A 57,671-nucleotide genomic window follows, 5' to 3' on the forward strand; every position below is an offset into this window, starting at 1 on the left:
GGTGCGCACCGTGGCCGACGTAGATGCGTTGCTGCGCGCGGGGGCCGACAAGGTCTCGGTCAACACCGCCGCGATCGCCCGCCCCGATCTGCTGGGTGATATGGCAAGGCAATTCGGCTCCCAGTGCATCGTCTTGTCGGTCGACGCGCGCACCGTGCCCGTCGGCTCACCCCCGACCCCGTCGGGCTGGGAGGTCACCACCCACGGTGGCCGCCGCGGCACCGGCCTCGACGCCGTGGAGTGGGCGGCCCGCGGCGTCGACCTGGGAGTGGGGGAGATCCTGCTGAACTCGATGGACGCCGACGGCACCAAAGCCGGCTTCGATCTCGCGATGCTGCGCGCGGTTCGGGCCGCGGTCACCGTGCCGGTCATCGCCAGCGGCGGCGCCGGCGCGGTGGAACACTTCGCCCCCGCGGTCGCCGCCGGAGCCGATGCGGTATTGGCCGCCAGCGTCTTTCATTTCCGGGAATTGACGATCGGGCAGGTGAAGGCCGCAATGGCCGCAGCAGGGATCACCGTGCGATGAGCCTCGACCCCGGGATCGCCGCGCGCCTTAAGCGCAACGCCGACGGCTTGTTCACCGCGGTCGTGCAGGAGCGCGGCAGCGGCGATGTGCTGATGGTCGCCTGGATGGACGACGACGCATTGGCGCGCACCCTGGAAACCCGTGAGGCCACCTACTATTCGCGGTCCCGCGGCGAACAGTGGGTCAAGGGCGCGACCTCGGGGCACACCCAGCGCGTCCATTCCGTGCGCCTGGACTGTGACGGGGACGCCGTGCTGTTGACGGTCGACCAGGTCGGCGCGGCCTGCCACACCGGCGACCACAGCTGCTTTGACGCAGCGGTGTTGCTGGCCCCCGAGGTGTAGCCACGCTACCGGGCAGCCACGTCGAGGCCGTTGGCGGCGGCCAGCGCCGCACGCGTCCATTCGCGCCGGAACACGGCCGGCTCGATGCGGTCGCGGCGGATGACCTCGACGTCGATGGCTCGTCCGATAGTGAGGGCCGCCGGCGCCCGGAAGGAGAAGGCCGGGCCGTCGGTGGCAACCGCGAGCATGGCGTCGGCGTCGGCGAAACCGTTGGCGCGCATGGTGTTTTCGGCCCACCTGACCGGTTTGAGGCCACCGAAGTCCTTGACGTAGACCACCCAGAGCCGGATACCGCGCTGGTTGTAGAGCTTGGTCAGGGCCCGGTCGACGACGGCGTGCTCGGCCGGGGTCAACACGTTCGAATCGTCGGTGAGGTAGTTGGACAACCGCAGCGCCGGTGTCGACGTTGCCGTAGCCCCACCGCTTGGTGACGCCGTCGACGGGGACTGGGCACCGCTGCCCGGGTCGGCGGAGGGGCTGCGAAGCAATCGGACACCGAGAACCACCGCGACCACGACCAGCGCGACTGTGATCAGTGCCGCCACAACGGTGGCCGGCTTGACCCGGCTACTGCTCGGGTTAGGCGATGCCGCCGGGGACGTGATGACCTGCGTCGGTAACTCCGTCGCCGTCGCGGGACTCGTCACGGGTGCGGGGCAGGTGCCGGGCCGGCCGGCAAGTGCGGCGGCGAAATCCGCGCACGTCGGGTAACGCTCGGCGGGGTCCTTGGCCAGCGCTTTGGCAATGACGCCATCGAGGTGGGCCAGTTCGGGACGCCGGGTACTGATCGACGGCGGCGGCGATGACAGGTGCTGGCTGATGACCACCGCCGCATTAGAGTGCTGGAACGGAGCGGAGCCGGCCAGCAGGTGAAACGCGGTGCACCCCAACGCGTACTGGTCGGCCCGTCCGTCGAGATCGGCACCCTGTAGTTGCTCGGGGGCACAATATGCGGTGGTTCCCATCAGCATGTTCGTCGCGGTCAGCCCGCTGATTTCGCCCAGCTGCCGGGCAATTCCGAAGTCGGCCAGCAAAATCCGCCGCCGGGGCGTGGCTTCGCCGAGCAGAATGTTGGCGGGTTTCACGTCCCGATGCAGCAGCCCGCGCGAATGGGCGTAGTCCAGCGCGTCGGCAACGGCCCAGATGATCTGGACGACGTCGGTGTGCGGCATCCCGGAGGGGTACCGGCTGCGCAGCAGTTGGGCGGCGTCGGTTCCCTCGACGTAGTCCATCGAGATCCACAATTGTCCCTGAAATTCGCCGCGGTCGTGAATGCCGACGATGTGTTCGTTGTACAAGCTCGCGGCCAGATCGGCCTCGCGGTTGAAGCGCTGACGAAACTCGAAGTCGCCGGTCAGTTCGCGAGGCAGGATCTTGAGGGCATCGCGCCGCGGCAGCCGCGGGTGCTGCGCCAGGTACACCTCGCCCATCCCGCCCGCGCCGAGCCGGCGCACGATGGTGTATCCGGCGAACAACTCGCCTTCACTGAGGCCTTCACTCTGGCCGGCGCCGGTCGGCATGTGAGCATGCTACTGACGCGGCGCCCTGGCACCACCGGGCGCTTGCGGACAACCGCGGTGCCAACACCGTTGCGGCGGGCCCGCAATTCGGCGCGCGGCGACCCCTTCGGTGCGCCGCGAAGGCCGTCCCGAAACGACAGGCACCTACTTCGGGTCCCGCCAACCGGCTTAGGGGATGATCGGCCGGCTGATGGCATCGGCAACAATGGCGGTCGATGGTCAAACGTGTGCCCTGGAGCGTGGTGGCGCCGGTGCTTGCGTTCATCGCGCTGGCATTGACGTGGGGCCAAAAAATCGGGCCGGTGATGGGCCTGCTCGTGGCGGTGCTGCTCGCCGGTGCGGTCCTGGCTGCGGTCCATCACGCCGAGGTGGTCGCGCACCGGGTCGGTGAGCCGTTCGGGTCACTGGTGTTGGCCGTCGCGGTGACCGTGATCGAGGTGGCACTGATTGTCACCCTCATGGCTGGCGGAGGGCACGAGACGGCAACGCTTGCCCGCGACACCGTGTTCGCCGCGGTCATGATCACGACCAATGGGATCGCCGGGTTGGCGCTGCTGCTTGGTTCCCGCCGCTACGGAGTGACCCTGTTCAACGACCAGGGCAGCGGTTCCGCCCTGGCCATGGTCACCACGTTGGCAACGTTGAGCCTGGTACTGCCCACGTTCACCACCAGCAAACCGGGGCCGCAGTTTTCCACCAGCCAGCTCGCCTTCGCCGCGGTCGCCTCGCTGGGCTTGTACCTACTTTTCGTGTTCACGCAAACGGTCCGGCATCGAGATTTCTTTTTGCCGGTGGCCCAAAAGGGCGCCGTCGATGACGACTGCCATGCGGACCCTCCGAGCACCCGCGTGGCGCTGCGCAGCCTCGGGCTGCTGCTGGTCGCGCTGGTGACCGTGGTGGGCCTGGCCAAGGTGGAATCGCCGATCATCGAGCGCGGCGTCGCGGCGGCCGGGTTTCCGCCGTCGTTCGTCGGCGTGGTGATCGCCATGTTGGTGCTGCTCCCAGAGACGCTGGCGGCAGCGCGCGCGGCCAGGCAGGGTCGCCTGCAGATCAGCCTGAACCTGGCGTACGGCTCCGCGATGGCCAGCATCGGGCTGACCATCCCGACGATCGCCCTGGCCTCGCTCTGGCTGAGCGGCCCGCTGTTACTTGGTCTCGGTCCGACTCAGTTGGTGCTGCTGCTACTGACCGTCGCGGTCAGCATGCTGACAGTGGTACCGGGCCGGGCCACCCGGCTGGAGGGCGAGGTGCATTTGGTGTTGCTGGCCGCGTATCTATTTCTTTCGATCGTCCCGTGAAGCGGCGTCAAGACCGCGCGCGCAGCGTCTGCAGTGCTTTGTCGGCGTGAGTGTCCATGCTGAATTCGCTGGAGATCACGTCGAGCACCGTGCGGTCGGTGTCGATGACGAAGGTGGTCCGCTTGACCGGAAGCAACTTGCCCAGCAGGCCCCGCTTGACGCCGAATTGGGTGGCGACGGTGCCCTCGGTGTCGGACAGCAGCGGGTAGTCGAAGTGCTGCATGTCGGCGAACTTGGCCTGCTTGTGGACGGGATCGGCGCTGATGCCGACCCGGGTGGCGCCAACGGCGGCGAATTCTGCCGCCAAGTCGCGGAAGTGGCAGGCTTCCTTGGTGCAGCCCGGCGTCATGGCCGCCGGGTAGAAGAACAGAACCACCGGTCCGTCGGATAGCAGCGTACTGAGCATGCGAGGCGAGCCGGTCTGGTCGGGAAGCTCGAAGTCGGCCACGGTGTCACCAGTTTTCATGGCCGTCAGGCTACGCCGACCGGCCGACGCTGTTCGGCGAGGATCTCGACCGGCGGGTGGTCGAGCAGATTTGTCGATGGGGCCGGCGATAGCCGGGGAGTCGCGGTGGCGGCGCTGGATCGGCTCGCGGTTTGCGGGCCGATGGGACCGGGGGGGCGGTCGGAAAACAATTCCGAAAATACCTGCACCAGTTTGCTGACAACCGGGATATGGGGCCGCGATTGTCATAAAGTTCTGGTACCGAACTGCTCGCGTCAACTGGGAGCGCCACGGCCGTCACCGTGGATTTGGGGGGTTGGCCGGGCCGGCCGCCTAAGAAGGGACGGCTGTGATGAATTTTTCGGTATTGCCGCCGGAGGTCAATTCGGCGCGGATGTTTGTCGGTGCAGGCCCGGGGCCGATGCTGTCGGCCGCGGCGGCCTGGGACGGGTTGGCCGCCGAGTTGCAGGCCGCGGCAACCTCGTTTTCGTCGGTGACCTCGGAGCTGGCGGGCGCCGCCTGGCAGGGGCCGGCGTCAGCGGCGATGGCTACGGCGGCCGCACCCTACATGGGGTGGCTGACCGCGGCGGCGGCGCAGGCGGGAGGGGCCGCCGGACAGGCCCGGGCCATTGTGAGCGCGTTCGAGGCCGCGCAGGCGGCCACGGTGCAACCGATCATGGTGGCGCTCAACCGCAACGCGTTCGTGCGGATGGTGCTGACGAATTGGTTCGGGCAGAACTGCCCGGCGATCGCGGGCGCCGAGGCCGAGTATGAGCAGATGTGGGCTCAGGACGTGGCCGCGATGGCCGGCTATCACGGCTGCGCCTCGGCGGTCGCCGCGCGGCTGACCCCGTTCCAGCGGATGCTGCAGAGCCTGCCCGGCCAGGTCAGCGCGTCCGCCCCGGCGGCCGCCCCGGCGGGTCCGGACGTCGCCTTGTCGATGTTCGGGACGACGCTGTTCCAGTCGGGCACGGCGAATGCCTCCTCCGGTTTCGGGGGTGTTGCGTTTGCCTTTGGCGCCAACAGCAACGCCACCGCCAACACCACCATGCTCACCCCGGGCTTAGGTTCCTTTGCCACTGCCATCGGCAACAACAACACTGCCGTGGCCAACGGCACCCTGTGCACGGCAACCGTGTTGGGCAACTACAGCAATGCCACCGGGGGCTTCGGCGGGCTCGGCAGCACCGCCTTCGTCACCGGCGACCACTCTGGAGCTTCTGCCGGGTTCAGCAATCGCGACTTCGGCAACCTCGCCGCCGTCTCCGGTAACTACAGCTCGGCTCTTGCGGGGTCCGGCAGCGGCAACGCGGCCGTGACCTTCGGTAACGACAACACGGTTAGGGCTGGCGGCAACCCGGCTGTCGCCGGCGGCCCCACCAGCAACCTCAACCTTGGCTTCGCCCAGGGGAACAACAGCAATGTCATGGCCGGGACCCTTGCCAATAACTCCAGCAACGCCAACGTCGCCGGCGTCTTCCTCGGCAACCACAGCCTTGCCAATGCTAGCGACGGCAACGCCAACATCGCAGCCGTCGTCTCCGCCACCAACGGCCACGCCCAAGCGGGCTCTGGCAACGCCAACATCGCCGGCGTCTACGCCGGCACCGGCTCTTCCGCCCAAGCCGGCTTTGGCAACTTCAACGCGGCCGGGGTCTCGGGCCTGCTCCCCGGCACCAACAACCTCACGGCGAATGCCCTAGGAAGCCTGAAGACCACCTTCAAGTTCTTGCCGCCGGCATTGGATTTCTTCGGGCCGTAAGGTTTGGTCAGGCCTCGCGGGCCCCGGGCAGCCAGCCGTTGCTCACCCGCGACAGGACGGCGGACAGGCGGCGCGCCGAGCGCTGCGGTCCGATCCGGAGTTCCGCGCCGGCAGCGGTGTCTCCGCCCTTACCTGACCGCGAGGGCAGGCCGGTGCTGATCTGCGAATCTGGTTGGATGGGTCGGTGCACGCCAACCTTGCAACCACGACCACGCGGGAGGATTTCTGCGTGCTGGCGGCAGAGCACCGGGTGGTTCCGGTGACTCGCAAGGTCTTGGCCGACAGCGAAACTCCGCTGTCGGCGTACCGCAAACTCGCCGCCAACCGGCCAGGGACGTTCCTGCTCGAGTCGGCCGAGAACGGCCGGTCGTGGTCGCGATGGTCGTTCATCGGCGCCGGAGCGCCGACGGCATTGACGGTGCGCGACGGCGAAGCGGTGTGGCTGGGCGCCGTCCCGAAGGATGCGCCAACCGGCGGCGACCCGCTGGCCGCGCTGCAGGCGACCCTGGATCTTCTTGCCACAGCGCCCCCGAGTCAGTCCGAGCCCGGGTTTCCGCCACTGTCGGGCGGTATGGTCGGCTTTTTCGCCTACGACATGGTGCGGCGCCTCGAGCGGTTGCCCGAACTGGCAGTCGACGATCTGCAGCTGCCGGACATGCTGCTGATGCTGGCCACCGATGTGGCGGCGGTCGACCACCACGAGGGCACCATCACGCTGATCGCCAACGCGGTGAATTGGAACGGCACCGACGAGCGGGTCGAGTGGGCCTACGACGACGCGGTCGCGCGACTGGACGTGATGACCGCGGCACTGGGTCAACCGCTACCGTCGACGGTCGCCACCTTCAGCACGCCCGAGCCGCGATACCGTGCCCAGCGCACCGTCGAAGAGTACGGCGCGATCGTCGAATACCTGGTCGAACAAATCGCTGCCGGCGAGGCCTTCCAGGTGGTGCCCTCGCAGCGCTTCGAGATGGACACCGACGTCAATCCGATCGATGTCTACCGAATCCTGCGGGTGACCAATCCGAGCCCCTACATGTATCTGCTTCAGATACCGAATAGTGCTGGCGCAATCGACTTTTCGATTGTCGGATCCAGCCCTGAGGCGCTGGTCACCGTCCATGAGGGCCGAGCGACGACGCACCCCATCGCCGGGACGAGGTGGCGCGGAAACACCGACGAAGAGGATCAGCTGCTGGAAAAGGAGTTGCTGGCCGACGACAAAGAACGGGCCGAGCACCTGATGCTGGTCGACTTGGGCCGCAACGACCTCGGTCGAGTCTGTACGCCGGGCACCGTTCGGGTCGAGGATTACAGCCACATCGAACGCTATAGCCACGTCATGCACCTGGTGTCGACGGTGACCGGTCTGCTTGACCACGGTCACACCGCCCTGGATGCGGTGACCGCCTGCTTCCCGGCGGGCACGCTGTCGGGCGCACCCAAGGTGCGGGCCATGGAATTGATCGAAGAGGTGGAGAAGACCCGCCGCGGTCTGTACGGCGGCGTGGTGGGCTACCTCGACTTCGCCGGCAACGCTGACTTCGCGATCGCCATCCGCACCGCGCTGATGCGTCACGGCACCTCCTACGTCCAGGCCGGTGGCGGAGTGGTGGCCGACTCCAACGGGCCTTACGAATACAACGAGGCCCGCAACAAAGCGCGGGCGGTGCTCAATGCGATTGCCGCCGCCGAGACGCTGGCCAGTCCGGACTGCGGCCCGGCGTCGACCCCGGGGCGTGGAGCGGCCCGATCAAGGCCCGATCAAGGTATGCCGCGGTGACTGACGCCGAGCCGGTCCGGTCCCGCCGGCTGACCAGTCGGCTGATGATCGGGATGGCCCAGTTATTGCTGGTGATTGCCGCCGCGGCGCTGTGGGCGGCGTCGCGGCTGCCGTGGGTTGTCATTCGCTCGTTCGACGGGCTGGGGCCGCCCCGGCAGGTGACGTTGACCGGTGCGACCTGGTCGACGGCGTTGCTGCCGGTAGCGATGTTGCTGTTGGCCGCGGCGGTGGCGGCACTCGCAGTGCGCGGCTGGCCGCTGCGGGTGCTGGCCGCTCTGCTGGCGGCAACGAGCTTTGCGGTCGGCTATCTCGGCATCAGCCTGTGGGTGATTCCCGACGTCGCGGCCCGTGGCGCCGAACTCGCCCATGTTCCGCTGACGGCCCTGGTTGGCAGCGGACGTTACTACTGGGGTGCAGCGGTGGCGGTGGGCGCGGCGGTGTGCATCCTGATGGCCGCCGCGGTGCTGCTGCGCTCGGCGTCGATTGCCGGGTCGGCTCATCCGGGCCCTACAAAGTACGCCGGACCTGCGGCGCGCCAGGCTACGGCGCGCCGCGACGACGACGGACCGATGTCGGAACGAATGATTTGGGATGCCCTTGACCACGGTGTCGACCCGACCGACCGACCGCACGGGTCTGACACCGAGGGTCGGTGACGAAGCGCGCGCCGAGGGCCGCTACCCTTCATGAACGTCATCGCAATCGGCTGCGGGGCGTGGGTCACGGTGGTGACGGTTGGAGACCGTTGGAGACCGTTGAAGACCGTTGGGAAAGGAAACAGCAGGCATGAGTCCGGCAACCGTGCTTGACTCCATCCTCGAGGGAGTCCGGGCCGACGTAGCCGCGCGCGAAGCACGTGTCAGCCTGCCGGAGATCAAGGCTGCCGCGGCTGCGGCGCCGCCGCCGCTTGACGTGATGGCGGCGCTGCGCGCGCCCGGCATCGGGGTGATCGCCGAGGTCAAGCGCGCCAGCCCATCGGCGGGCTCGCTGGCGACCATCGCCGATCCGGCGAAGCTGGCTCGGGCCTACGAAGGTGGCGGCGCCCGCATCATCAGCGTGTTGACCGAGGAGCGGCGGTTCCACGGTTCCCTCGATGACCTCGACGCGGTACGTGCGGCTGTCTCGATTCCGGTGTTGCGCAAAGACTTTGTGGTGCAGCCCTATCAGATTCACGAGGCGCGTGCGCACGGTGCCGACATGCTGTTGCTCATCGTCGCCGCACTCGACCAGTCGGCGTTGGTGTCGATGCTGGACCGCACCGAATCACTCGGTATGACCGCGCTCGTCGAAGTGCACACCGAGCAGGAAGCCGACCGGGCGTTGAAGGCCGGCGCCAAGGTCATCGGCGTCAACGCCCGCGATCTCACGACCCTGGAGGTTGATCGGGATTGCTTCGCGCGAATCGCTCCCGGGTTGCCCAGCAACGTGATCAGGATCGCCGAGTCCGGGGTCCGCGGCACCGGTGACCTGCTGGCGTACGCGGGCGCGGGCGCTGATGCGGTGCTGGTCGGTGAAGGTCTGGTGAAAAGCGGTGACCCGCGTGCGGCGGTTGCCGATCTGGTCACTGCGGGCACCCACCCGTCCTGCCCGAAGCCGGCTCGTTAGTCGTTGATGACCCGCGTGCACCTCGAGCGTCGGTGATGGCAGATCTATCTCGCCCGGACCTTCCGCGCACGAGTGCTGCCATCGCCGAACGGACCAGCCACGATCCTGATTCCGGCGGTCATTTCGGAGGCCCCGGCGGTTATGGTGGCCGCTATGTTCCCGAGGCGCTGATGGCGGTGATCGAGGAGGTCACCGTCGCCTACGAGAAGGAACGCGTCAACCAGGACTTCCTGGACACCCTGGACACGTTGCAAGCCAACTATGCCGGCCGTCCGTCGCCGCTGTACGAAGCAACCCGACTCAGCGAACATGCCGGGTCAGCACGACTGTTCTTGAAGCGAGAAGACCTGAACCACACGGGTTCTCACAAGATCAACAACGTGCTCGGGCAGGCGTTGCTGGCCCGCCGGATGGGTAAGACCCGGGTGATCGCCGAGACGGGCGCCGGCCAGCACGGGGTGGCCACCGCCACCGCATGCGCGCTGCTGGGTCTGGAGTGCGTCATCTACATGGGTGCCGTCGATACCGCGCGCCAGGCACTCAACGTGGCACGGATGCGGCTGCTCGGGGCGCAGGTCGTCTCCGTGCAGACCGGCTCCCAAACGCTCAAGGACGCCATCAACGAGGCGTTCCGGGATTGGGTCAGCAACGCCGACAACACGTACTACTGCTTCGGCACGGCCGCCGGGCCGCATCCCTTCCCCACCATGGTGCGCGACTTTCAGCGAATCATCGGCATGGAGGCCCGCGTCCAGATCCAGGACCAGGCGGGCAGGTTGCCGGACGCGGTGGTGGCGTGCGTGGGCGGCGGGTCCAATGCGATCGGTATCTTCCACGCATTCCTCGACGATCCGGGGGTGCGATTGGTCGGATACGAGGCGGCCGGTGACGGCGTCGAGACCGGTCGGCACGCGGCAACATTCACCGGAGGTTCGCCCGGTGCCTTCCAGGGCTCGTACTCCTACCTGTTGCAGGACGAAGACGGCCAGACCATCGAATCGCATTCGATCTCAGCAGGTCTGGACTATCCCGGAGTCGGCCCCGAACATGCATGGCTCAAGGAGACCGGACGCGTCAGCTACCAACCGATCACCGACTCCGAGGCGATGGAGGCATTCGGCCTGCTGTGCCGGATGGAAGGGATCATCCCGGCCATCGAATCCGCGCACGCGGTGGCCGGTGCGCTCCAGCTGGGCGTTGAATTAGGAAGGGGCGCAGTCATTGTGGTGAATCTGTCAGGACGCGGCGACAAGGACGTCGAGACAGCCGCCAGATGGTTCGGCCTGCTGACACCCGGCGCCGACGCGGACAGGTCTGGTTGACGATGACCGTCGAGCAGTGTGAAACGAGCAAGCTGGGGCCGCTTTTCGAGTCGTGCCGGGCGGCTGGTCGTGCGGCGTTGATCGGCTATCTGCCCACCGGCTACCCCGACGTGCGCACGTCGGTGGAAGCCATGACTGCGCTGGTCGAATCTGGTTGTGACATAGTCGAAGTCGGTGTTCCGTATTCGGACCCGGGGATGGACGGGCCCACCATCCAGCGGGCTACCGAGGCGGCTTTGCGTGGGGGGGTGCGGGTCCGGGACACGTTGGCCGCGGTCGAGGCGATCAGCCGGGCCGGTGGCAATGCCGTGGTGATGACGTACTGGAACCCGGTGCTGCGCTACGGAGTCGACGCGTTCGCCCGGGACCTGGCCGCGGCCGGCGGGCGGGGCCTGATCACTCCCGACCTGATTCCCGACGAGGCGCAGCCCTGGTTCGCCGCATCCGACGAACATCGACTGGACCGCATCTTTCTGGTGGCGCCGTCATCGACGCCCGAACGATTGGCGATCACGGTCAAGGCGTCGCGTGGGTTCGTCTATGCGGCGTCGACGATGGGGGTGACCGGGGCGCGCGATGTGGTTTCACACGCCGCGCCCGAGCTGGTGGGGAGGGTGAAGGCAGTGTCGGACATACCGGTCGGGGTCGGGTTGGGGGTGCGGTCACGAGAACAGGCGGCGCAGATCGCAGGTTACGCCGACGGTGTCATTGTCGGCTCGGCGTTGGTGTCGGCGCTGGGTGCCGGCTTGCCGAGGCTGCGCGCACTGACGGAGGAACTGGCCGCCGGGGTCCGTGAAAGGCCGGCCTCATGACCACGACGTGGCTCGCGTACATCCCCAGCCCGCCGCGCGGCGTCTGGCACCTGGGACCACTGCCCATCCGCGCCTACGCGCTGTTCATCATCACCGGCATCATCGTGGGCTTACTGATCGGCGACCGACGCTTTGCGGCCCGCGGCGGTGAGCGCGGGGTGATCTACGACATCGCACTGTGGATGGTGCCTTTCGGCTTGATCGGCGGCAGGCTCTACCACCTGGCCACCGATTGGCGGACATATTTCGGTCACGGTGGCGCCGGGTTTGCCGCGGCACTGCGAATCTGGGATGGCGGCTTGGGCATCTGGGGGGCGATCGCCCTCGGCGCCGTCGGGGCGTGGATCGCCTGTCGGCGCCGCGGAATTCCGCTGCCGGCCTTCCTGGACGCGGTCGCCCCCGCAGTCGTTTTGGCGCAGGCTATCGGCCGGCTCGGAAATTACTTCAATCAAGAGCTCTACGGCCGCGAGACCACAGTGCCGTGGGGACTGGAGATCTTCTACCGGCGCGATCCCGCCGGATTCGTCGACGTTCATTCCCTTGACGGTGTCTCGACCGGGCAGCTCGCGGTCGTCGTGCACCCCACGTTCCTCTACGAATTGCTGTGGAACGTACTGGTATTCGGGGTGCTGATCTATCTGGATCGGCGTTTCACGATCGGCCATGGGCGACTGTTCGGGCTTTACGTCGCGCTTTATTGCATCGGGCGATTCGGTGTCGAGCTGATGCGTGACGATACCGCCACACACATCGCCGGAATCCGGATCAATTTGTTCACATCGACTTTTGTGTTCATCGGCGCCGTGGTGTACGTGATCTTGGCGCCGAAGGGCCGCGAGGATCCGGCCACGGTGCGTGGCACCGCCGTGGTCGGCGAGGAAGCCGCCGAGTCTGAGGAAGCCGCCGAGTCTGAGGCAGAGCTCGCGGCTGTGGCTTCGGGCTCGGCGGCTGTCACCGCAGTCGCTGGGGCTGCCGGTGCCGATGACGACGAACCGACTGAGTCGGCGGAAACACAGCGAACTGGCGAACTCGCCGAGCCGCACACCCTGAAGGCCCCGGCCGCGGCGTCCGAGGACGGCGCAACCGAGGCTCAAGAAGCGGAGACCGAGGAGCCGGAAACCGGTGAGGTGGCGGCCGAGGTGGCCCCCGAGGCCGAAGGGGCCGAAGAGGCCCAGGCTGAGCAGGCTGACGCTGAAGAAGCCGAAGAGGCCGAGGCCGAGCAGGCCCAGGCTGAAGAAGCCGAAGAGGCCGAGGTCGAGTCGGAGCCCGTTGTCGACGAGGCTGAGGCCGAGTCGGTAATTGATGAGGCTGAGGCTGCACAGGCTGAAGACGAATCGGAGATCGGGGAGCCAGAACTCGCTGCGCCAGCCGTGACCGAAACCGAGGCGGAAGCATCCGAAGCCGAAGAGCCTGAAGCAGATTCCGCCGCTGAAGAAGCTGAGCCGGCGGAGGCTGAAGCTCCCGGGGCTAAGGTCGGCGAGGCTGAAGCCCCGGAGGTTGAAGCCGCGGATGTTCAGACCCCGGAGGTTGCAGCCCCGGAGGCTGAAGTCGAAAAGGCCGAGTCGCAAGCCGCAGACACCGAAGCCGAAGACGCCGAGGCCCAAGAGCCTGCGGCCCAGGCGCAGGCTTCGGAGCCTGACGCGGAGGACACCACCGCGCCGAAGGCGGCGGAAAAGGATGCATCCCGCGGTTCCGGCGGTGCTGACGACCAGGATGCCGACCGGGCTGATCACCAGGATGGCGGCCAGGCACCGCCCGTTCTCGGCTCGCCGACCTCGGACAGCGCCGGCTCGACACGGCAGGGCTGGCGGGCCCGGTTGCGGAACCGGCGACAGCGGTCGGGACGGTAGCCGCCGGCGCGGTCCGGCACCAGCGGCTCGGGCGCAGACCCACTGAATCTGGCATGCTGAAGCGGTGACTGACCAGTCGTGGGCTGCGCAGCCCGGTTCACCCGAGCAGCAACCGGGACATCCCCCGCCTTTTCCGCCGCCGTACTATCCGGAATACTCCCGGCCCGGCGGCTACTATGGCCCGGCAGCGGACCCGTCGGCTCCCTTCGGTCGGCATCCCGTTACCGGGCAACCACTTTCGGACAAATCGAAGACGATCGCGGGACTGTTACAGCTGTTGGGGCTGTTCGGCATCGCCGGTATCGGCCGAATCTACCTCGGGCACACCGGGATGGGCATTGCACAGCTGCTCGTCGGTTGGCTGACGTGCGGGATCGGCGCCGTAATCTGGGGCGTCATCGACGCGGTGCTAATCCTGACTGACAAAGTCAGCGACCCGTGGGGTCGCCCATTGCGCGATGGAACCTGATCGGCCCGCCACAGCATCGGGGGCGCGCGGTAAGCACGCTCGGCGGCTTCGTCATCTCTACGGCGCCGCGGGCTCGGCCGTGCTGTTGGCCGGCGCCCTGGGCTACGTCGGTGTGGTCGATCCGCACCGCAGCCACTCGCTGTACCCGCAATGTCCGTTCAAGTTGCTCACCGGCTGGAATTGTCCCGCGTGCGGCGGACTGCGGATGACGCACGACCTGCTGCACGGTGATGTCGCGGCCGCCATCAATGACAATGTTTTCTTGGTTTTCTTGTTGGCCGGCATCCCCATGATTGCCGGTTGGATGCTGCTGCGCCGCCGCAATGGCCAGCCGTGGCTGCCCGCGCCCGCGATCATCACCCTTGCGGTGGCGACGGTGGTGTGGACCGTGCTGCGAAACCTGCCCGGCTTCCCGTTGGTGCCAACCGTGCTGGGCGTTTGACCTCAGCCGGCGCCGGCCCGGTGGCTCAGTTGCCGAAGCCCGAAAGCGGGCCCGGCCCGCCAGCAGCCGCGCTAAGCCGACTGGCGGCAAAGGCCACCCCCTGCTCCACCACCAGCCCGTCACCTGCGTACGCGTCATGGGCGGCGAAGTTCAGCCCGTCGGAGCAAACCGGATCCTCCGGTTCGCACACCCTGATGGTCTTGGCCTGATACGCGGGACCGATGGCGACTGGGGGCTGGCCGAGGAAGTCCATCGCCCGGTGGTTCGGCAACCCGAACAACACAACCGCGGCGACGTGGTCAGCCACCTCGGGCGCCAACGGCTTGGGCACGGTGGCGGGATCGACTCCATCCGGCACCCCGGCCGACGTGACGAAGCCCATCACGGCCGCTCCCTGCGAATATCCGCCGAGGACCATTTTGGTCTGGGGGCAGCTGCCCGCCATGGAAACGACATGAGCACTAGCGTCTCGGATGCCGTCGATCCCGGTATCCCACTGGTCACTGGCCGGGTAGTTGACCGGATATACCCCGAACGTCTTGCCGCCGGCTCGCGAACGCAGGGAGTCGACAAATGCCTGCCCCGTGGGGCCGACACCCGGAGCCTCACCGGTACCCCGGGCGAACACCACCTCGACATCGGGGCAGGGCTCTGCGGACGCCGCCGGGACCACAAAGCCGGGAAGGACGGAGGCGCTGATACCCCACGCGGTGACGATTGCGGGACCAAGGATTCGGCGGACGGGAGCAACAATCACGGCGCGGTAGGTGTCCATAGGAGGAGTTTCTCAAATTGGGAAAATTTCGGCACCTTTTGCGCGCGGAAAGTTGCCCGCGCGCGGATTTCGACGGGCCGGCGCCGCCGCAGCCGGCCCGCGTTCGCATCGCGCGGAGAATGGGCGCGCGCACACCGGTATTGCGACGCCCACGGTCGGCTGTGGTCCGATACGCGGGTATCGGCGAGGCGCACCGAAGGCACATGACCGCGACTATGCTTTGTCGTCGTGACAAGACGCGGGAAGATCGTCTGCACTCTCGGGCCGGCCAGCCAATCGGAAGACATGGTCAGAGCGCTGGTCGAAGCCGGAATGGACGTCGCCCGAATGAACTTCAGCCACGGCGACTATGCGGATCACGAGGCGGCCTACAAGCGAGTGCGGGCAGCCTCGGATGCCACCGGGCGCGCCGTCGGCCTGCTTGCCGACCTACAAGGCCCGAAGATCAGGTTGGGGCGCTTCGCCGGCGGGCCGACCTATTGGGCTGACGGTGAAACGGTCCGGATCACCGTCGGAGACTGCGACGGCTGCCACGACCGGGTGTCCACCACCTACAAGAGGTTGGCTCAGGACGCGACAGCCGGTGACCGCGTGCTGGTCGACGACGGCAAAGTCGGACTGGTGGTCGATCACGTCGACGGCGACGACGTGGTGTGCACTGTCGTGGAGGGCGGCCCGGTCAGCAACAACAAGGGAATCTCGCTGCCCGGCATGAGTGTTTCCGCGCCCGCGCTGTCGGAAAAGGACATCGAGGATCTCACGTTCGCGCTGAACCTGGGCATCGACATGGTGGCGCTCTCCTTCGTGCGCTCGCCCTCTGATGTCGAACTTGTCCACGAGGTGATGGACCGGATCGGGCGGCGAGTCCCGGTGATCGCCAAGCTGGAAAAGCCCGAAGCCATCGACAACCTCGAGGCCATCGTGCTGGCCTTCGACGCCGTCATGGTGGCGCGCGGTGATCTCGGGGTCGAGCTGCCGCTGGAAGAGGTTCCGCTGGTGCAGAAGCGGGCCATCCAGATGGCGCGAGAGAACGCCAAGCCGGTGATCGTGGCGACTCAGATGCTGGACTCGATGATCGAGAATTCGCGGCCGACCCGCGCCGAGGCCTCCGACGTCGCCAATGCCGTGCTCGACGGCGCCGACGCGCTGATGCTGTCCGGTGAAACGTCGGTCGGCAAGTACCCGCTCTTGGCGGTGCGGACCATGTCGCGGATCATCTGTGCGGTTGAAGAGAATTCGACGGCGGCTCCGCCGTTGACGCATGTGCCGCGCACCAAGCGGGGCGTGATCTCCTATGCCGCCCGCGACATCGGCGAGCGGCTGGACGCCAAGGCCCTGGTCGCTTTCACCCAATCCGGCGACACGGTGCGACGGCTGGCCCGCCTGCACACCCCGCTGCCGCTGCTGGCCTTCACCGCGTGGCCCGAGGTGCGCAGCCAGCTCGCGATGACCTGGGGCACCGAGACATTCATCGTTCCGAAGATGGAGTCCACCGACGGCATGATCCGCCAGGTCGACAAGTCGCTGCTGGAACTCGGCCGCTACAAGCGGGGCGACCTGGTGGTGATCGTCGCGGGTGCGCCTCCGGGCACGGTCGGTTCCACCAACCTGATCCACGTGCACCGGATCGGTGAGGACGACGTTTAGTTGTCCGACTTTGACGAACTGCTGGCGGTGCTGGATCTCCACCGGGTCGCCGACGACCGGTTCATCGGATCTCATCCCAGCAAGAACCCGATGCGCACCTTCGGCGGGTTGCTGGTGGCGCAGTCGTTCGTCGCCAGCACCCGCACGCTGACCCGAGACGGCCTACCGCCCAGCGCGCTCTCGGTGCATTTCATCAACGGGGGCGACACCACCAAGGACATCGAATTCCATGTGGTGCGGTTGCGCGACGAGCGGCGGTTCGCCAACCGGCGCGTCGACGCGGTACAGGACGGCACGTTGCTGTCGTCGGCGATGATCTCCTACATGTCCGGCGGTCCCGGGCTCGAGCACGCCGTGGATCCGCCGGCGGTGGACGAGCCGCACACCCGGCCACCGATCGGCGAGCTGTTGCGCGGCTACGAGGACACCGTCTCGCACTTCGTCAACGCGTTGCAACCGATCGAGTGGCGCTATACCAATGACCCGTCCTGGGTGATGCGGGAGAAGGGCGATCGGCTTCCTTACAACCGGGTCTGGCTCAAGGCTCTGGGCGCGATGCCCGACGACCCGGTGCTGCACACCGCGACGATGCTGTATTCCTCGGACACCACGGTGCTGGACTCGGTGATCACCACCCATGGGCTGTCGTGGGGCTTCGACCGGATTTTCGCCGCCTCCGCCAACCACTCGGTGTGGTTTCACCGCCAGGTCGACTTCGACGACTGGGTCCTTTATTCGACATCGTCACCGGTGGCCGCGGATTCACGCGGGCTGGGTACCGGCCATTTCTTCGACCGCGGCGGGCGACTCATCGCGACCGTTGTGCAGGAGGGCGTCCTGAAATACTTTCCCGCGGCTCGCCGATAGACAGGTGGGGTAACCGCAGGACAACCGCGCCCCCCGGTTTCGGCTCAACCCGGCCACGCTGAGGCGTACCGTTCCTGGTAGCGGGTGCCCTTCCGGCAGCTCAGGGGCAGGTTAGCGGGAGGTGAGCGTGAACGAACCGTCGGTCGTTGTCGCGCCGAGGGTCCGTGCCCGCGAACGCGTCGTCGTCCACGTCGATTCGCTCAGGGCTCGCCTTGTCGGCGCCCTGGCGGTGTTCTGCGCGGCGTGCTGGCTCATTGCGCTGCTCGCGCATAACTACCGGCACGAGGATTGGCAGGCGGCCGGGCGGCTGAGTTGGTCGCTGACGATCCTGGCGGCGGTGGCATTGATCGCTCGGGGCATCTTCCTCGGGCGTCCGGTCACGGCCATGCATGCGGCAGCGGCCGCGCTATTCCTGGTCGCGGGGCTGGGCCTGCATGTGCTGTCCTTCGACCTGGCCGGTGAGATGCTGATCGCCGGATCGGGATTGGTGTTGATGTGGCCGACGTCGTCGCACCCACGGCCTGGTGACTTACCCCGGGTGTGGGCATTGATTAACGCCACCAGCGAGGATCCGTTGGCGCCGTTCGCCATGCAGGCGGGCAAGTGCTACCACTTCAGCGCGGCCGGCACCGCGGCGCTGGCATACCGGACGCGGCTGGGCTTTGCGGTAGTCGCCGGGGACCCGATTGGTGACGAATCGCAGTTTCCCGAGCTGATTGCCGACTTCGCAGCCACCTGTCATGCCCGCGGCTGGCGGATTGCGGTGCTGGCCTGCAGCGAGCGACGGCTGAGTCTGTGGACCGACCCCGCCGTGCCGGGACGGTCGCTGCGGGCGGTACCCATCGGGCGAGACGTCGTCATCGATGTCCCCAACTTCGCGATGGTGGGCCGCAAGTTCCGCAACCTGCGTCAGGCCGTCAAACGGACCCATAACGCCGGCATCACCACCGAGATCGTGGCGGAGCAGGAACTCGACGACAAGCAGCGCGCAGAGCTGACCGAGATGCTGCTGGCGTCACCCAAAGGGGCCCGCACCGATCGCGGCTTCTGCATGAGCCTGGACGGCGTACTGGAAGGCAAGTACCCAGGCGTTCAGCTGATCATCGCCAGGGACGCTTCGGGGCGGGTGCAGGGCTTCGACCGATTCACGACCGCGGGCGGCGGCAGTGATTTCTCCCTCGACGTGCCGTGGCGGCGCCGTGGTGCCCCGAACGGGATCGACGAGCGGCTCAGCGTCGACATGATCACCGCCGCCAAAGAGGCTGGCGCGCAGCGGCTCTCGCTGGCGTTCGCGGCGTTCCCGGAGATCTTCGACGCGGCGCACCGGAGCTGGCCGCAACGCCTGTTCTATCTGCTGATCCATCTGCTTGACCCGTTCATTTCTCTGGAGTCCTTGTACCGGTACCTGTGTAAATTCCACGCATCGGACGAACGGCGCTATGCGCTGGTCTCGTTGACCCAGATCGTTCCGCTGCTGCTGGTGCTGCTCTCGCTGGAGTTCCTGCCGCGGCGCCGAGGGCTTCCCGAAGGGTCACGCCGGTGAGCCGACGCGCAGCCGGGCGCAGGCAATGTCGTCGGGCAGGTGGTGGGTAGCCACCACAACCGTTCTGTCGCCCAGAATCGGTCCGGGGCCGGGCACCAGCAAATCGCGCAGCACGGCCTCGGCGTCTGTCGCGTCAAGGTGCTCGGTTGGCTCGTCCAGCAGCACTATTCGGGCGGGGGAGAGCACCGCCCGCGCGAGCAGCAGCCGTCGGCGTTGTCCTGCTGAAAGTCCTTGCGCGCCATCGATCAACACGGTCGACAAGCCCTCGGGCAGGCCGGCCAGCCAGCCGCCGAGGCCGACCTTCGCCAAGGCGGCGGTCAATTCGTCATCGCCGCAATTGCCGCGGACAACCAGCAAGTTATCTCGTACGGTGGTGGCGAAGACATGTGCGTCTTCGGCGAAAAAGGTTACGGCTCTTCGCAGTTCGGGTTCACCGAAGCGGCTCACGTCGGTTCCGTCCACGAGCACTCGGCCACGCAGCGGCGGCAGCAGTCCCGCGAGCGTCATCAGCAGCGTCGTCTTGCCGGAGCCGCTGCGGCCGGTGACGGCAAGCCGGGCGCCCGGTGGCAGGTCGAGCACCGCCTGGCACGACCGCGCCGCAAAGTGACCGCACCAGACGTCGGCGGACAGCCGGCCGGTGTTCGCGGGCCCCGCTGGTGTCGGCGCGGCCTGGGCCGGGCGGCTGCCCTCGGGCGGAGCCAGGTCGAGCAGCCGTCGTGCCGCGATGCGTGACCGGGTCAAACCGACCGCGGCCGCCGGCAGTGCGGTCGTCGCCTCGAAGGCCGACAACGGCAACAACATCAACACGGCCAGCGTCGTCGGCGCGACCGTGGGAGCCATGCCGATCGCCGCCACCACCGCACCCAACACGCTGATCCCGATCGCCGCGGTCGGTATCGCTTCGGCGATCGCCGCCGGCCTGGCCGCGGCGTCAAGAGCGTTACCCCAAGCACGTTGTTGCCGCTGGGATTCGGCAATGACGTCGGTGAGGACTCCGGCGACCCGGAGCTCGGGTGCATGCTCGAGTGCGACCATGGCCGACGTGTCGCGTCCGCCATGATGCCGCCGGGCCAGTGCTTCGTGGTGCACGGCGGCTCTGCCGGCAAGCCAGGGCGCGACAACCCCGGCCACCAGCAGGCAGATCGCCAGGACCGCTGCGGCGGGCGCCGAGATGACCGCAACGGCCGTGGTCGCGGCCAGCGCCAGTAATGCGGCGACGCCGATCGGTACCACCGCACGGACCAGCATGTCGGCCAAGGTGTCGACGTCGGCACCGACTCTCGCCACCACCTCGCCGCTGTGCAGCCGGACCGCCGCCGCCGGCGGCCCCACGGCCAGCCGGTGGTAGATCCGGGCGCGGGCGGCGCCGGCCGCGCGCAGCGCGGTGTCGTGGGTGGCAAGTCGCCCGCAATAGTGCAGAATCCCGCGCGAAATCGCGAACGTCCGCACCGCGACTACCGCGACGGACAAGTCCAGCACGGGCGGCATCTGCCAGGCGCGGGTGATCAACCATGCCGAAACGCCGGCCAAGGCCAGGCCGCTGCCCAGCGACAACGCCGCCAGAACAATCGCGGCCAGGACGCGCCCCAGTCGCGGACGCAGCAGGTCATAACCGGCCGGTAGCGGATCAGACCGGGGCATAGCCGACCTCGCTGCCGGCGGTGACCTCGACGACCCGGTCACCGATGGCCACCACGGGTGCCCGGTGGCCGACGACCACCACCGTCGCACCCTGGCGGGCCCGTTCGACGAGGGCCCGCAATACCCGGCTCTCGGTGGCGGCGTCCAGGTGCGCGGTCGGTTCGTCGAGCAGCAGCACCGGGGCGGTTGATCCGAGGGCGCGGGCCAGTCCGAGGCGCTGCCGCTGCCCCAGCGACAAGCCGACGCCGCCGCGGCCGAGCACGGTGTCCAATCCGTCTGGCAGCTCTGCCAGCACGGTGTCGAATCCTGCTGCCGTGCAAGCACTCTCAAGGTCGTCCAGATCACCGAGCAGGACCAGGTTGTCACGGACCGTTCCCGGAACCAGCACCGGATGTTGCGGCAGCCAGGACAGCTGCCGCCACCAGTCGGCGGGGTCCAATTCGCCGACGTCGATTCCGGCGACGGTGACTCGTCCCGCCGACGGCACGGTGAGGCCGCCGATCACCTGCAGGGCGGTGCTCTTGCCCGCGCCGTTTCGCCCGGTCAGCACCGTCACCCGGCCGGGTTCGAGCACCGCGGTCAGGTCATCCGGTGAGCGGCCGTCTCTGCTTGCCACGCTGAGGTTTTCGATGCGGATCAGAGCTGCGCGGGCCGCCACCGTGCGGGTGCCCGCCGTCGTGGACGCCGGTTCGCCGATAAGCGCGAAAGCCTGGCCGGCCGCGGCTCTGCCGTCTTGGGCGGCATGAAATTCCATACCGATGCGCCGCAGCGGCCAGTACACGTCGGGCGCCAGCAGCAGTACCGTCAACCCGGTGGCCAGGCTCATCTGGCCGAACACCAGGCGAAGACCGATGCTGACCGCGACCAGGGCCACGCCCAGCGTGGCCAGCAATTCGAGCACCAACGCTGACAGGAAGGCGACCCGCAGCGTGGCCATCGCCGAACGGCGGTGCGCGGCATCGAGTTCTGCGATACGCTGCTCCGGTCCCACTGCGCGGCCCAGCGCCCGCAGGGTGGGGATGCCGGCGATCAGGTCCAGCAGCCGGGCCTGCAGCGTGCCCATCGCGGCCAGCGCGGCTGCCGACCTGTCGGCCGTCGCCATCCCGATCAACACCATGAAGATCGGAATCAGGGGCAGCGTGATCACCACGATCGCCGTCGATTTCGCGTCATAAGCCGCGATGACCGCGACGGTACCCGGTGTCAGAATCACCGCAAGCAACAAGGTGGGCAGGTAACCGGTGAAGTAGGGACGCAAACCGTCCAGTCCGCGAGTGACCAGCACCGCGGCGGCATCACGCTGTGCCGCCACCTGCCTGGGCTGGCGCCCGGTTACCGCCGTCAGCACCTGACCGCTGAGATCCGCGATCACCGCGCTGGCTCCCCGCTGCCCAAGACGTGTCTGCAGCCAGTGCGTCGCGGCGCGAATTGTCCACAGCGCCAACAATATTGCCAGCGGTCCCAGCCAGCAGCCTAGGTGTCGCGTCGAGGGATCGGCCACGACCCGCGCGACGATGTTCGCCAGGACCACCGCCGAGCCGATCGCGCAGCCGGATATCGCCACTCCACACGCCACCGCGGCGATCAGGTAGCGGCGCAGGGCCGACGATGCCCGCCACAGCCGCGGATCCAGCGGCGCCCGGGCCGACCTGTCCGTCGCGCTCAGGACGGGCGCCTCGCCAGACCGATGGACGGAGGTATCCGCTCAGCCGAAATGCGTTGCCGGAAAACCCAATACGTCCAGGCCTGGTACACCACCGTCAGCGGCGCGAAGATGGCCGTCACCCAGGTCATGATCTTCAGGGTGTACGGCGTCGACGAGGCGTTGTAGATCGTGACGTTCCACTGCTCGTTCAGCGTCGACGGCACCAGGTTCGGGTACAGCACGCCGAACAACAAGACCACGACGGCCGCGACGACCACAAGCGTGCTCAGGAACGCAAACCCGTCGGATGCGCGCCGCCATACCAGCAGTACGGCCGCCACCTGGGCGATCACCGCCACGCCCAGCGCCGCCCAGGTCCATTGCTTGCCATACGCCAGCTGGGTCCACACTCCGAATCCGCCAACCAGGACCGTCGCTGCAAGAGCGAGCCACACCGCGATCCGGTAGGCGCTGTCGCGGATCGGCCCGGCGGTTTTCAAGGCGATGAACACCGCACCGTACTGCAGGAACAACCCGGCGGTGGCCAGACCGCCCAGCAGCGTATAGGCGTTGAGCACATCGCCGATGGCCAGATGCAGGTGAGCATTGCTGTCGACCGGGAGTCCGCGCACCAGGATGGCGAACGCGACGCCCCACAGCACTGCGGGCAGCCAAGACCCCGCGGCAATACCGAAATCGGCCCAGGCTCGCCATTTGGTGTCATCGACCTTGCCCCGCCATTCGATGGCCACCGCACGCAGGATCATGCCGAACAAGATGGCCAGCAGCGGTAAATACAACGCCGAAAATACGGTTGCATACCAGCCGGGAAACGCCGCGAACATTCCCGCGCCGGCGGTGAGCAACCAGACCTCGTTACCGTCCCAGACCGGGCCGATGGTGTTCAGTACGGCTCGCCGTTGGATTTCAGCATCGCCCGGGGCCACCCGAGCCAGCGGCTCCATCAGCATGCCGACACCGAAGTCGAATCCCTCGAGAACCAAGAAACCGAGGAACAGCACCCCGATGACAGCGAACCACAATTGTTGGAGCCCCACCGGTCATCTCCCTTCTGGGTCAGTGGCTCTCAGAAAGCATCAGTGGCTCTCAGTAAGCGAACGACAGCGGTGCCACCTCGTCGCTGCCGGGAGCCGGAGGCGCCGCCGGCTCCGCGTCGTGCTCCTGCGGACCTTCGGCGACATAGCGTTTGAGCAGCCAGAACCAGATGACCGCGAGCACCGCGTAGACGAGCGTAAACGTCGCCAATGAGGTGACGACCACGCCGAATGGGTGGCTCGAGACAGCGGTTCCGACGGTGAGTCGAACCTGCTGGTCACCGGTCGGGTTGGGAGCCACGATCCAGGGCTGACGGCCCATCTCGGTGAACACCCATCCGAACATGTTGGCCAGGAACGGCGCGGGAATCGTGAACAGCGCAAACCAGGCAAACCACCGCCGACCCGGGATCCGTCCGCCACGGGTCAGCCACAGGGCCAGCAACGCGAACAGGACCGGAATCGCGAGAAACCCGATCATCGCGCGAAATGACCAGTAGGTGACGAATAGATTGGGCCGGTAATCATTCGGGCCGAATCGTTGGTTGTAGTCCTGCTGCAAATCGCGGACACCTTGCAATGTGACACCGGTGGTGTGGCCCTGGGCAAGGTACGGCAACACGTAGGGCACCTCGAGGACCCGGGTGAGGCTGTCGCAATTGTTTTGCCGGCCGACCGTCAGGATGGAAAAGTCCGGATCGGTCTGGGTGTCGCAGAGCGATTCCGCGGACGCCATTTTCATCGGTTGCTGCGTAAACATCAGCTTGCCCTGGTGGTCACCGGTGAAGAACAAGCCGACGGTGGCGATCAGCGCAACCCAACAGCCCAGGATGGTCGCCGGGCGATACATGGCGCGGGTGCCGGGCGCAACGGGGGCGGTGTTCGAACGCACCAGCCACCATGCGCTGACGGCGGCGACGAAGGTTCCCGCGGTCAGCAACGATCCCGTAACGGTGTGTGAAAACGCCGCTATCGCAGTGTTATTGGTGAGAAGCGCGGTAATGCTGTTCAGCTCTGCGCGTTTGGTCGCAGGGTTGTAGTGCGCCCCGACCGGATGCTGCATGAACGAGTTCGCCGAGATGATGAAGAATGCCGAGACGTTGACCGCGATCGCGACGATCCAGATGCAGGCCAGGTGGACCAGCCGGGGCAGCCTGCTCCAACCGAAGATCCACAGCCCAAGGAACGTCGATTCGAAGAAGAAGGCCATCAGGCCCTCCATCGCCAGCGGTGCGCCGAAGATGTCGCCGACGAATCGCGAATACTCGCTCCAGTTCATGCCGAACTGAAACTCCTGCACGATCCCGGTCGCTACGCCGATGGCGAAGTTGATCAAGAACAACTTCCCGAAGAACTTGGTCAGCCGATACCAGGCCGGGTTGCCGGTGACCACCCACACCGTTTGCATCACGGCAAGAAGCGGGGCCAGGCCGATGGTGAGGGGCACGAAGATGAAGTGGTAGACGGTAGTGATACCGAACTGCCAGCGCGAAATATCGACGACATTCATCTGTCATCTCCCGGGGGTGCAGGCCTTACAGCGGGCTACGACGAAGTGTAGTAGATGCGTCGGCGTTGACGCGAGTGACGCTTATCGGAGAACTTATAGCCCCAGTGCTTTAGCCGCCTTACGGATGCCGAACGCCGACACGATCTCGCAGGCGCCGATAATGACCAGCCACACACCCACGACGATGGCCAAGGTGATGATCGACTCGAACGGCGCGGCCAACACCACGACGCCGGCGATCAGGCTGATAACCCCGACGAAGATCTGCCATCCCCGTCCCGGCAGGGTCGGATCGTTGATCGCGGACACGGTTGTGGCGACGCCGCGGAAGATGAACCCGATACCGATCCAAATGGCCAGCAACAGGACCGCGTTGCCGAAATGGCGGAACGCCAGTACGGCCAGGATCAGCGAGGCCGCGCCGCTGATGAACGCCAGGATCCGGCTGCCGGCCGAAACGTGCAGGCTGAACGCGAGGACGACCTGCGCGATGCCGGTCACGACGAGGTAGACGCCGAACGCGACGGCGGCCACCAGGACCGATTTCCCTGGCCAGACCAGGATCAGGACGCCGAGGATCAGCGACAGGAGTCCCGATAACAGCGTTGACTTCCACAGATGCGGCAACAAGCGGGGGACGGGGCCCGAGACGGGTGCGGTTTGCATGGCACCAGTGTGACGCATGTGACGGGTTTTGGCATAGTGGTGAACCGCCGGTGCCCGCCCGGTTGCGTTGAGGTGTCAGACGCCGGCGGTGCTTGGCTCCTCGGCAGGCGCATCGGCCGGCTGCTCCGCCGGCCTGCGGCCGAGCAGATACCAGGTGCGCATGACGCCTTTGCCCTTGACGTTGATGTGTCCGCGCTCCTGCAGCACGAAGTCGTCCTTCAAGCGCTGGTAGACCTCATCCGGCACTTGGATCTTGCCCACCGAGTCGGTGGACTCCATCCGCGACGCGACATTGACCGCGTCGCCCCATACGTCGTAGAAAAAGCGGCGCGAACCCACCACGCCGGCGACCACCGGACCCGTGGCCAGGCCGACCCGCAGTGGTACCGGGCCGCCTTGTGGGTCCGTCAATCCGGCTGCGACGCCGACCATGTCGAGTGCAAAGTCGGCGAGTGCCTGCACATGGTCGGGCCGAGGCCGTGGCACGCCGCTGACAACCATGTAGCAGTCGCCACTGACCTTGATCTTTTCCAGTCCATGCTTGTCCACCAATGGGTCGAAAGCGCTGTACAACCGGTCCAGGAATCGGACGAGGTCGGCCGGCGCGGCGCTGCTGGCCCGCTCGGTGAAACCGACGATGTCGGCGAACAGCACCGAGGCCTCGTCGTATTTGTCGGCGATGACGTCTCGCTCGGGATGCTTGAGCCGTTCGGCGATGCTGGCCGGCAACATGTTGGCCAGCAGGGCCTCGGAGCGGTCGTATTGGGCTTCCATGATCGCTTCGGCGCGCGCGGTGTCCCGCAGGGCAAACCAGACCGACACGACCACCACGACGCAGGCCGAGACCGTGGTGACGACGAAGCCCACCGACTGAGCCCAGGCGGGCTGAATTCCGGTGTTGCGGGGGACCAGGAATTCCACCGCGATGATCAACACGGTGGCAAGGGCCGCCAGTCCGCTGGCCAGCACGATGTGTTCAATGCCCAGCACCAGCACCACCAGGCAGGCGCCGACGAGAAAGAAGAACTGCGCACCGGACCCGGTGCCGACGCTCCAGCAGCTGGCGAAGACGGCAACATAGGCGGCTCCGATAAAGGTCAGCGCTGCCACCAATTCACCGAAGCGGTGCAGCATCGGGACGATCGCGAAGACCACGGCCGCGGCGATGTTGATCCAACTCAGCGGCCAGACCCAGGCATCGGTCAGAAATTGCATCAGCACGAAGCTCGCACTGACCATCACGGCCAGCCAGGCCGCGATACTGAGCAGCCGGGCCCGGCGCGCCGCACTGCGGGCATAATGCTGGTCGAACTCGCGGGTTTGCTCGCGCACCACCGTGACGCAGTCGTGGCGGGATGAGCCCTCGGATAGTTTCCGTGAGGCACCGCGTTTCTTAGCCGCCACGATCAAAAGCGTAACCGTTGGGCTCGATATTGTCGGCCACCTGCCAAGACTCAGGACCCCTCGGCGATGTCATGGGTGAGCCAATCCGCGCCGGTGACAGCGCCACCACGTCGGTTCCCCACACATCACCGCCACGTTGCAGGTGTCGGCATCCCGTAGCAGCCGCTGGTATGCCGCGCGAAAGCCGGGTGTACGGGTGTGCGCCGCGTAATTCGCAAACGCCGGGTTTTCCCACCAGAGATCACGCGGTACCGGGCTCGCGGGCGGTTTGCGGCGGCCACCGAGATCAGGTTCGTGCCGGTAGCCGATCCCGGCGGCGCCCAGCCAATCGGGCATCACTTGTTTGGAGACGTCGGGGTTGCGACGCGAGCCGGGGAAACTGCGGACATCGACCAGCAGCTTGATGTCGTGCCGGCGCAGCGCGTCGGTGAGTTGCCCGGCCGTCTTGGCGCCGTGGCCAATGGTGTGCAGCATGATCCCGGAGTGCCCTCGGTGGGATTCGAACCCACACTGGACGGGTTTTGAGTCCGTTTCCTCTGCCAGTTGGGATACGAGGGCTGAGGTTGTTCCGCTTCGGCTTTCCACCTCAGAGCAGCCTCCAACCATAGCGGATTGATGCCGTCATCCCGACTCACCGCCCCCCAAGGTTTCCCGTCTCAGCCGCTCACGCCACAATGTCCGTCATGACCGGCCCCACCAACGACGCCGATGCCGCAAAGCCACACCGTGTCTTGATCGCGGAAGACGAAGCGCTCATCCGAATGGACCTCGCCGAGATGCTGCGAGAGGAGGGGTACGACATAGTCGGAGAGGCCGGCGACGGCCAGGAAGCCGTCGAACTGGCCGAGCGGCACAAGCCCGATCTGGTGATCATGGACGTGAAGATGCCGCGCCGCGACGGGATCGACGCGGCGTCGGAGATCGCCAGTAAGCGCATCGCGCCGATCGTGGTGCTCACCGCGTTCAGCCAGCGCGATCTCGTGGAACGCGCACGCGACGCGGGGGCCATGGCCTATCTGGTGAAGCCCTTCACTGCCAGCGACCTGATCCCGGCCATTGAGTTGGCTGTCAGCCGGTTCAGCGAGATCACCGCGCTGGAACAAGAAGTGGCGGCGCTGTCCGACCGTCTGGAAACGCGCAAGCTCGTCGAACGTGCCAAAGGTCTGCTGCAGGCCAAGCAGGGCATGACCGAGCCGGAGGCGTTCAAGTGGATCCAGCGCGCCGCCATGGATCGGCGGACCACCATGAAGCGGGTGGCCGAAGTCGTCCTGGAAACCCTGGACACGTCTGCCAAGTAGCCGCCGTGCGGCAGCCGCCTTCCGGCGAGCAGACACAGAATCGCACCGATCCGCGCAGCGGAGTGCGATTCTGTGTCTGCCCGGCAGCGTCTAACGCGCCACGATCACCGACGAGCCGTGGCCGAACAGACCCTGGTTCGCGGTGACGCCCACCTTGGCGTTCGGCACCTGCCGGCCGGTCGCCTGACCACGCAGCTGCCAGGTCAGCTCGCACACCTGGGCGATCGCCTGCGCGGGGATCGCCTCGCCGAAGCACGCCAGGCCGCCCGAGGGGTTGACCGGGACCCTGCCGCCGATGGTGGTCGCGCCGCTGCGCAGCAGCGACTCGGCTTCGCCTTTGGCGCACAGTCCCAGATGCTCGTACCAGTCGAGTTCCAGCGCGGTGGACAGGTCGTAGACCTCGGCCAGGCTCAGGTCCTCGGGCCCGATGCCGGCCTCCGCGTAGGCCGCGTCCAGGATCTGATCCTTGAACACCCGGTCCGGCGCGGGTACCGCCGCGGTGGAATCCGTTGCGATATCGGGCAATTCGGGCAAATGCTGTGGGTAGCGCGGGGTGACGGTGCTGACCGCGCGCACCGACGGCACCCCCTCCAGCGAGCCGAGATGCGCGCGGGCGAACTTCGCGCTGGCCACGATCAGCGCCGCGGCGCCGTCGGAGGTGGCGCAGATGTCCAGCAGGCGCAGCGGATCAGCGACCACCGGGCTGGCCAGCACGTCGTCGATCGATGTCTCCTTGCGGAACCGGGCGTTCGGGTTGTGCAGGCCATGCCGGGAGTTCTTGACCTTCACCTGGGCGAAGTCCTCGTGCGTGGCTCCGTAGAGGTCCATCCGTCGCCGCGCCAGCAGCGCGAAGTACACCGGGTTGGTGGCCCCGATGAGGTGGAACCGCTGCCAGTCGGGATCATTCTTGCGTTCGCCGCCCACCGGGGCGAAAAAGCCTTTCGGCGTGGTGTCGGCGCCGATCACCAGCGCCACATCGCAGAAACCGGCCAGGATCTGGGCCCGGGCGCTTTGCAGTGCCTGGGAGCCGCTGGCGCACGCGGCGTAGCTGGAGCTGACCGGCACGCCGTTCCAGCCCAGCTTCTGGGCGAACGTGGCGCCGGCGACAAAGCCCGGGTAGCCGTTGCGGATGGTGTCGGCCCCGGCCACCAATTGGATCTGACGCCAGTCGAGGCCGGCGTCGCGCAGCGCGGCCCGCGCGGCTACCACCCCGTACTCGGTGAAGTCGGTGCCCCACTTGCCCCACGGGTGCATTCCGGCGCCGAGGATGTACAGCGGTTCGGGCGTGCTCATGTCTGGGCGATCCTCCACGCGTAGACGATGCGTTGCACACCGTCGTCGTCGGTGAACAGCGGCATGGTGGTCAGCTCCATCTCCATGCCCACTTTCAAGTCGGCGGCCAGTGTGCCCTCGACCACCTTGCCCAGCACGATCAGCCCCTCGTCGGCCAGCTCCACCGCGGCGACGGCGAACGGCTCGAAGGGGTCGGGGGAGGGATAGGGCGGCGGTGGGGCATAACGATTTTCGGTGTAGCTCCAGAGCTTTCCGCGCCGAGACAACGCGACGGACTCTAGCGTGTCGGACTCGCAGGCCGGGTTGGGGCAGTTGTTGTCTCGCGGCGGGAAGACGTAGGTGCCGCACTGCGGGCACTTGCTGCCGGTCAGATGCGGGTTGCCGGCCTCGTCGGTGGTGAACCACCCGTCAATGGCCGGTGCTTGGCTGGTGACCTCGGGCACCGGCCCAGCCTACCGAGCGGATGCACAAAACTGAAACGTGTTGCAGTTCCGGCGCCGCATACCGCGTCGGACCAGGTGCATAGAGTGTGATCCGTGAGCACCGCCAGTGAGGATCAGGCCAAGCCGACGTTGATGTTGCTGGATGGCAACTCGCTGGCATTTCGGGCGTTCTACGCACTGCCCGTGGAGAACTTCAAGACCCGCGGCGGCCTGACCACCAACGCGGTCTACGGCTTCACCGCCATGCTGATCAACCTGCTTCGCGACGAGGCCCCGACGCACATCGCCGCGGCCTTCGACGTGTCCCGGCAGACCTTCCGCTCCGAGCGTTACCCGGAGTACAAGGCCAACCGGTCATCGACGCCCGACGAATTCCACGGGCAGATCGACATCACCAAGGAGGTACTGGGAGCGCTGGGCATCACGGTGCTCGCCGAACCGGGTTTCGAAGCCGACGACATCATCGCGACGTTGGCTTCCCAGGCCGAGAAGGAAGGGTATCGGGTGCTGGTCGTCACCGGCGACCGCGACTCCTTGCAGCTGGTCAGCGACGACGTGACGGTGCTCTATCCGCGCAAAGGCGTCAGCGAACTGACTCGCTTCACCCCCGAGGCCGTGGTCGAGAAGTACGGGCTCACCCCGGCGCAGTATCCGGACTTCGCCGCGCTGCGCGGCGACCCCAGCGACAACCTGCCCGGCATTCCCGGGGTGGGGGAGAAGACCGCGACCAAGTGGATCGCCGAATACGGCTCCCTGCAGGGGCTGGTCGACAACGTCGACTCGGTGCGCGGCAAGGTCGGCGACGCGCTGCGCGCCAATCTGGCCAGCGTGGTGCGCAACCGCGAACTCACCGACCTGGTCCGCGACGTGCCGCTGGCCCAAACCCCGGACACGTTACGGCTGCAGCCCTGGGACCGCGACCACATTCACCGGCTTTTCGACGATCTCGAATTCCGGGTGCTGCGCGACCGGCTGTTCGACACCCTGGTCGCCGCCGAACCCGAGGTCGAGGAGGGGTTCGACGTTCGCGGCGGGGCGCTGGAGCCCGGCACGGTGGCGAAGTGGCTGGCCGAGCACGCCAGCGACGGGCGCCGCTCCGGCCTGACGGTGGTGGGCACACATCTGCCTCACGGCGGCGACGCCACCGCCCTGGGGATCGCCGCCGCCGACGGGGAGGGTGGCTACGTCGAGACCGCGACCGTGACGCCCGACGACGACGCCGCGCTGGCGGCCTGGCTGGCCGACCCCGCCAAACCCAAAGCGCTGCATGAGGCCAAGATGGCCATCCACGACCTCAGCGGCCGCGGCTGGACTCTGGACGGCGTCACCTCTGACACCGCGCTGGCGGCCTACCTGGTACGGCCGGGGCAGCGCAGCTTCACCCTCGACGATCTCTCGCTGCGCTACCTGCGTCGTGAGCTGCGGGCGGAAACCCCTGAGCAGCAACAGCTTTCACTGCTCGACGACATCGAGGGAGTGGACGACCAGGCCGTCCAAACCACGATCTTGCGGGCTCGTGCCGTGGTGGATCTGGCCGAAGCGCTGGACGCCGAGCTGGCCCGCATCGACTCCACGGCCTTGCTGGCCGAGATGGAACTGCCGGTGCAGCGGGTGCTGGCGGACATAGAGCGTGCCGGGATCGCCGTCGACATGCCGATGCTGGCCGAACTGCAAAGCCAGTTCGCCGACCAGATCCGCGACGCCGCCGAGGCCGCGTACGCCGTCATCGGCAAGCAGATCAACCTCGGCTCGCCCAAGCAGCTGCAGGTGGTGCTGTTCGACGAACTCGGCATGCCGAAGACCAAACGGACCAAGACCGGCTACACCACCGATGCCGACGCGCTGCAGGGTCTTTTTGACAAGACCGGGCACCCGTTCCTGCAGCATCTGCTGGCGCACCGCGACGTCACCCGATTGAAGGTGACCGTCGACGGGTTGTTGAACTCGGTGGCCGCCGACGGCCGCATTCACACCACGTTCAACCAGACGATCGCGGCCACCGGCCGGCTTTCGTCTACCGAGCCGAACCTGCAGAACATCCCGATCCGCACCGATGCCGGTCGTCAGATCCGCGACGCTTTCGTGGTGGGCGCCGGCTACAGCGAGCTGATGACCGCCGACTACAGCCAGATCGAGATGCGGATCATGGCGCATCTGTCCCGCGACGCCGGCCTCATCGAAGCCTTCAACACCGGCGAGGATCTGCATTCGTTCGTGGCGTCAAGGGCGTTCGGCGTGCCGATCGAGGAAGTGACCGGCGAGTTGCGCCGCCGAGTCAAGGCGATGTCGTACGGCCTGGCCTACGGGTTGAGTGCCTATGGGCTGTCCACTCAGTTGAAGATCTCCACCGAAGAGGCGAAGGTCCAGATGGACCAATACTTCGCCCGATTCGGCGGGGTGCGTGACTACCTGATGGCCGTGGTCGAGCAGGCTCGCAAGGACGGCTACACCTCCACCGTGTTGGGGCGCCGGCGCTATCTGCCCGAGCTGGACAGCAGCAATCGCCAGGTGCGTGAGGCCGCCGAGCGGGCGGCGCTCAACGCGCCGATCCAGGGCAGCGCGGCCGACATCATCAAGGTGGCGATGATCGAGGTCGACAAGGCGCTCACCGAGGCCGGCCTGGCGTCGCGCATGCTGCTGCAGGTCCACGACGAATTGCTGTTCGAGATCGCACCGGGTGAGCGCGAGCGCGTCGAGGCGCTGGTGCGCGAGAAGATGGGCGGCGCCTACCCGCTGGATGTTCCGCTGGAGGTGTCGGTGGGCTTCGGGCGCAGCTGGGATGCGGCGGCGCACTAAGATCTGGGCTCGCCCGCGCAGTTCTTACTTTGGCGAGCCGCGGCGGATGCCGTCCACACATGACAACGCAGCCGAACACACACCAGCGATCTCGACATGGGGGCGACTTTAGAAGTAATTTTAATGTCATGGACGAGGTGTCGTTTTCCGATCTGCAGTTGAAGGGCAAGGCGACCATCGAGCGTTGGCTGCGCAGTTCGGCGGGACGGCCGCTGCGGGTGCGCCGGCGCGACGCCGAGGATCTGGTCCTGACTACCGCCTCGCGGGCGGCCCAGGAGCGGGAGGCGGCGTCGGCGACCTCTCGGCTGTTCGTGGCGATGATGCGGCACGACCGCGGGGCACGTGACCTGGTGACCGAGGCGTTGCCGGAGGCGTTCCCGTGGGTGGCGTTCTTGTCGCGTGCGGAAATCCACGAGTTCGTCGACGAGTTAGTGGCGACGATGCGCGCCGCGGATTCAATCGACAACCCGGCGCCGGTGGCTCAGCTGATCGAGAGTTGGCGACACACCGCGGAGGTGCTCGCCGATCCGGAGTTGGCGGCGGTCCTGACCGCGCCGAGCGACGCCGATTACGGAAGGGTGCCCGGCGCCTGAGTGAGTCCGAAACGGGGAGATCGGGTCGCACCGCCGGCCACGCGGGGGCAGTGGGAGTTGCGGTTCGCGACCAGCGAGGCGGTCAAGGGATGGGAGTCGTTATGCCAGCAAGCCGCAGCGAACACCGAGGTTGCGTGGAATGAGCTGCGCGGCCGTCCGGAAAGTCCGGCGCCAACGCCGCGGCATCACCGGCTCAAGGGTCGGCTGGCGTCGGCCGCGCACGGTGGGGTGGAGATGGAGCAGTGGCAGTACGAGGTGACCGGCGGCGGAAGGCTCTGGTACCTCGTCGATGTCGAGAAGCACACGTTATGGCTGCGCCACGCGGGGCCCGGGCATCCGCGTGAGACCGAATAAGGGGGAAGGTGTGAGTGGCAAGCCGGCAGGCGCTCGCCAGTGACGATCGAAGAGCGCGGAAAGTGAGTTGGACCGCAGCGGATCTGGTGGCCGCGCTGCGTCGGCAAGTGTCTGGGCTCGAAGCCGACTTGCGGGCGCGGGTCGACGGCGACGACCACGACCTGTGCCAGCCGGGTGTACTTGAGGTATGGAAATGGACTACGAAACGGCGGTCGCGGCGCAGCGCAGCGCACCGCGGCGTCGTGGCAGCAGTGGCGCAACGACCGGGTCACCCACGCGACGGTGGCGTGGGTGCTGATGACGGTGCTCGCGCGCCACTGCGAGGACAATGCGCTGGTGACGCCCCGCTGGTTCGGCGGTGTCACCGCTGACGAACGCGGCCTCGCGCTGGATGCGCGACGTTCCTACACTTTCAGCAGCATCCTGAGCACACCGACCGCGAATGGCTGCACCACATCATCGCGCACTTCGGGAAGTTCACCGCGACAAGGGGATTGGTGGACGAGTATTCACCCCTGCACCTGGTCTGACCGTCCGGTGATGCAGCGCGGGCGTTGCTGGAGTTCTGGTGGCAGCAGAGCGCGACGGGTGAGCCGTTGTATCCGTTCGCTGGCGTGGACACCCGTTTTCTCGGCGATGTGTACCGGGATCTGTGAGCCTGTCACGAATTTTGTGTAAGTCAGAGGTGACTGGACTACGAGTTGTATTCTAACACAACGGAATTCGGCCTGGGAAGAGCCGGGCCAGTGTGTTCAACGCCGCGGTCCAGTTGGGCGTTCCACTACCCGAATAACCTCCTCCTTGCTAGAGATATTGCGCAGCCCGAGATACAGCAACTTCATCGCGGCGTCCTTGTCAGGGAAATGGCCGCGGTTCTTGGTGATCTTGCGCAGCTGGAAGTTGATCGACTCGATCGCATTGGTGGTGTAGACGATCTTGCGCAATTCGACCGGGTAATCCAGGAATGACACAAATTCCGGCCAGGCGTTGTGCCACACGTCGATCGCCCCGGGGTACCGTTGGCCGTAGACGGTCTGGAATTCCTTGAGTGCCAGCTCGGTGGCATCCACGGCCGGCGCGCTGTAAATCGCACGCATGGATGAGGCGACCTTTCGCCGGTCTTGGTATGAAACGAACCGCATCGCATTGCGGATGACATGCACCAGACAGGTCTGCACCACGGTATCGGGATAAATCGAGCGGATGGCATCGGGCAGACCAGTCAGTCCGTCGCAGCAGGCGATCAAGATGTCACGCACTCCACGGTTGCGCAGATCGATGACCACCTTCTGCCAAAACTTCGCCCCTTCAGAGTCTTGAATCCAGCAGCCCAGGGCGTGTTTGCGGCCCTCCAGATCCACAGCGCGTGCATGGCGACCGCACTCAGGTAGCCGATCAACACGTGGCCAGCGTTGCGTGTTCTCCAGCGAGGCGAAACCGCACCGACCAGGTCGGCTCGGATCAGTTCAGTGGGTGAGCAAGTTGAGCTCATTGCGGCGGTGGCCGGTCAGCATCAGCAGCAGGTAATAGGCCCTTTGTGGCTTATTCGACCCAGCGGCGCCGATCGTGACCGACGCTTAGCTGACCGACACGGTCTCACCGCGGCTGATCAGCGACTCGATGTAAAGCCCGAGGACCATCGACAGCACGACGGCAACAGATGCCCCCTGGCTAGTGCGGGCGCGACGGATGGTGCGGTTTGTCCAGCATGTACACAGTCGAGTAGCCTCGACAGATGCCCGTCGGTGCTCGATGGCGGGTCATATCAACAATTCAACGTCCCAGTCCCTACGACCGACCCTGTCCGGAGCAACCCAACAATATGCCGAGTCCCGCCGTCACCTCGCCGCAAGTAGCCGTCAACGACATTGGCTCCTCCGAGGACTTTCTCGCAGCAATAGACAAAACGATCAAGTACTTCAACGATGGCGACATCGTCGAAGGCACCATCGTCAAAGTGGACCGGGACGAGGTGCTCCTCGACATCGGCTACAAGACTGAAGGGGTCATCCCCGCCCGCGAACTCTCCATCAAGCACGACGTCGACCCCAACGAGGTCGTTTCCGTCGGCGACAAGGTCGAGGCCCTGGTGCTCACCAAGGAGGACAAAGAGGGCCGGCTGATCCTGTCGAAGAAGCGCGCCCAATATGAGCGCGCCTGGGGCACCATCGAGGCGCTCAAGGAGAAGGACGAGGCCGTCAAGGGCACCGTCATCGAGGTGGTCAAGGGCGGCCTGATCCTCGACATCGGGTTGCGCGGCTTCCTGCCCGCCTCGCTGGTGGAGATGCGCCGGGTCCGCGACCTACAGCCGTACATCGGCAAGGAGATCGAAGCCAAGATTATTGAGCTGGACAAGAACCGCAACAACGTGGTCCTGTCGCGGCGGGCCTGGCTGGAGCAGACTCAGTCTGAGGTGCGCAGCGAGTTCCTCAACAACCTGCAGAAGGGCACCATCCGCAAGGGCGTGGTCTCCTCGATCGTCAATTTCGGCGCCTTCGTCGATCTCGGCGGTGTGGACGGTCTGGTGCACGTCTCCGAGTTGTCTTGGAAGCACATCGACCACCCGTCCGAGGTGGTTCAGGTGGGCGACGAGGTCACCGTCGAGGTGCTCGACGTGGATATGGACCGCGAGCGGGTTTCGTTGTCGCTGAAGGCAACTCAGGAAGACCCGTGGCGCCACTTCGCGCGCACCCATGCGATCGGGCAGATCGTGCCGGGCAAGGTCACCAAGCTGGTGCCGTTCGGCGCGTTCGTCCGCGTCGAGGAGGGCATCGAAGGCCTGGTGCACATTTCCGAGCTGGCCGAGCGCCACGTCGAGGTGCCCGACCAGGTGGTTGCCGTCGGCGACGACGCGATGGTCAAGGTCATCGACATCGACCTGGAGCGCCGCCGGATTTCCTTGTCGCTCAAGCAGGCCAACGAGGACTACACCGAGGAGTTCGACCCGGCGAAGTACGGCATGGCCGACAGCTACGACGAGCAGGGCAACTACATTTTCCCCGAGGGCTTCGATCCCGACACCAACGAGTGGATGGAAGGTTTCGACGCGCAGCGCACCGAATGGGAAGCTCGCTACGCCGAGGCCGAGCGGCGGCACAAGATGCACACCGCGCAGATGGAGAAGTTCGCCGCGGCCGAGGCGGCCGGACACGGCGGTGGCGAGCAGCCCTCGGGCAGCCCGGCGTCGACGGAGAAGGCCGCGGGTGGGTCACTGGCCAGCGACGCGCAGCTGGCGGCGCTGCGGGAAAAACTCGCCGGCAACGCTTAGTCGCCGATGCTGCGCATCGGACTCACCGGCGGCATTGGCGCCGGCAAGTCGGTGCTGTCCACCACGTTCGCGCAGTGCGGTGGAATCATCGTCGACGGGGATGTACTGGCCCGCGAGGTAGTCGAGCCGGGCACCGAGGGGCTTGCGGCACTGGTCAACGCCTTCGGCGACGACATCTTGCTCCCGAGCGGGGCGCTGGATCGACCGGCGTTGGCCGCCAAGGCGTTTCGGGATGACGAGGCGCGGGCGAAACTCAACGGGATCGTTCACCCGCTGGTGGCCCGCCGCCGCGCCGAGATCATCGCGGCGGTATCTGAAGAAGTGGTTGTCGTCGAAGATATTCCGCTGCTGGTCGAATCGGGGATGGCGCCGCTGTTCCCGCTGGTGGTGATCGTGCATGCCGACGCCGAACACCGGGTGCGACGGCTGGTCGAGCAGCGCGGCATGTCAGAAGAGGACGCCCGGGCCCGGATCGCCGCGCAGGCCACCGACGAGCAGCGCCGTGAAGTCGCCGATGTCTGGCTGGACAACTCGGGCAGCGTGGACGTCTTGGTCGAGCGGGCCCGCGACGTTTGGTACAACCGAATACTGCCGTTCGCCCACAACCTCAGCGAGCGTCGGATCGTCTGCCCCCCGGCACGGCTGGTACCGGTCGATCCGAGTTGGCCGGACCAGGCCCGCCGCATCGTCAACCGGCTCAGGACGGCGTGTGGCCACCGGGCGCTGCGAGTGGACCATATCGGTTCAACGGCGGTGCCGGGCTATCCCGATTTCGGAGCCAAGGACGTCATCGACATCCAGATCACCGTCGAATCACTGGCGGTGGCAGACGAACTCGCCGACTCGCTGCTATCCGCCGGTTATCCGCGGGGGGAGCACGTCACCCAGGACGTCGCCAAAGACGATGCGCGCAGCACCGTCGACCACTACGACCATAGTTCCGATGCTGCATTGTGGCACAAGCGCTTTCACGCCTCAGCCGATCCCGGGCGGCCGACGAATGTACATATCCGGGTGGACGGTTGGCCCAATCAGCAGTTCGCGCTGCTGTTCGTGGACTGGCTACGGGCCAACCCCGGTGTGCGGGCCGACTACCTGTCGCTCAAGCGGGCCGCCGAGCAGAGCGCGGCATCGGGTGCCGGCGACATCGCGCACTACGCGGCAGCCAAAGAGCCGTGGTTTCTCGACGCCTACCGGCGGGCGTGGGACTGGGCCGATTCCGTCGGCTGGCAACCCTAAGACCCGGCGCGTTCCGTAGGTGACCGGTTAGGTGCCGGGCAGCGGGGCGCCGCACTGCAGTACCCCGCTCATGGGATCACTGTTGCCTTGCTTCGGTCTGACGAACTGGTCGACTTGGGTGGCGACGTTGTCGTCGACGTCGATTTCGCAGTGGACATTCGCCGAGTAGGGCCAGTTCAGCGACACCTGCATCCCTGCCTGTTGCGGATCGGCCAGTACTTCGTTGGCCTCGAACACGTTGCCGGGCATCGGGCTCAGCGGGGCGGTGGATGTCTGGCCGCCGTTGAGCACGAAGGTGGCCTGACTACCGGGCGCGACACCGTCGATTCTGGCGATGTAGGTGACGTTGTGGAGGTCGGCAAGCGCGGTTGCGAGGTCTAGTTGTGAGCCGACCGCGACGGCCGTCATCGCGGCGATCGTAGACCATTTCTGCGTGGTGGAGCTCATATCGATGACGATACGCCCGGTGCGCGGTCACGCAGCGGGTCGCCGAACCGGATTGACTTGCGCGGCAAGCGTTTGACGAAATCCGTCACGACGAGTCGTCCAGCGTGCGACCGGATAGCACCGATTCGACTTGGCCTAACCAAGTTTGGGCCGTGCGTCGGCGTCAGCGGGCCGAACCGCGTCGTTGCGTTTGGTCAGGAGCCAGGTCTCGTCCTCGCCCTCGCGGATCCGGGTGAGCGCGTAGCCGCCGCGCAGTGTCCGGCCGCGCAGGTGGAACCAAAGATGGCCGCGCTCAAGGCCCTTGATCATATCGTGCCCCGTCATGTTGGCGTAGGTGCCGTGGTCCCAGACGATGACGCCACGGTCCGCTTCGAATGTGGCGTACTGCACCGGGTGGTCCTCGGTGCGTAGGGCCATCCGCTTGTCCTTCGGATCGGTCGACGGGCTTCGCGGTATCGCCCAGCAGACGAGCATGCCGTCGATCTCGAGGGACAAGTCATAGTGGTCGCTGTGTGCCACATGGTGGCGGATGACGAACCGTGGTCCCTGCCCGGCCGTCAGCTTCTTCGGGCGATGCCGTCCTCCTGGTGCGCCGCGGCGCACGGTGATGGCGCCGGGCAGCCCCATGCGCCGGTATCCGCTCAATTGCATACGACACGGATACCCGCTATGGCCGCAAATGACCCGCAGCGACCGGCGATCAACCGGAGCGCCAGGTGAGCGCCATGCCGTTGCTGGCCAACCAGCGCACCAGGTCGTAGTCATGGCGGGCCAGGCCGTCGACGGCGGTCACCGCCCGCTGCAGTGCCTGCTCAGCGACCTCGGCGGGCAACAGTCCGTGGCGGACCGCATCCAGCAGCTCGTCAACGTCGGCCAATCTGGCCCCCCGTCCGGTGCGGACCTCGATGTCGAGGTAGTGATCTTCGGAACGCCACACCGCGGCCCCGGGCGTGTATTCACCCACGTCGAGGTAGTGGTCGTAGTCGCGTTCGTGGCCAGGGTTGAAGTGAAAGACGGTGGCGCGCAACCCGAATGCCGGCAGCAGCCAGGACTCGAGGTAGTGGAACTGGGCCCGGCCGGGGGTGGGCCGGGCAAGATAGAGCCCCCATGGATGCACGGCGTACTCATCGACGGCCCGCACAATGCCTTTGGGATCGGTGTTGGTGCGGGCCACCAGGTCGAACGTTTCGTGCTTGGGTGGGTGGATGGCGTCACCTTACCGTTGGCGGCTCATTAGCGGCGCAGCCGGATCTGCCACCGCACGAACCCTGCATAGCAGATCGACAGCCGAACGAGCAGCTGCGGGCCACCCGGGACGAAACGCTCACCTGGTCACTGGCACCGCAAACCGACGGCATGCTGCGCGGCGTGGTTACCGAGACGGCGTCGTCGACGAATGCGGCGCGCAGGGGGGCGGTGCTGCGGGTACCGGTGGTCGCCACCCGGATCGGTGATGTGCCGTCGACGGTGGTCCTGTCCGACCCCGCACAAGCAGTCGCCGCCCCCGCCCCGCGCTCGAGCGTTTCATCGCAGTCCGTTCCCGAAGGGGCGTGCGATCGCGACGACAACCTCGCCTACGACCAGACCAGCAACGAGCAAGTCGTGTGCGAGGGCAACACCTGGGACAAAGCGCCGATCACGACCGGCGTTCACGCCGCCGGAGCCTCGTGCGACCGCCCGGACATCCCGGTGTTCGCCGTGTCCGCCTTCAACGACGGTTACCTGCTCGAATGCGACCCGGCAAGCCGCATGTGGGTCCGGCACGGCTAAGACGTGTCGGTGCCTCGTTCTACCCTGATGACATGGCTTTTGCCACCGAACACCCAGTAGTTGCCCATTCCGAGTACCGCCCAGCCGCAGAGGACGTGGAAGGGTTGGTGCGCTCCGGCGCGCGCTTCGAGGTGGTCAGCCCGCACGCGCCCGCCGGCGACCAACCGGCCGCCATCGACGAGCTGGAGCGCCGGATCAACGCGGGGGAGCGTGACGTGGTGCTCCTCGGCGCCACCGGCACCGGAAAATCGGCCACCACCGCGTGGCTCATCGAGCGCTTGCAGCGGCCCACCCTGGTCATGGAACCCAACAAGACGCTGGCCGCCCAGATCGCGAACGAGCTGCGAGAGATGTTGCCGCACAACGCGGTCGAGTACTTCGTGTCGTACTACGACTACTACCAGCCGGAGGCGTACATCGCCCAGACCGACACCTACATCGAAAAGGACAGCTCCATCAACGACGACGTGGAGCGGTTGCGGCACTCCGCCACGTCGGCGCTGCTGTCCCGTCGCGACGTGGTGGTGGTGGCCTCGGTGTCCTGCATCTACGGCCTGGGCACCCCGCAGTCCTACCTGGACCGCTCCGTCGAGCTGCAGGTAGGCAGCGAGGTGCCGCGCGATGGGCTGCTGCGCCTGCTGGTCGACGTGCAGTACACCCGCAACGATCTCTCCTTCACCCGCGGTTCCTTCCGGGTGCGCGGCGACACCGTGGAGATCATCCCCTCCTACGAGGAGCTGGCGGTTCGCATCGAGTTCTTCGGCGATGAAATCGAGGCGTTGTATTACCTGCACCCGCTGACCGGCGAGGTGATCCGCCAGGTCAACTCGCTGCGGATCTTCCCGGCCACTCACTACGTGGCCGGGCCCGAGCGGATGGCACACGCGATCTCCACCATCGAGGAGGAGCTGGCCGAGCGGCTCGCCGAATTGGAGGGGCAGGGCAAGCTGCTGGAAGCCCAGCGGCTACGGATGCGCACCAACTACGACATCGAGATGATGCGGCAGGTCGGGTTCTGCTCGGGCATCGAGAATTATTCGAGGCATATCGACGGTCGCGGCCCGGGCTCGCCCCCGGCGACACTGCTCGACTACTTCCCGGAGGACTTTCTGCTCGTCATCGACGAGTCGCACGTCACCGTGCCGCAGATCGGCGGCATGTACGAGGGTGATATCTCGCGCAAGCGCAACCTGGTCGAATACGGGTTCCGGCTGCCGTCGGCGTGCGACAACCGCCCGCTGACCTGGGAGGAGTTCGCCACCCGAATCGGGCAGACGGTATATCTGTCGGCCACGCCGGGACCGTACGAGCTCAGCCAGTCCGGCGGCGAGTTCGTCGAGCAGGTGATCCGGCCGACCGGCCTGGTGGACCCGAAGGTGGTGGTGAAACCGACCAAGGGGCAGATCGACGATCTCATCGGGGAGATCCGCAAACGCGCCGATGCCGATCAGCGGGTGCTGGTGACCACACTGACCAAGAAGATGGCCGAAGACCTCACCGACTACCTGCTGGAGATGGGTATCCGGGTGCGCTACCTGCATTCCGAGGTCGACACGTTGCGGCGGGTGGAACTGTTACGCCAGTTGCGCCTAGGCGACTACGACGTGCTGGTCGGCATCAATCTGTTGCGCGAGGGCCTGGACCTTCCCGAGGTGTCGCTGGTGTCGATCCTCGACGCCGACAAGGAGGGCTTCTTGCGGTCGTCGCGCAGCCTGATCCAGACGATCGGCCGCGCCGCCCGCAACGTCTCCGGCGAAGTGCACATGTACGCCGACAAGATCACCGACTCGATGAAAGAGGCCATCGACGAAACCGAGCGGCGCCGGGCAAAGCAGATCGCCTACAACGAGGCCAACGGGATCGACCCGCAGCCGCTGCGCAAGAAGATCGCCGACATCCTCGACCAGGTCTACCGCGAGGCCGCTGATGTCGACGCCTCGGAGTCCGTTCCGATCGGTGGGTCGGGCCGCAACGCGTCCCGCGGGCGACGTGCCCAGGGTGCGCCCGGCCGCGCGGTCAGCGCCGGCGTCTTCGAGGGCCGCGACACATCGAACATGCCCCGCGCTGAGCTGGCCGACCTGATCAAGGACCTCACCGAGCAGATGATGGCCGCCGCGCGCGACCTGCAGTTCGAGCTGGCTGCCCGGTTCCGCGACGAAATTGCCGACCTGAAAAAGGAATTGCGTGGGATGGACGCTGCCGGGCTCAAGTGACTCGGGGTGACCACGCGGTGCCTACGGTGTAGCTGTGACCGAGACGGCGAGCGAGACCGGCAGCTGGCGCGAACTGCTGAGCAGGCACTTGGGGACGGCCACCATGCTGGCCGGCGGCGTTGCGCTGTATGCCACCAACGAGTTCCTGACCGTCAGCCTCCTTCCGAGCACCATCGCCGAAATCGGTGGCAGCCGGCTGTACGCCTGGGTGACGACCCTGTATCTGGTCGGTTCGGTGGTGGCGGCGACCTCGGTCAACCCGATGCTGCTGCGGGTCGGTGCCCGCACCTCGTATCTGATGGGACTGACCGTCTTCGGCGTCGCGAGCCTGTTGTGTGCGGCCGCGCCGAATATGGAGACCCTGGTCGCCGGACGCACCCTGCAGGGGGTGGCCGGCGGACTGCTGGCAGGACTCGGTTACGCGCTGATCAACGCTGCGCTGCCGCATCGGCTGTGGACGCGCGGCTCGGCGCTGGTGTCGGCCATGTGGGGGGTGGCGACGCTGGTCGGGCCGGCGACGGGCGGACTATTCGCGCAGTTCGGGCTGTGGCGGTGGGCGTTCGCTGCGATGGCGGTGATGTCCGGGCTGATGGCCCTGTTGGTAGTGGCCGTGCTGAGCAGCCGGGCCGGCGCACGCGGTGGGCAGCCGGTGACCTTCGCGCACAAGGTGCCGGTGTGGTCGTTGTTGTTGATGGGCGCTGCCGCCCTGGCAGTCAGCGTCGCCGAACTCCCGCGCTACCTGGTGCAGACCGTCGGCCTGCTCGCCGCCAGTGTGCTGCTGATCGGGATCTTTGTGGTCGTCGACTGGCGGCTGCACGTAGCAGTGTTGCCGCACAGCGTGTTTGGGCCTGGACCGTTGAAGTGGATCTACCTGACCATGTCCGTGCAGATGGTCGCCGCGATGGTGACCACCTATGTGCCGTTGTTCGGTCAGCGGTTGGGCAACCTGACACCGGTGGCGGCCGGATTCCTGGGTGCGTCACTGGCGGTGGGCTGGACGGCCAGCGAGATTGTCAGCGCATCGGTGAACAACACCCGGGTGATCGGGCATGCGGTGGCGGCAGCGCCGTTGGTGATGGCGTCGGGCTTGGCGCTTGGTGCTGTCACCCAGCGTGCCGATGCCCCGCTGGGGGTCGTCGCGCTGTGGGCGCTGGCGCTGCTGATCACCGGGACCGGGATCGGGATCGCCTGGCCGCATCTGTCCGCGTGGGCGATGGATTCCGTCGACGATCCGGCCGAGAGCGGCGCCGCGGCGGCGGCCATCAACATCGTGCAGCTGATCTCGGCGGCTTTCGGCGCCGGCCTGGCCGGTGTCGTGGTCAACAGGGCCGAGGGGGGCGAAGTGACGGCCGCTCGCTGGTTGTTCGCGGTATTCACCGTGCTGGCCGCCCTCGGGTTCATCGCCTCCTACCGGGCGACCCAGCGCCAACGTCGGTCACCGGGTTGATTTGACGACCTGCGAATAGTGGAACTGCCACCGCTCGACGATGTGGAAGCCCAGGTAGCCGGGAAACTGGTACACCGGCGTGCGCCCGAACGCCGTTCCCGGCGACAAACGTTGTCCCACTTGATGATCCGGCAATGATTTGTCGCGGTTGGTGATCGTCCACAGCGTCGTGCATTTATTGATCTTGGCGGTGGTCAGCCACACCGCGACGTGGCCGTCCCACAGCGTGCCGACCTCGGGCCCGTAGGCGCCGCGTTCGACGTCGACCACCGACCGGAACGCTGCCGGCCGGGTGGCCAGCAGCGCCCGGATCGGCCCCGGTCTCCACGGCACGGTGTTGTCCACCAGCAGGCAATCACCGGGTGCGGCATGGGCACTGATGACGTCGGCCACCTGGCTGTAATCCCAGCCCTCCTTGGCGTAGGGCCCGCGTTGGGTGAAGTAGTAGTTCGGGAACGCCGCGGCGGCGAAGAGCGCCACCGCGCCGGCTATGAGCCAGGGCTCGCGGGCGACGGTGACGATGCAGATGGCCAGGATGACCGCCGCCCCAGGGGCGGTCAGTATCAGGTAGCGCGGGTAGTAGATGGGTTCGACGGTCGCCGAGTAGATCAGGACGACGGCGGTGGGAACGACCACCCAGGCCACGCCGGCAAGCAGCAGCGGTCGGGTGCCCTGGCCGGGCCCCGGCGCGCCGGTCAACCGCAGCACGACGGCGACGGCGACGACCACGCCGGACAAGATGGCGAACGGAACACTGTGGTCGAAGTACTGGCGATGCACCACATCGAGGAAGAGGTTTCGGTTCAGCCCCGAGATCCACCCGACCTGCCACACCTGTCCGTGGGCGAACAGGACGAAGGGCGTCATGGCCCCGACCGCGGCCAGCGAGGCGACCGCCCACCAGATGGCGGGAGCTTTCCGCGATTGCGCCGGGGCCAGCAGGGGCAGCAGCGCGGCGTACACCGGCACCAGCAGTCCCAAGTTGATGCTGATCAAGATCGACAGCATCAACCCCAGCGCATACAGCAGCCACAGCCATGGCTTGTTGCGCCGCACCGCGATGACCAGCAGCACCGTCAACCAGACCGCGGCCGTCACCGACAATGCAGAGGAGCGCGCCTCGATGCCCGCCCAGGTCACCCGCGGCAGGATGGCAAAGACGGCTCCCGCACACAACGCGGTGCTGCGGCCGGAAAACTGCTTGGCGAACACGACAACGCCGCCGGCGGCGGCTCCGATGGCCAGGCTGCTGGGAACCCGCGACCAGAACTCGGTCGGCGGGAAGATCGCGAACCAGCCGTGCATCAGCAGGTAGTACAGGCCGTGTACCGCATCGATATGGCCCAGCAGATTCCACAGCTCCGGCAGGGTGCGCCGTGCCGAAGCCGAGATCGTCGCACCCTCGTCGAACCACAGCGACGGCCGACTGGCCCAGGCTCCGCTCACGATCGTCGCCAGCAAAGCGATCGCCCAGGGGTCGAGGCGGCGGCCACGGGCATGCGAGCGCGCCGCCTCACCCGCCAGCGGCGCCGCGTCCTGATCCAGTGTCGGTGCAGACATGATGCCTGTCACTGTAGGTCGCCGGCGATGATTCCGGTCACCAGCCGTCGTCTCGCCACCCGGTCGGGCATCGGAACGCACCGCCGCCAGTGCCACCCCGCATGATCGCGATATCTACCGAAAAGCATTGCACCACAGCTAGTTTCGCAGTGAACCGGGACTGTCCATGGCGTTGCCGCCACCCGCTGACGTGCTACGGCTGCCCCGGCCCGGCAAAATGCGGATTGCGCCACGCCGGTCCGGTGTGGGTAATCTGACCCATCTGGATCAGGCAAAGCGATACTGTCTGGGGTTGGCGTAGCAACCGACACTGGGAGGGTAAATGGGCGCCTATCGGACCGTGGTGGTAGGAACCGACGGCTCGGACTCGTCGATGCGGGCAGTGGACCGGGCCGCGGAGATCGCCGGGGCAGATGCCACGTTGATCATCGCGTCGGCGTACCTGCCTCAACACGAGGACGCCCGAGCCGCCGACGTCCTGAAGGACGAAAGCTACAAGGTGACGGGCACCGCCCCGATCTACGAGATCCTGCACGACGCCAAGGAACGGGCGCACAACGCCGGCGCGAAGAACGTCGAGGAACGCGCGATCGTGGGCGCTCCGGTCGACGCGCTGATCAGCCTCGCCGAAGAAGCGCAGGCCGACCTCCTGGTGGTCGGCAACGTCGGCCTGAGCACGATCGCGGGGCGGTTGCTGGGTTCGGTGCCGGCCAACGTCTCGCGGCGGGCCAAGGTCGACGTGCTCATCGTGCACACCACCTAGCCTCCATAGCCGGGCCTCAATAGCCGGCCGGCTGCGCGGACCGGATTTCCGTTCGGCGCATTTTCACCGGTGGCTCGCCTGGACCTGGGAGCGTTTTATTTGATGGGGAATGCCGGTGAGAACGAGTTCGGCAGTACGCCTGGGAGCCTCGGCAAGCATCGAGAAGACGGCTGCCCGCCTGGGCAGCCGGACGTGTTTGCGGCCCTTCTGTACAGCGGACACGACCTGATCGGCAACCATCTCGCGGGTGACGTCGACCATGAGGTGCATCCGGTAGAGGCGGCGGAAGGAATCAGCGGTCGGCGGGTAATCCTCGGTATGGGCCAGCAGGTCGGTGGGAATCGGCCCGAGTTCGACGAGGGTGGTGCGGATCGGCAAGCCGCGAAGGTCGGCTCGCAGGCCTGCGGTGAAATGAGAAAGGGCCGCTTTGGAAGCCGAGTAGGTCACTAACCCGGGAAGGGCTACGCAGCCCGCCATCGAGGAGACGTTGACGATATGCCCGCCGCCGCGGTGAAGCATTCGAGGGATCGCGTGCCGGCACAATTCGGCGGGCGCGAGGTAGTTGACCTCGGTGACTCGTCGCAAATCATCCTCGGGTGCGTCGGTGAAGCCACCCGTCTGGTTGTCGATGCCGGCATTGTTGACGAGGACGTCGATCGGCCCCACTTCGTCCTCGATGCGCGCAATCAGCATGCGTACCTGGCCGGGCTCCGACAGGTCGGCAACGTGGGCAGAGCCTCCGAGCTCGCCCGCCAGCGTGCGAAGGACCCCGTCGGTCCGCGCGACGAGCGCCACGCTTGCCCCGGCACCGGCGAACGCACGTGCGAGAGCCGCGCCGATGCCTCGTGAAGCCCCGGTGATCAAGACCCGTTTTTGCGCTAGCTCCATGGCATCTCCTGCTGTCGGCGAACACTGCGCCTACGCCATCGCCGGCCGCTTCCCATTCGACTGGACGGGCGACCGGCGCGTCGTGCGCGGCGGCACGGGACGGGGGACCGGGTCGAACGCCGCGGGATCGTCCAGATACTGGCGAAATACGTGGGCCATCGTCGCCGCCTGGTAACCGTCGACGAACCGGTGGTCCAGACCGATCGTCAACGGCAGCACCGGGCGTACCACCGGTTGACCGTCTTCGGCGAGCACCCTGTCGGTCACGGCCCCGATCAGGATCCCGAACGGCACGTGGCAAAACGTCGGCCAGGGAGCGGCGGCCGTGTCCAGGCCGTAGGTGCCCACGTTGCTGACGAGTATCGAACCGTAGGGACGGGCCTCGAGCCCGAGGAAGGGCAGGGGCAGCTGGAGACTTTCGGTAACGAACGCGATCGCATCCATCACCGGGCGTAGCAGCAGCGGCGGGAGGCCTTTGACCATGGCCTTGGCTTGCTTGAACTGTGGATCTTCGTTGTGCCGGATCCGTGCGGCGCGATCAGCCAATTCTTTGGCGATGACCCAGGGCGGCTTCTCATTGATGCGACGCACGACGGCGCCGGAAAGATCCGTCCTGGCCGCTTCGACTCCCGTTACCACGTCTGTTCGCAGCGACACGACGAAAAAGCAGTCGATCGTCGGGGATGGCAGAAAGCTGCCGAACACCACGCGGCCGTTGAGGCCGGGCAGCGCTTCGACGACTTTGCCTGCCGCCCGGCCTACCAGATCCACGGGGGTGACATGCTGGCCCGTGGCTTCGCGAACCCGGGCGATGTAGTCCAGCAGCCGCGAAGCATCGATTTCGGCCGTCGCCCAGATGATCGGGTCCTTTCTGGGACGCCAGGTAGCCATGGCGATCTTGCGCCAAACGGAGAACGGGACAGATGACGGTGCCCACATCGTCGGAGCTCCATTCCTTCGCGCCACGACCGGCGCCTACCTCACTTCACGCCGGGCTTCGTGCCGATTGTGCGCCGCCACCGGGTCGCCGACGAGGGAACAAGGTCCCTACCGCCGCTGTCTTCCGGCCTTGTTCGGCCCCATGTCACCGCGAAGTGTCGTTCACCAGCCGCGGTCGCGCCACTCCTGAAGGTGAGGGCGTTCGATGCCCAGCACGGTGTCGTCACCATGGCCGGGATAGATGACGGTCGAGTCGGCGTACACGTCGAATACCCGGGTGGTGACGTCGGTGAGCAGCTGGGTGAAATCGCCGGGCTGCCAGGTCTTGCCGACTCCACCGGGAAACAGGCAGTCGCCGGTGAACAACTGCGTGACCCCGCCGGTCGCGGGGCCGTCGAGCGCCAGCGCGACCGATCCCGGTGTGTGCCCGCGCAAGTGGATGACGTCGAACGTCAGCTCGCCGATCCGGACGGTATCGCCGTTGGCGAGGAAACGATCGGGTTTGACCGGCAGCGGTTCGGCGTCGATTTGGTGGGCGGCGGTGGGGGCGCCGGTGGCTTCGGCCACCGCCTGCAGTGCCTGCCAATGGTCGAAGTGCTGATGACTGGTGACGATCAACGACACTTTCGGCGCGTACCGCCGGATCAGGTCGATGAGGACGTCGGCGTCATTGGCGGCGTCGATCAGTAGCGTTTCGCCGGTCGCAGCACATGTCACCAGGTAGGCATTGTTGTCCATGGGCCCCACCGACGCCTTGAGGATGGTGGCGCCGGGCAGCGTGCGTCGGGCCGCGGTCCCCGGGTCGACGTGTCCGGTGTAGTCGTCATCGACGGTGGTCATGTGCGCCACTCTCCCCAGCAAGCGGTGTTACCCGCGACTATCGCGGCTGCCCCGGCATTATCGTTGTCGGCGCAGGTCATAGGGGTCACCTTACTGGTCTGCGAATGCTTGTCGGTACGGGCACATAGCATGGGAGCGAACTCCGTCTCTAGAAGGAACCCGTCAGTGAAAGGGCCTGGGTGGCTGAGCGCCTGATCGTCAAGGGTGCGCGCGAACATAACCTGCGCAGTGTCGACCTCGACCTGCCCCGCGACGCGATGATCGTCTTCACCGGACTGTCCGGATCCGGTAAGTCGTCGCTGGCCTTCGACACCATCTTCGCCGAGGGTCAGCGGCGCTACGTGGAATCGCTGTCGGCGTATGCCCGTCAGTTCCTCGGGCAGATGGACAAGCCCGACGTCGACTTCATCGAGGGGCTGTCTCCGGCGGTGTCCATCGACCAGAAGTCCACCAACCGCAACCCGCGGTCGACGGTCGGCACGATCACCGAGGTGTACGACTACCTGCGGCTGCTGTACGCCCGTGCCGGCACGCCGCACTGTCCGGTCTGCGGGGAGCGGATTGCGCGCCAGACGCCCCAGCAAATCGTCGACCAGGTGCTGGCCATGGCGGAGGGCACCCGCTTTCTGGTGCTGGCGCCGGTGGTGCGCACCCGTAAGGGCGAGTTCGCCGACCTGTTCGACAAGTTGAACGCCCAGGGCTACAGCCGAGTCCGGGTCGACGGTGTCGTGCATTCTTTGACCGATCCGCCGAAGCTGAAGAAGCAGGAAAAGCATGACATCGAGGTCGTGGTGGATCGCCTTACCGTCAAAGCCGGCGCCAAGCAGCGGCTCACCGATTCGGTGGAGACCGCGCTGAACTTGGCTGACGGCATCGTGGTGCTGGAATTCCCCGACCACGAACCGGGCGCGCCGCACCGTGAGCAGCGGTTCTCCGAGAAACTGGCCTGCCCCAACGGGCATGCCCTGGCCGTGGACGACCTGGAACCGCGGTCGTTCTCGTTCAACTCGCCCTACGGGGCCTGCCCCGAATGCAGCGGTCTGGGCATCCGCAAGGAGGTCGACCCGGACCTGGTGGTGCCCGACCCGGAACGCACCCTGGCCGAGGGTGCGGTCGCCCCGTGGTCGACGGGCCACACCGCGGAGTACTTCATCCGGATGATGGCCGGGCTCGGCGAGGCGATGGGTTTCGACGTCGACACTCCCTGGCGCAAGCTGCCGGCCAAGGCGCGCAAGGCGATTCTGGAGGGCTGCGACGAGCAGGTGCACGTGCGCTACCGCAACCGGTACGGGCGCACCCGGTCGTACTATGCCGATTTCGAGGGCGTGCTGGCGTTTCTGCAGCGCAAGATGTCGCAGACCGAGTCCGAGCAGATGAAGGAACGCTACGAGGGCTTCATGCGCGACGTGCCGTGCCCGGTATGCGAAGGCACCCGGCTCAAGCCGGAAATTCTGGCGGTGACGCTGGCTGGACGCGAGCTCGGCCCCAAGTCGATCGCCGAGGTCTGCGAACTGTCGATCGCGGAGTGCGCGGACTTTCTTCAGCGCCTCACCCTGGGTCCGCGCGAGCAGGCGATCGCGGGCCAGGTGCTCAAGGAAATCCAGTCGCGGCTCGGGTTTCTGCTCGACGTCGGGCTCGAGTACCTGTCGCTGTCGCGCGCGGCGGCGACCCTGTCCGGGGGTGAGGCGCAACGCATCCGGCTGGCCACTCAGATCGGTTCCGGCCTGGTGGGGGTGTTGTATGTGCTCGACGAGCCCTCTATCGGCCTACATCAGCGCGACAACCGTCGTCTCATCGAAACCCTCACCCGCTTAAGGGATTTGGGCAACACTCTGATCGTCGTCGAGCATGACCAGGACACCATCGCCCATGCCGACTGGATCGTCGACATCGGGCCGGGCGCCGGCGAGCACGGCGGCCGCATCGTGCACAGCGGACCGTACGACGAACTGCTGGCCGACGAGAACTCGATCACCGGAGCCTATCTGTCGGGGCGGGAAAGCATAGATATTCCCGCGATCCGTCGACCTGCCGACCCGCGGCGTCAGCTCACCGTTGTCGGAGCCCGCGAACACAACCTGCGCGGCATCGACGTGTCCTTCCCGCTCGGTGTGCTGACGTCGGTGACCGGGGTTTCCGGGTCGGGCAAGTCGACGCTGGTCAACGACATCCTGGCGGCGGTACTGGCCAACCGGCTCAACGGGGCCCGCCAGGTTCCCGGCCGGCACACCCGGGTCACCGGACTGGACCACCTGGACAAACTGGTGCGGGTGGACCAATCGCCGATCGGTCGCACCCCGCGATCCAACCCGGCCACCTATACCGGGGTGTTCGACAAGATCCGCACCCTGTTCGCCGCCACCACCGAGGCCAAGGTGCGCGGGTACCAACCGGGCCGATTCTCGTTCAACGTCAAGGGGGGTCGCTGCGAGGCGTGCACCGGCGACGGCACCATCAAGATCGAGATGAACTTCCTGCCCGACGTGTACGTGCCCTGCGAGGTGTGCCAGGGCGCCCGCTACAACCGGGAAACCCTCGAAGTGCACTACAAGGGCAAGACCATCTCCGAGGTGCTGGACATGTCGATCGAGGAGGCGGCACAGTTCTTCGAGCCGATCACCGGCATTCACCGCTACCTGCAGACACTCGTCGACGTCGGCCTGGGCTACGTCAGGCTCGGCCAGCCCGCACCGACGCTGTCCGGCGGTGAGGCCCAGCGGGTCAAGCTGGCCTCCGAGTTACAGAAACGCTCGACCGGGCGCACCATTTACATCCTCGACGAACCCACCACCGGCCTGCATTTCGAAGACATCCGCAAGCTGCTCAAGGTGATCAACGGTCTGGTCGACAAGGGCAACACGGTCATCGTCATCGAACACAACCTGGACGTGATCAAGACCTCGGACTGGATCGTCGACATGGGACCGGAGGGTGGCGCGGGGGGCGGAATCGTTGTCGCCCAGGGCACTCCGGAGGACGTCGCCGCCGAGCCGGAAAGCTACACGGGCAAATTCCTGGCCGAAGTCGTCGGCACCGGGAAGCCGGCGGGCCCACCCCGGTCGAATCGCCGGCGCAAAGTCAGCGCCTGAGCCGGGTTCGGCCAATCCGTTGCGACGACACGCCGCCGAAACGCGTAGCAGCGGTTGAAGTTTCGGCGTCAGCCGGCACCGGCGGCGGTGACCAGACCTGGCGCCCCGTCCCGCCTACCGGGTCACTCATCGGTGCGCATCGACTCGCGGATTCGGGTCAGTCGTTCGGCGGCCGCACGCTGGCGCTTTTCGTACTGTTCCGCGACGGATCGGCCCTCCGTCGTCTCGGCATCCAGTTCGGCCGCACCCATCGCCGTCGCGTATCGGGATTCGATCTTCTCCCGGACCGATTCGAAGGTCGGGACCCCCGCGGCGTCATATCCGGCGTCATATCCGGGGTTAGATCCGGCGTCATATCCGGCGTCGGACGAGTCGGCCTGGGCTGCTGGTTCGTCGGGCATGCCGCCACGTTACTGCGGCTGTGTATCACCGCCGCGCCGGCGATCGAGGTAGCGGACCATCTGTGCCCAATACACCATGGTCAGCGTCATTTGCAGCGCGGTCGCGACAACCGCCGGCTTGAGTCGGCGGCGGTGGGCGGCGATCACCGCGCTCAGCGAAACGGCCGATGTCAGCGCGCTGACCAGCATCGCCGCGTCGGCCGGACGCTCGGCGATCCACAATTCCTCACCCAACATCGCCCGCGTCGCCCATGCTCGATGGTGTTTCGGCTTGCCGAAGACAACCGGATTGACGGCCAGCCACAATGCGATCACCGCGGCGTGGCCCCAGCGCCGGGTCCATATCGGCACCAGCGCCAGTGGTGTGCTTGCCCAGCGCGTCCAGGCGCTCCAGGGATTGCAGTGCCGGGCGAATAGCGCCCGGCGAACCCCCGCGACCGACCGCACCGGCAACTACCGTCCGGCGGTGACGACCTGCGTTGCCGCACCGCCGGTACCCGGTAACGAAATCCGGGGCGCCTCCGGAGTGTCCAGCTGCCCGGCCAGCCAGGGCAGCGCCCGCACGAACGCCTGGTCGGCAAAGGGCCAATCGTGCTTGCCCGGTTGGGGGACCACCGCGCAGTCAATGCCGTTGGTCCGGCCCAGCGCGCACAGCGCATTGGCGGCCGCTGTCTGGTTGCTCGGATTTGCGGCGGCATCACGCCCTGCCACCCGCATGGCGGCGGTGTCGAGGATCGGAGTATCCCGACGCCCCGCCGGTTGACCAGGGACAGAGATGGCGAACCAACCCGAAACCCCGGTATAGGGGCCGTGCCGGGTGATCACCGTCGTCGGATCGAATGCGGCCCAGGCGTCGGCGTTGCCGCCGAACAGCCTGGCGATGGTTTCCGCCTTGTTTCCCGCGTTCGGGTAGAAATCCCCGGCGACATCGACAAATGCGCTGAACAGTTCGGGGTGCATGACCGTCAAATCCACGGCGCAAGTCCCGCCCATCGACCAGCCCACAATGCCCCAGTTGCGCTGCCGCGAGCTGACGCCGAATTTCGAGACCATATATGGCACAACGTCTTTGGTCAGATGATCGGCCGCGTTGCCGCGTCGTCCATTGACGCATTCCGTGTCGTTGTTGAAGGCTCCGCCGGAGTCGACGAAGACCAGCACCGGCGCGTTGCCATCATGGGCGGTGGCAAATTCGTCGACCGTCTGCACGGCGTTGCCGGCTCGCGCCCAGTCGGCGGGGGTGTTGAACTGGCCGCCGATCATCATCACGACAGGCAATCGCGGGGGCGAATCACTCGCGAACCAAGCGGGCGGCAGGTACACCAGCTCCCCGCGATGTTTGAAGTGCGATGCCGTGGACGGGATGGTGACCGTCACCACGCTGCCGTGCGGCGGCCGTGTCCCCTTGCCGGCCATCGCGGCAACGCTGGCCGGATCCGCCTGATCGGGCAGCGGACCCGAGGTGAGCTGGTTCCATGCGGCCTGAACCGTCGGGAAATAGCCGACCCACAGGTTGAGCGCCAACGCCGCGCTGAGCACACATAGCGGCACCGCCATCAGCGATGCGCCGCGACCCCACCAGCGCGCGCTGCGCCAGCCCAGGACCAGCACCGTCGCGGCCACGCCCGTCAAACCGGCCCAGACCCAGAGCGCGGCCGGGGCGGGATCATTGGCGAGCCCGCCGAGATACCACCCGGTCCCGCAGGCCGTCGCAGCGCCGACGGCCACCGCAGCCGGTAGCCGACGCCACCGGCGAAACCGCGACCCGATCGCCAGCAGCAGTACGGTCGCGGTCACCAGCTGGACCGTGATCGGCAGCCAGCCGTACATCAGCGAGGTATGGGCGCTGGCCAGCGGTTGCGCCAGGTACGCCGTCGGCGCTGTCACAAGACCCATTGTGATCGCTTGTTAACCGTCCTGGAACGTGTTCATTGGATGTTCGCTGTGTATTCGCTGGCAGCTGTCGGACCCGCTTAATGCGGCTTCGCCAATGGAAATGGGAGTGTCTCGCGAATACTGCGTCCGGTGATCAGCATGACCACCCGGTCGACGCCCATGCCGAGGCCCCCGGTGGGCGGCATCGCATACTCCAAGGCCTGTAGAAAGTCCTCGTCGAGCTGCATCGCCTCGGGATCTCCACCGGCCGCCAGCAGGGATTGTTCGTGCAGACGACGTCGTTGCTCCACCGGGTCGGTGAGTTCGCTGTAGGCGGTACCGAGCTCAATGCCCCAGGCCACCAGGTCCCAGCGTTCGGCGACTCCGAGCTTGCTGCGGTGCGGCCGCGTCAGCGGCGAGACCGACGTGGGGAAGTCGATGTAAAACGTCGGCCGCTCGGTGCGGCTTTCCACCAGGTGCTCGTACAGCTCGAGGACCACGGCGCCGACATCCCACTGCGCCCGATAGGGGATGCGGACCGCATCGGACAACCTGCGCAGCGTCGCCAAGTTGGTGTCGGCGTCAATGTGCTCACCGAGGGCTTCGGAAACCGCGTCGTGCACCGTCTTGACCGGCCAGACTCCGGAGATGTCGACCGGCTGCAAGCCGTCGCTGGTGGGCCGCATCGCGATCGGTGCACCGTTGGCGGCCTGGGCAGCGTTTTGGATGAGCTCGCGACAGCTGTCCAGCCACACCAGGTAGTCGGCATGTGCTTGATAGGCCTCGAGCAAAGTGAACTCAGGATTGTGACTGAAGTCGACGCCCTCGTTCCGAAAGGCCCGGCCCAGTTCGAATACGCGTTCCACGCCGCCGACGCACAGCCGCTTGAGGTACAGCTCCGGCGCTATGCGCAGGAACAGGTCCATCGAATAGCTGTTGATGTGCGTGACGAACGGTCTGGCGGCGGCTCCGCCGTGCACCTGCTGCAGGATGGGAGTCTCGACTTCGATGAAGCCCTTGGCGAACAGTGTTTCCCGGACCGAGCGCAGGACCGTGCTGCGTGCGGTGAGCAGGTCACGGGATTCGGCGTTGACCGCCAGATCGACATAGCGGGTCCGCACTCGGGCTTCGGGATCGGTCAACCCCTTCCACTTGTTCGGCAAGGGCCGCAGGCATTTTCCGATCAGCCGCCAGCTGGACACGATCAGTGACCTGGTTCCCCGTTTGCTGGCGCCCATGTGCCCGGTCATCTCCACCAGGTCACCGAGGTCGATGGTGGCGTTGAAATCCGCAGCGCGGCCCTGCTGCAGGCATGAATTATCAAGCAGCACTTGCATTTCACCGGTCCAGTCGCGTAGGTGCGCGAACAACACGCCGCCGTAATGGCGTACCCGCAGTATGCGTCCGGACACCGACAGCGTGGCCTTGTCGTCCGCGTCCATCGCCTGTGCGACTGTGTGACTGGGCGAACGGCCTACCGGATAGGCGTCAATGCCGTTGCGCCGCAAGGTTTTCAATTTGCTCAGTCGAACTCGGACCTGCTCGGGCAGGCGACGCCCAACCTCGTCGTCATCGGTGAGGTCCACCTGCTGCAGCTCGGTGATATCCGGCGCCGAGCCGTCGTGATGTAACAACCCGGTGGCTGCCAGCCGTTCGGGCACCGCAGGGTGGTGCCCGGTATGCGCCTTGTTGCGCCGGGTGAACGGCAATACCAGGAAGCCCTCGGCGATCACCGAGGCGACACCCACCTTGGGTATCAGTCGTGCGTCCTCGTAACAGGCGTAGCGGGGCACCCATTGGGGCTGGTACTTCTGGTTGGACCGGTAGAGCGTTTCGATCTGCCACCAGCGGGAGAAGAAAATCAGCAGCCATCGCCACAGTCGGGCAACCGGGCCGGCGCCGAGCTGCGCGCCCTGCTCGAAGGCGGAGCGAAACATCGCAAAGTTCAACGAGATACGGCTGAGGCCAAGGCTTTCGGCGTGCAGCGCAAGGTCGCTGACCATGAGTTCGATGGTGCCGTTAGGCGATTCCGGAGAGCGACGCATCAAGTCCAGGGAAACGCCGGTGGTGCCCCACGGCACCAGCGACAGCATCGCCACCACCCGGTTGTCCGGGTCCAGCGCCTCGACCAGCAGACAGTCGGAGTCCGCCGGGTCGCCGAGGCGGCCCAGCGCCATCGAGAAGCCACGTTCGGTTTGGGTGTCGCGCCAGGCATCGGCGCGCGCGATGGTTTGTTCCGTTTCCGCCGCGGAAATATCGCGGTGTCGGCGGATGCGCACCGTCAACCCGGCCCTGCGCGCCCGGGTCACGGCCTGGCGCACGCCGCGCATCGCCGGGCCGGACAACTTGAAATCCGCTGGCCGCAGAATCGCCTCGTCACCCAGCTCCAACGCGTTCAGGCCCGCTTCGCGATAGGTCTGAGCCCCTTGGGAACTGGCGCCCATAACGCCGGGGGACCAGCCGTAGGTCTGGCACAGCCGTAACCATGCGTCGACGGCTTGCGGCCAAGCCCGGGGGTCGCCCACCGGGTCACCGCTGGCCAGACAGACTCCGATCTCGACGCGGTAGGTGACGGCGGCGCGGCCACTGGGTGCGAATACCACCGACTTGTCGCGACGAGTGGCGAAGTAGCCCAGTGAGTCGCTGTTGCCGTACAACTCCAGCAGTCCGCGGATGGCCGACTCGTCTTCGCCCGTCAGTGCGTTGTCGGCGCGTTGCGACTGGAACAGCACAATGGTGGCCGCGATCAGGGCGAAGGCGCCGAACAGGCCGAAGATGGCGTTGAGGAAGACGTGCGGCCGTCCGGTGAACAGGTCGGGGTCGGCGAGCGCGAATCCGATCACCCGGTTGGCCACATAGGGTAGCCGGTCGGGCGCCGCAAGCGATCCGGGGAACAGTTCCACCAAGCCCCAGGAAATCAGGATTCCGATGGCTCCACCCGCTAACAGCACGGCGGCCGCTTTGAACAATGCGCCCCTGCGCACCTTGGCCCAGAATTCGCGATAACCCAGCACCAGCACGACAATCGCGACCACGTGGACCGCGAAACCGAGGTTCTCGCCCAAGTTTTCGGCCGCGGTGTTGCCACCCGCGGCGATATCGGCGGCGTTCAAGAAGGCGGCAAGCACCATGTTTCCCAGCAACAGCAACCAGGCAATTCGTTTGCGTGCGGTCAGCGCCGCGGCCAGCAAGGCCAGCACGAACGACCACGCGAAGCTGGT

The 57,671-nt window shown here is 66.6% G+C and carries 48 protein-coding genes, 1 tRNA gene and 3 pseudogenes (2 of these 52 only partly in view); 26 read left to right on the forward strand and 26 right to left on the reverse strand.

Annotation, left to right across the window (positions count from 1 at the left end; translation table 11 throughout):
- Window positions 1–526, forward strand: the 3' portion of a protein-coding gene (hisF, locus tag EET03_RS12000) for an imidazole glycerol phosphate synthase subunit HisF (protein ID WP_075542874.1). It extends 260 nt beyond the left edge of the window; only the last 526 of its 786 coding nucleotides appear in the window; its start codon lies off the left edge, out of view; it ends in the stop codon at window positions 524–526.
- Window positions 523–870: a phosphoribosyl-AMP cyclohydrolase gene (gene hisI, locus EET03_RS12005; protein WP_075542875.1), complete on the forward strand. Its 348-nt coding sequence runs from the start codon at window positions 523–525 to the stop codon at window positions 868–870. The genes hisF and hisI overlap by 4 nt, the downstream gene beginning before the upstream one ends.
- Before the next feature lie 5 nt (window positions 871–875).
- Here hisI and EET03_RS12010 read toward each other — a convergent pair whose 3' ends face one another.
- Window positions 876–2,390: a protein kinase domain-containing protein gene (locus EET03_RS12010; RefSeq protein WP_075542876.1), complete on the reverse strand. Its 1,515-nt coding sequence runs from the start codon at window positions 2,388–2,390 to the stop codon at window positions 876–878.
- A 215-nt stretch (window positions 2,391–2,605) separates the two neighbouring features.
- Between EET03_RS12010 and EET03_RS12015 the strand changes: the two genes are divergently transcribed.
- Window positions 2,606–3,688 carry a calcium:cation antiporter gene (locus EET03_RS12015; protein ID WP_075542877.1) on the forward strand — a complete coding sequence of 361 codons (1,083 nt, stop codon included), beginning with the start codon at window positions 2,606–2,608 and terminating at the stop codon, window positions 3,686–3,688.
- Between the two features lie 7 nt (window positions 3,689–3,695).
- Here the strand turns inward: EET03_RS12015 and EET03_RS12020 are convergent, their stop codons facing one another.
- Window positions 3,696–4,154 (reverse strand): peroxiredoxin, encoded by a 459-nt coding sequence (locus EET03_RS12020; protein ID WP_075542878.1) that lies wholly within the window; start codon window positions 4,152–4,154, stop codon window positions 3,696–3,698.
- Window positions 4,155–4,485: 331 nt separating this feature from the next.
- Here EET03_RS12020 and EET03_RS12030 point away from each other — a divergent pair, with 331 nt between their 5' ends.
- Window positions 4,486–5,895, forward strand: a complete 1,410-nt coding sequence (locus EET03_RS12030; protein ID WP_075542879.1) for a PPE family protein — start codon at window positions 4,486–4,488, stop codon at window positions 5,893–5,895.
- Window positions 5,896–5,902: 7 nt separating this feature from the next.
- Here the strand turns inward: EET03_RS12030 and EET03_RS12035 are convergent, their stop codons facing one another.
- Window positions 5,903–6,085 (reverse strand): hypothetical protein, encoded by a 183-nt coding sequence (locus EET03_RS12035; protein ID WP_075542880.1) that lies wholly within the window; start codon window positions 6,083–6,085, stop codon window positions 5,903–5,905.
- Between EET03_RS12035 and EET03_RS12040 the strand changes: the two genes are divergently transcribed.
- From EET03_RS12040 to EET03_RS12075, 8 genes and pseudogenes are all read left to right on the forward strand, one after another.
- Entirely contained in the window at window positions 6,080–7,681 is a 1,602-nt protein-coding gene (locus EET03_RS12040; RefSeq protein WP_075542881.1) for an anthranilate synthase component I, read from the forward strand. The genes EET03_RS12035 and EET03_RS12040 overlap by 6 nt on opposite strands.
- Window positions 7,682–7,725: 44 nt before the next feature.
- A complete protein-coding gene (locus EET03_RS12045) occupies window positions 7,726–8,337 on the forward strand; it encodes a TIGR02234 family membrane protein (RefSeq protein ID WP_075542917.1) in 612 nt (203 codons plus the stop codon).
- Window positions 8,338–8,467: 130 nt separating this feature from the next.
- On the forward strand, window positions 8,468–9,286 hold the full coding sequence (trpC, locus tag EET03_RS12050) for an indole-3-glycerol phosphate synthase TrpC (protein ID WP_036401395.1): 819 nt from the start codon (window positions 8,468–8,470) through the stop codon (window positions 9,284–9,286).
- A gap of 35 nt (window positions 9,287–9,321) precedes the next feature.
- A complete protein-coding gene (trpB, locus tag EET03_RS12055) occupies window positions 9,322–10,608 on the forward strand; it encodes a tryptophan synthase subunit beta (protein ID WP_075542882.1) in 1,287 nt (428 codons plus the stop codon).
- Window positions 10,609–10,610: 2 nt separating this feature from the next.
- Window positions 10,611–11,420: a tryptophan synthase subunit alpha gene (trpA, locus tag EET03_RS12060; protein WP_075542883.1), complete on the forward strand. Its 810-nt coding sequence runs from the start codon at window positions 10,611–10,613 to the stop codon at window positions 11,418–11,420.
- Window positions 11,417–12,751 (forward strand): annotated as a pseudogene (locus EET03_RS12065) (prolipoprotein diacylglyceryl transferase); the annotation flags it as partial. The gene trpA and the pseudogene EET03_RS12065, both read left to right, overlap by 4 nt.
- Window positions 12,752–13,323: 572 nt before the next feature.
- A pseudogene (locus EET03_RS12070) lies at window positions 13,324–13,739 on the forward strand (TM2 domain-containing protein).
- Between the two features lie 79 nt (window positions 13,740–13,818).
- Complete coding sequence (locus tag EET03_RS12075; protein WP_321182566.1) at window positions 13,819–14,181, forward strand: DUF2752 domain-containing protein; 363 nt, start codon at window positions 13,819–13,821, stop codon at window positions 14,179–14,181.
- A gap of 25 nt (window positions 14,182–14,206) precedes the next feature.
- On the opposite strand, the gene EET03_RS12080 is transcribed toward EET03_RS12075, so the two are convergent.
- Window positions 14,207–14,956 (reverse strand): cutinase family protein, encoded by a 750-nt coding sequence (locus tag EET03_RS12080; protein WP_075542887.1) that lies wholly within the window; start codon window positions 14,954–14,956, stop codon window positions 14,207–14,209.
- Window positions 14,957–15,184: 228 nt separating this feature from the next.
- On the opposite strand from EET03_RS12080, the gene pyk reads away from it, so the two are divergent.
- From pyk to EET03_RS12095, 3 genes are all read left to right on the forward strand, one after another.
- A complete protein-coding gene (pyk, locus tag EET03_RS12085; protein WP_075542888.1) occupies window positions 15,185–16,603 on the forward strand; it encodes a pyruvate kinase in 1,419 nt (472 codons plus the stop codon).
- Window positions 16,604–17,470, forward strand: a complete 867-nt coding sequence (locus EET03_RS12090) for an acyl-CoA thioesterase II (protein WP_075542889.1) — start codon at window positions 16,604–16,606, stop codon at window positions 17,468–17,470.
- Between the two features lie 127 nt (window positions 17,471–17,597).
- Window positions 17,598–19,013: a bifunctional lysylphosphatidylglycerol flippase/synthetase MprF gene (locus EET03_RS12095; RefSeq protein ID WP_075542918.1), complete on the forward strand. Its 1,416-nt coding sequence runs from the start codon at window positions 17,598–17,600 to the stop codon at window positions 19,011–19,013.
- Here EET03_RS12095 and cydC read toward each other — a convergent pair.
- The 8 genes from cydC to EET03_RS12135 all read right to left on the reverse strand — a co-directional run bounded on the left by cydC (window position 19,002) and on the right by EET03_RS12135 (window position 27,492).
- Window positions 19,002–20,654: a thiol reductant ABC exporter subunit CydC gene (gene cydC / locus EET03_RS12100; protein WP_075542890.1), complete on the reverse strand. Its 1,653-nt coding sequence runs from the start codon at window positions 20,652–20,654 to the stop codon at window positions 19,002–19,004. The two genes, EET03_RS12095 and cydC, sit on opposite strands and share 12 nt — an antisense overlap.
- Window positions 20,641–22,254 (reverse strand): thiol reductant ABC exporter subunit CydD, encoded by a 1,614-nt coding sequence (gene cydD, locus EET03_RS12105; protein WP_099194152.1) that lies wholly within the window; start codon window positions 22,252–22,254, stop codon window positions 20,641–20,643. The genes cydC and cydD overlap by 14 nt, the downstream gene beginning before the upstream one ends.
- 62 nt (window positions 22,255–22,316) lie before the next feature.
- Window positions 22,317–23,357 carry a cytochrome d ubiquinol oxidase subunit II gene (gene cydB, locus EET03_RS12110; RefSeq protein WP_075542892.1) on the reverse strand — a complete coding sequence of 347 codons (1,041 nt, stop codon included), beginning with the start codon at window positions 23,355–23,357 and terminating at the stop codon, window positions 22,317–22,319.
- A 49-nt stretch (window positions 23,358–23,406) separates the two neighbouring features.
- Complete coding sequence (locus EET03_RS12115; protein ID WP_063468856.1) at window positions 23,407–24,864, reverse strand: cytochrome ubiquinol oxidase subunit I; 1,458 nt, start codon at window positions 24,862–24,864, stop codon at window positions 23,407–23,409.
- 93 nt (window positions 24,865–24,957) lie between these two features.
- Window positions 24,958–25,548, reverse strand: coding sequence for an HdeD family acid-resistance protein (locus EET03_RS12120; RefSeq protein ID WP_099194153.1), 591 nt, complete (start codon window positions 25,546–25,548; stop codon window positions 24,958–24,960).
- 57 nt (window positions 25,549–25,605) lie between these two features.
- Window positions 25,606–26,934: an adenylate/guanylate cyclase domain-containing protein gene (locus EET03_RS12125; RefSeq protein WP_075542920.1), complete on the reverse strand. Its 1,329-nt coding sequence runs from the start codon at window positions 26,932–26,934 to the stop codon at window positions 25,606–25,608.
- A 69-nt stretch (window positions 26,935–27,003) separates the two neighbouring features.
- Window positions 27,004–27,408: a DUF488 domain-containing protein gene (locus tag EET03_RS12130; RefSeq protein WP_082274661.1), complete on the reverse strand. Its 405-nt coding sequence runs from the start codon at window positions 27,406–27,408 to the stop codon at window positions 27,004–27,006.
- A gap of 10 nt (window positions 27,409–27,418) precedes the next feature.
- A tRNA-Leu gene (locus tag EET03_RS12135) sits at window positions 27,419–27,492 on the reverse strand.
- 125 nt (window positions 27,493–27,617) lie between these two features.
- On the opposite strand from EET03_RS12135, the gene EET03_RS12140 reads away from it, so the two are divergent.
- Complete coding sequence (locus tag EET03_RS12140; RefSeq protein WP_063468863.1) at window positions 27,618–28,232, forward strand: ANTAR domain-containing response regulator; 615 nt, start codon at window positions 27,618–27,620, stop codon at window positions 28,230–28,232.
- A 90-nt stretch (window positions 28,233–28,322) separates the two neighbouring features.
- Here EET03_RS12140 and EET03_RS12145 read toward each other — a convergent pair whose 3' ends face one another.
- Together EET03_RS12145 and EET03_RS12150 are read right to left on the reverse strand one after the other, a co-directional pair.
- Entirely contained in the window at window positions 28,323–29,525 is a 1,203-nt protein-coding gene (locus tag EET03_RS12145; RefSeq protein WP_075542893.1) for a lipid-transfer protein, read from the reverse strand.
- Complete coding sequence (locus EET03_RS12150; protein WP_075542894.1) at window positions 29,522–29,968, reverse strand: Zn-ribbon domain-containing OB-fold protein; 447 nt, start codon at window positions 29,966–29,968, stop codon at window positions 29,522–29,524. The genes EET03_RS12145 and EET03_RS12150 overlap by 4 nt, the downstream gene beginning before the upstream one ends.
- A gap of 132 nt (window positions 29,969–30,100) precedes the next feature.
- Here EET03_RS12150 and polA point away from each other — a divergent pair, with 132 nt between their 5' ends.
- From polA to EET03_RS12165, 3 genes are all read left to right on the forward strand, one after another.
- Window positions 30,101–32,764 carry a DNA polymerase I gene (gene polA / locus EET03_RS12155; protein ID WP_099194380.1) on the forward strand — a complete coding sequence of 888 codons (2,664 nt, stop codon included), beginning with the start codon at window positions 30,101–30,103 and terminating at the stop codon, window positions 32,762–32,764.
- Window positions 32,765–32,892: 128 nt separating this feature from the next.
- On the forward strand, window positions 32,893–33,357 hold the full coding sequence (locus EET03_RS12160; RefSeq protein WP_075542896.1) for a hypothetical protein: 465 nt from the start codon (window positions 32,893–32,895) through the stop codon (window positions 33,355–33,357).
- Window positions 33,358–33,711: a hypothetical protein gene (locus EET03_RS12165; protein WP_075542897.1), complete on the forward strand. Its 354-nt coding sequence runs from the start codon at window positions 33,358–33,360 to the stop codon at window positions 33,709–33,711.
- 708 nt (window positions 33,712–34,419) lie between these two features.
- On the opposite strand, the pseudogene EET03_RS12175 reads toward EET03_RS12165, so the two are convergent.
- Window positions 34,420–35,081 (reverse strand): annotated as a pseudogene (locus tag EET03_RS12175) (IS256 family transposase); the annotation flags it as partial.
- Window positions 35,082–35,533: 452 nt separating this feature from the next.
- On the opposite strand from EET03_RS12175, the gene rpsA reads away from it, so the two are divergent.
- Both rpsA and coaE read left to right on the forward strand, forming a co-directional pair.
- Window positions 35,534–36,979, forward strand: coding sequence for a 30S ribosomal protein S1 (rpsA, locus tag EET03_RS12180; RefSeq protein ID WP_036415302.1), 1,446 nt, complete (start codon window positions 35,534–35,536; stop codon window positions 36,977–36,979).
- Window positions 36,980–36,985: 6 nt separating this feature from the next.
- Entirely contained in the window at window positions 36,986–38,218 is a 1,233-nt protein-coding gene (coaE, locus tag EET03_RS12185) for a dephospho-CoA kinase (RefSeq protein ID WP_075542899.1), read from the forward strand.
- Window positions 38,219–38,245: 27 nt separating this feature from the next.
- Here coaE and EET03_RS12190 read toward each other — a convergent pair whose 3' ends face one another.
- The 3 genes from EET03_RS12190 to EET03_RS12200 form a co-directional block, all read right to left on the reverse strand.
- Window positions 38,246–38,665 carry a hypothetical protein gene (locus EET03_RS12190; RefSeq protein WP_075542900.1) on the reverse strand — a complete coding sequence of 140 codons (420 nt, stop codon included), beginning with the start codon at window positions 38,663–38,665 and terminating at the stop codon, window positions 38,246–38,248.
- A 135-nt stretch (window positions 38,666–38,800) separates the two neighbouring features.
- Window positions 38,801–39,316 carry a DNA polymerase ligase N-terminal domain-containing protein gene (locus tag EET03_RS12195; protein WP_244232329.1) on the reverse strand — a complete coding sequence of 172 codons (516 nt, stop codon included), beginning with the start codon at window positions 39,314–39,316 and terminating at the stop codon, window positions 38,801–38,803.
- Between the two features lie 49 nt (window positions 39,317–39,365).
- Window positions 39,366–39,806 carry a ribonuclease FAU-1 family protein gene (locus tag EET03_RS12200; protein ID WP_075542921.1) on the reverse strand — a complete coding sequence of 147 codons (441 nt, stop codon included), beginning with the start codon at window positions 39,804–39,806 and terminating at the stop codon, window positions 39,366–39,368.
- A gap of 56 nt (window positions 39,807–39,862) precedes the next feature.
- Here EET03_RS12200 and EET03_RS12205 point away from each other — a divergent pair, with 56 nt between their 5' ends.
- The 3 genes from EET03_RS12205 to EET03_RS12215 are packed head-to-tail and all read left to right on the forward strand — an operon-like array spanning window position 39,863 to window position 44,095.
- Window positions 39,863–40,435: a hypothetical protein gene (locus EET03_RS12205; RefSeq protein WP_075542902.1), complete on the forward strand. Its 573-nt coding sequence runs from the start codon at window positions 39,863–39,865 to the stop codon at window positions 40,433–40,435.
- A 32-nt stretch (window positions 40,436–40,467) separates the two neighbouring features.
- Entirely contained in the window at window positions 40,468–42,648 is a 2,181-nt protein-coding gene (uvrB, locus tag EET03_RS12210; RefSeq protein ID WP_075542903.1) for an excinuclease ABC subunit UvrB, read from the forward strand.
- A 34-nt stretch (window positions 42,649–42,682) separates the two neighbouring features.
- Window positions 42,683–44,095 (forward strand): MFS transporter, encoded by a 1,413-nt coding sequence (locus tag EET03_RS12215; RefSeq protein ID WP_075542904.1) that lies wholly within the window; start codon window positions 42,683–42,685, stop codon window positions 44,093–44,095.
- On the opposite strand, the gene EET03_RS12220 is transcribed toward EET03_RS12215, so the two are convergent.
- Window positions 44,084–45,655, reverse strand: a complete 1,572-nt coding sequence (locus EET03_RS12220) for a mannosyltransferase (protein WP_122508761.1) — start codon at window positions 45,653–45,655, stop codon at window positions 44,084–44,086. The genes EET03_RS12215 and EET03_RS12220 overlap by 12 nt on opposite strands.
- Window positions 45,656–45,977: 322 nt before the next feature.
- Between EET03_RS12220 and EET03_RS12225 the strand changes: the two genes are divergently transcribed.
- Complete coding sequence (locus tag EET03_RS12225; protein WP_075542906.1) at window positions 45,978–46,418, forward strand: universal stress protein; 441 nt, start codon at window positions 45,978–45,980, stop codon at window positions 46,416–46,418.
- Window positions 46,419–46,481: 63 nt separating this feature from the next.
- Here EET03_RS12225 and EET03_RS12230 read toward each other — a convergent pair whose 3' ends face one another.
- The 3 genes from EET03_RS12230 to EET03_RS12240 form a co-directional block, all read right to left on the reverse strand.
- On the reverse strand, window positions 46,482–47,282 hold the full coding sequence (locus EET03_RS12230; RefSeq protein ID WP_167470628.1) for an SDR family NAD(P)-dependent oxidoreductase: 801 nt from the start codon (window positions 47,280–47,282) through the stop codon (window positions 46,482–46,484).
- Between the two features lie 54 nt (window positions 47,283–47,336).
- Complete coding sequence (locus EET03_RS12235; protein ID WP_075542908.1) at window positions 47,337–48,245, reverse strand: 2-oxo acid dehydrogenase subunit E2; 909 nt, start codon at window positions 48,243–48,245, stop codon at window positions 47,337–47,339.
- A 162-nt stretch (window positions 48,246–48,407) separates the two neighbouring features.
- A complete protein-coding gene (locus EET03_RS12240) occupies window positions 48,408–49,085 on the reverse strand; it encodes an MBL fold metallo-hydrolase (RefSeq protein ID WP_063469604.1) in 678 nt (225 codons plus the stop codon).
- A gap of 179 nt (window positions 49,086–49,264) precedes the next feature.
- On the opposite strand from EET03_RS12240, the gene uvrA reads away from it, so the two are divergent.
- A complete protein-coding gene (gene uvrA / locus EET03_RS12245; RefSeq protein WP_075542909.1) occupies window positions 49,265–52,174 on the forward strand; it encodes an excinuclease ABC subunit UvrA in 2,910 nt (969 codons plus the stop codon).
- A gap of 122 nt (window positions 52,175–52,296) precedes the next feature.
- Here uvrA and EET03_RS12250 read toward each other — a convergent pair whose 3' ends face one another.
- The 4 genes from EET03_RS12250 to lysX all read right to left on the reverse strand — a co-directional run.
- On the reverse strand, window positions 52,297–52,575 hold the full coding sequence (locus tag EET03_RS12250) for a hypothetical protein (protein WP_063469602.1): 279 nt from the start codon (window positions 52,573–52,575) through the stop codon (window positions 52,297–52,299).
- Between the two features lie 9 nt (window positions 52,576–52,584).
- The gene (locus tag EET03_RS12255) at window positions 52,585–53,022 is read right to left on the reverse strand and encodes a DUF6653 family protein (protein ID WP_075542922.1); all 438 of its coding nucleotides are present in this window, start codon (window positions 53,020–53,022) and stop codon (window positions 52,585–52,587) included.
- A gap of 6 nt (window positions 53,023–53,028) precedes the next feature.
- Window positions 53,029–54,471, reverse strand: coding sequence for an alpha/beta hydrolase (locus tag EET03_RS12260; RefSeq protein ID WP_099194155.1), 1,443 nt, complete (start codon window positions 54,469–54,471; stop codon window positions 53,029–53,031).
- Between the two features lie 77 nt (window positions 54,472–54,548).
- A protein-coding gene (gene lysX, locus EET03_RS12265) for a bifunctional lysylphosphatidylglycerol synthetase/lysine--tRNA ligase LysX (protein ID WP_208649042.1) crosses the window boundary here: on the reverse strand, window positions 54,549–57,671 show its 3' portion. 168 nt of this gene lie beyond the right edge of the window; 3,123 of the gene's 3,291 nt are visible here — the last part of the coding sequence; its start codon lies off the right edge, out of view — the gene reads right to left on this strand; the stop codon is at window positions 54,549–54,551.

The sequence above is a fragment of the Mycobacterium innocens genome, assembly GCF_900566055.1.
Taxonomy (GTDB): Bacteria; Actinomycetota; Actinomycetes; order Mycobacteriales; family Mycobacteriaceae; genus Mycobacterium; species Mycobacterium innocens.

Bases quoted from the DNA above. Each gene is read 5' to 3' on its own strand.
- EET03_RS12225 (WP_075542906.1), top strand. From the start codon at position 45,978: ATGGGCGCCTATCGGACCGTGGTGGTAGGAACCGACGGCTCGGACTCG.
- trpB (WP_075542882.1), top strand. From the start codon at position 9,322: ATGGCAGATCTATCTCGCCCGGACCTTCCGCGCACGAGTGCTGCCATC.
- trpC (WP_036401395.1), top strand. From the start codon at position 8,468: ATGAGTCCGGCAACCGTGCTTGACTCCATCCTCGAGGGAGTCCGGGCC.
- EET03_RS12250 (WP_063469602.1), bottom strand. From the start codon at position 52,575: ATGCCCGACGAACCAGCAGCCCAGGCCGACTCGTCCGACGCCGGATAT.
- cydC (WP_075542890.1), bottom strand. From the start codon at position 20,654: ATGCCCCGGTCTGATCCGCTACCGGCCGGTTATGACCTGCTGCGTCCG.
- EET03_RS12235 (WP_075542908.1), bottom strand. From the start codon at position 48,245: ATGTGGGCACCGTCATCTGTCCCGTTCTCCGTTTGGCGCAAGATCGCC.
- EET03_RS12240 (WP_063469604.1), bottom strand. From the start codon at position 49,085: ATGACCACCGTCGATGACGACTACACCGGACACGTCGACCCGGGGACC.
- EET03_RS12010 (WP_075542876.1), bottom strand. From the start codon at position 2,390: ATGCCGACCGGCGCCGGCCAGAGTGAAGGCCTCAGTGAAGGCGAGTTG.
- EET03_RS12190 (WP_075542900.1), bottom strand. From the start codon at position 38,665: ATGAGCTCCACCACGCAGAAATGGTCTACGATCGCCGCGATGACGGCC.
- EET03_RS12080 (WP_075542887.1), bottom strand. From the start codon at position 14,956: ATGGACACCTACCGCGCCGTGATTGTTGCTCCCGTCCGCCGAATCCTT.
- coaE (WP_075542899.1), top strand. From the start codon at position 36,986: ATGCTGCGCATCGGACTCACCGGCGGCATTGGCGCCGGCAAGTCGGTG.
- rpsA (WP_036415302.1), top strand. From the start codon at position 35,534: ATGCCGAGTCCCGCCGTCACCTCGCCGCAAGTAGCCGTCAACGACATT.
- EET03_RS12145 (WP_075542893.1), bottom strand. From the start codon at position 29,525: ATGAGCACGCCCGAACCGCTGTACATCCTCGGCGCCGGAATGCACCCG.
- EET03_RS12115 (WP_063468856.1), bottom strand. From the start codon at position 24,864: ATGAATGTCGTCGATATTTCGCGCTGGCAGTTCGGTATCACTACCGTC.
- polA (WP_099194380.1), top strand. From the start codon at position 30,101: ATGTTGCTGGATGGCAACTCGCTGGCATTTCGGGCGTTCTACGCACTG.
- hisI (WP_075542875.1), top strand. From the start codon at position 523: ATGAGCCTCGACCCCGGGATCGCCGCGCGCCTTAAGCGCAACGCCGAC.
- EET03_RS12020 (WP_075542878.1), bottom strand. From the start codon at position 4,154: ATGAAAACTGGTGACACCGTGGCCGACTTCGAGCTTCCCGACCAGACC.
- EET03_RS12045 (WP_075542917.1), top strand. From the start codon at position 7,726: ATGATCGGGATGGCCCAGTTATTGCTGGTGATTGCCGCCGCGGCGCTG.
- trpA (WP_075542883.1), top strand. From the start codon at position 10,611: ATGACCGTCGAGCAGTGTGAAACGAGCAAGCTGGGGCCGCTTTTCGAG.
- EET03_RS12140 (WP_063468863.1), top strand. From the start codon at position 27,618: ATGACCGGCCCCACCAACGACGCCGATGCCGCAAAGCCACACCGTGTC.
- EET03_RS12130 (WP_082274661.1), bottom strand. From the start codon at position 27,408: ATGCTGCACACCATTGGCCACGGCGCCAAGACGGCCGGGCAACTCACC.
- EET03_RS12120 (WP_099194153.1), bottom strand. From the start codon at position 25,548: ATGCGTCACACTGGTGCCATGCAAACCGCACCCGTCTCGGGCCCCGTC.
- EET03_RS12030 (WP_075542879.1), top strand. From the start codon at position 4,486: ATGAATTTTTCGGTATTGCCGCCGGAGGTCAATTCGGCGCGGATGTTT.
- EET03_RS12220 (WP_122508761.1), bottom strand. From the start codon at position 45,655: ATGTCTGCACCGACACTGGATCAGGACGCGGCGCCGCTGGCGGGTGAG.
- EET03_RS12260 (WP_099194155.1), bottom strand. From the start codon at position 54,471: ATGGGTCTTGTGACAGCGCCGACGGCGTACCTGGCGCAACCGCTGGCC.
- uvrB (WP_075542903.1), top strand. From the start codon at position 40,468: ATGGCTTTTGCCACCGAACACCCAGTAGTTGCCCATTCCGAGTACCGC.
- EET03_RS12160 (WP_075542896.1), top strand. From the start codon at position 32,893: ATGGACGAGGTGTCGTTTTCCGATCTGCAGTTGAAGGGCAAGGCGACC.
- EET03_RS12195 (WP_244232329.1), bottom strand. From the start codon at position 39,316: ATGCAATTGAGCGGATACCGGCGCATGGGGCTGCCCGGCGCCATCACC.
- EET03_RS12015 (WP_075542877.1), top strand. From the start codon at position 2,606: ATGGTCAAACGTGTGCCCTGGAGCGTGGTGGCGCCGGTGCTTGCGTTC.